42 protein-coding genes and 1 tRNA gene (2 of these 43 cut by a window edge) are annotated in these 57,671 nt (G+C 74.2%); 20 read left to right on the forward strand and 23 right to left on the reverse strand.

The window, feature by feature from the left end; all coding sequences use genetic code 11:
• The 5 genes from ACIQZO_RS25355 to ACIQZO_RS25375 form a co-directional block, all read right to left on the reverse strand.
• Nucleotides 1-137 carry the start of an SRPBCC family protein gene (locus ACIQZO_RS25355; RefSeq protein ID WP_403630041.1) on the reverse strand. The gene continues 316 nt to the left of window position 1, outside the view, so the window shows 137 of its 453 coding nt (coding positions 1-137); the start codon lies at nt 135-137; the stop codon falls past the left edge of the window.
• 18 nt (nt 138-155) lie between these two features.
• A complete protein-coding gene (locus ACIQZO_RS25360) occupies nt 156-1,466 on the reverse strand; it encodes an MFS transporter (RefSeq protein ID WP_403630163.1) in 1,311 nt (436 codons plus the stop codon).
• 316 nt (nt 1,467-1,782) lie between these two features.
• A complete protein-coding gene (locus tag ACIQZO_RS25365; RefSeq protein ID WP_403630043.1) occupies nt 1,783-2,196 on the reverse strand; it encodes a PaaI family thioesterase in 414 nt (137 codons plus the stop codon).
• Between the two features lie 46 nt (nt 2,197-2,242).
• The gene (locus ACIQZO_RS25370; protein ID WP_403630046.1) at nt 2,243-4,276 is read right to left on the reverse strand and encodes an FAD-dependent oxidoreductase; all 2,034 of its coding nucleotides are present in this window, start codon (nt 4,274-4,276) and stop codon (nt 2,243-2,245) included.
• Between the two features lie 233 nt (nt 4,277-4,509).
• Nucleotides 4,510-5,481 (reverse strand): helix-turn-helix transcriptional regulator, encoded by a 972-nt coding sequence (locus tag ACIQZO_RS25375; RefSeq protein WP_403630048.1) that lies wholly within the window; start codon nt 5,479-5,481, stop codon nt 4,510-4,512.
• 100 nt (nt 5,482-5,581) lie between these two features.
• Between ACIQZO_RS25375 and ACIQZO_RS25380 the strand changes: the two genes are divergently transcribed.
• The gene (locus tag ACIQZO_RS25380) at nt 5,582-5,977 is read left to right on the forward strand and encodes a RidA family protein (RefSeq protein ID WP_403630166.1); all 396 of its coding nucleotides are present in this window, start codon (nt 5,582-5,584) and stop codon (nt 5,975-5,977) included.
• Nucleotides 5,978-6,102: 125 nt separating this feature from the next.
• On the opposite strand, the gene ACIQZO_RS25385 is transcribed toward ACIQZO_RS25380, so the two are convergent.
• The 4 genes from ACIQZO_RS25385 to ACIQZO_RS25400 all read right to left on the reverse strand — a co-directional run bounded on the left by ACIQZO_RS25385 (nt 6,103) and on the right by ACIQZO_RS25400 (nt 12,488).
• Entirely contained in the window at nt 6,103-9,126 is a 3,024-nt protein-coding gene (locus ACIQZO_RS25385; RefSeq protein WP_403630051.1) for an alpha-mannosidase, read from the reverse strand.
• Between the two features lie 106 nt (nt 9,127-9,232).
• Nucleotides 9,233-10,171: a carbohydrate ABC transporter permease gene (locus ACIQZO_RS25390; protein ID WP_403630053.1), complete on the reverse strand. Its 939-nt coding sequence runs from the start codon at nt 10,169-10,171 to the stop codon at nt 9,233-9,235.
• Nucleotides 10,168-11,061 (reverse strand): carbohydrate ABC transporter permease, encoded by an 894-nt coding sequence (locus ACIQZO_RS25395; RefSeq protein ID WP_403630056.1) that lies wholly within the window; start codon nt 11,059-11,061, stop codon nt 10,168-10,170. The genes ACIQZO_RS25390 and ACIQZO_RS25395 overlap by 4 nt, the downstream gene beginning before the upstream one ends.
• An 89-nt stretch (nt 11,062-11,150) precedes the next feature.
• Complete coding sequence (locus ACIQZO_RS25400; protein ID WP_403630059.1) at nt 11,151-12,488, reverse strand: ABC transporter substrate-binding protein; 1,338 nt, start codon at nt 12,486-12,488, stop codon at nt 11,151-11,153.
• A 348-nt stretch (nt 12,489-12,836) separates the two neighbouring features.
• Here ACIQZO_RS25400 and ACIQZO_RS25405 point away from each other — a divergent pair.
• Together ACIQZO_RS25405 and ACIQZO_RS25410 are read left to right on the forward strand one after the other, a co-directional pair.
• Nucleotides 12,837-12,912, forward strand: a tRNA-Cys gene (locus ACIQZO_RS25405).
• Complete coding sequence (locus tag ACIQZO_RS25410; protein WP_403630062.1) at nt 12,912-14,711, forward strand: hypothetical protein; 1,800 nt, start codon at nt 12,912-12,914, stop codon at nt 14,709-14,711. Before ACIQZO_RS25405 ends, ACIQZO_RS25410 begins: the two co-directional genes overlap by 1 nt.
• Here ACIQZO_RS25410 and ACIQZO_RS25415 read toward each other — a convergent pair whose 3' ends face one another.
• The gene (locus tag ACIQZO_RS25415; RefSeq protein WP_403630065.1) at nt 14,712-15,458 is read right to left on the reverse strand and encodes a hypothetical protein; all 747 of its coding nucleotides are present in this window, start codon (nt 15,456-15,458) and stop codon (nt 14,712-14,714) included.
• 222 nt (nt 15,459-15,680) lie between these two features.
• Between ACIQZO_RS25415 and ACIQZO_RS25420 the strand changes: the two genes are divergently transcribed.
• Nucleotides 15,681-15,971, forward strand: a complete 291-nt coding sequence (locus ACIQZO_RS25420; protein ID WP_403630068.1) for a hypothetical protein — start codon at nt 15,681-15,683, stop codon at nt 15,969-15,971.
• Between the two features lie 198 nt (nt 15,972-16,169).
• Here ACIQZO_RS25420 and ACIQZO_RS25425 read toward each other — a convergent pair whose 3' ends face one another.
• Nucleotides 16,170-16,535: a hypothetical protein gene (locus ACIQZO_RS25425; RefSeq protein WP_403630071.1), complete on the reverse strand. Its 366-nt coding sequence runs from the start codon at nt 16,533-16,535 to the stop codon at nt 16,170-16,172.
• A gap of 189 nt (nt 16,536-16,724) precedes the next feature.
• Here ACIQZO_RS25425 and ACIQZO_RS25430 point away from each other — a divergent pair, with 189 nt between their 5' ends.
• Nucleotides 16,725-17,192 carry a universal stress protein gene (locus ACIQZO_RS25430; RefSeq protein ID WP_403630073.1) on the forward strand — a complete coding sequence of 156 codons (468 nt, stop codon included), beginning with the start codon at nt 16,725-16,727 and terminating at the stop codon, nt 17,190-17,192.
• Nucleotides 17,193-17,239: 47 nt separating this feature from the next.
• Here the strand turns inward: ACIQZO_RS25430 and ACIQZO_RS25435 are convergent, their stop codons facing one another.
• Together ACIQZO_RS25435 and ACIQZO_RS25440 are read right to left on the reverse strand one after the other, a co-directional pair.
• On the reverse strand, nt 17,240-18,187 hold the full coding sequence (locus ACIQZO_RS25435) for a serine/threonine dehydratase (RefSeq protein ID WP_403630076.1): 948 nt from the start codon (nt 18,185-18,187) through the stop codon (nt 17,240-17,242).
• A 14-nt stretch (nt 18,188-18,201) separates the two neighbouring features.
• Nucleotides 18,202-18,924 (reverse strand): TetR/AcrR family transcriptional regulator, encoded by a 723-nt coding sequence (locus ACIQZO_RS25440; protein ID WP_403630079.1) that lies wholly within the window; start codon nt 18,922-18,924, stop codon nt 18,202-18,204.
• 156 nt (nt 18,925-19,080) lie between these two features.
• Here ACIQZO_RS25440 and ACIQZO_RS25445 point away from each other — a divergent pair, with 156 nt between their 5' ends.
• Both ACIQZO_RS25445 and ACIQZO_RS25450 read left to right on the forward strand, forming a co-directional pair.
• Nucleotides 19,081-20,763, forward strand: coding sequence for a ricin-type beta-trefoil lectin domain protein (locus ACIQZO_RS25445; RefSeq protein ID WP_403630081.1), 1,683 nt, complete (start codon nt 19,081-19,083; stop codon nt 20,761-20,763).
• A 315-nt stretch (nt 20,764-21,078) separates the two neighbouring features.
• Nucleotides 21,079-23,112 carry an alpha-N-acetylglucosaminidase gene (locus tag ACIQZO_RS25450; protein ID WP_403630083.1) on the forward strand — a complete coding sequence of 678 codons (2,034 nt, stop codon included), beginning with the start codon at nt 21,079-21,081 and terminating at the stop codon, nt 23,110-23,112.
• Between the two features lie 47 nt (nt 23,113-23,159).
• Here the strand turns inward: ACIQZO_RS25450 and ACIQZO_RS25455 are convergent, their stop codons facing one another.
• A complete protein-coding gene (locus tag ACIQZO_RS25455) occupies nt 23,160-23,579 on the reverse strand; it encodes a hypothetical protein (RefSeq protein ID WP_403630086.1) in 420 nt (139 codons plus the stop codon).
• Between the two features lie 72 nt (nt 23,580-23,651).
• Between ACIQZO_RS25455 and ACIQZO_RS25460 the strand changes: the two genes are divergently transcribed.
• Complete coding sequence (locus ACIQZO_RS25460; protein ID WP_403630169.1) at nt 23,652-25,241, forward strand: molybdopterin-dependent oxidoreductase; 1,590 nt, start codon at nt 23,652-23,654, stop codon at nt 25,239-25,241.
• Here ACIQZO_RS25460 and ACIQZO_RS25465 read toward each other — a convergent pair.
• The 3 genes from ACIQZO_RS25465 to ACIQZO_RS25475 form a co-directional block, all read right to left on the reverse strand.
• Nucleotides 25,203-26,480 carry a cytochrome P450 gene (locus ACIQZO_RS25465; RefSeq protein ID WP_403630088.1) on the reverse strand — a complete coding sequence of 426 codons (1,278 nt, stop codon included), beginning with the start codon at nt 26,478-26,480 and terminating at the stop codon, nt 25,203-25,205. The genes ACIQZO_RS25460 and ACIQZO_RS25465 overlap by 39 nt on opposite strands.
• Nucleotides 26,481-26,565: 85 nt before the next feature.
• Entirely contained in the window at nt 26,566-27,858 is a 1,293-nt protein-coding gene (locus ACIQZO_RS25470) for a putative Ig domain-containing protein (protein ID WP_403630091.1), read from the reverse strand.
• 82 nt (nt 27,859-27,940) lie between these two features.
• Entirely contained in the window at nt 27,941-28,834 is an 894-nt protein-coding gene (locus ACIQZO_RS25475) for a LysR substrate-binding domain-containing protein (RefSeq protein WP_403630094.1), read from the reverse strand.
• A 578-nt stretch (nt 28,835-29,412) separates the two neighbouring features.
• Between ACIQZO_RS25475 and ACIQZO_RS25480 the strand changes: the two genes are divergently transcribed.
• Genes ACIQZO_RS25480 through ACIQZO_RS25525 form a run of 10 tightly spaced genes read left to right on the forward strand, consistent with a single transcriptional unit; the run spans nt 29,413 to nt 49,569 of the window.
• Nucleotides 29,413-36,261 (forward strand): SDR family NAD(P)-dependent oxidoreductase, encoded by a 6,849-nt coding sequence (locus ACIQZO_RS25480; protein ID WP_403630096.1) that lies wholly within the window; start codon nt 29,413-29,415, stop codon nt 36,259-36,261.
• Nucleotides 36,254-40,942, forward strand: coding sequence for a beta-ketoacyl synthase N-terminal-like domain-containing protein (locus ACIQZO_RS25485; protein ID WP_403630098.1), 4,689 nt, complete (start codon nt 36,254-36,256; stop codon nt 40,940-40,942). The genes ACIQZO_RS25480 and ACIQZO_RS25485 overlap by 8 nt, the downstream gene beginning before the upstream one ends.
• The gene (locus tag ACIQZO_RS25490; protein WP_403630101.1) at nt 40,932-41,252 is read left to right on the forward strand and encodes an acyl carrier protein; all 321 of its coding nucleotides are present in this window, start codon (nt 40,932-40,934) and stop codon (nt 41,250-41,252) included. Before ACIQZO_RS25485 ends, ACIQZO_RS25490 begins: the two co-directional genes overlap by 11 nt.
• 7 nt (nt 41,253-41,259) lie before the next feature.
• Nucleotides 41,260-42,081 carry an alpha/beta fold hydrolase gene (locus ACIQZO_RS25495; RefSeq protein ID WP_403630104.1) on the forward strand — a complete coding sequence of 274 codons (822 nt, stop codon included), beginning with the start codon at nt 41,260-41,262 and terminating at the stop codon, nt 42,079-42,081.
• Between the two features lie 2 nt (nt 42,082-42,083).
• Nucleotides 42,084-43,256 carry a glycosyltransferase gene (locus ACIQZO_RS25500; protein WP_403630172.1) on the forward strand — a complete coding sequence of 391 codons (1,173 nt, stop codon included), beginning with the start codon at nt 42,084-42,086 and terminating at the stop codon, nt 43,254-43,256.
• Nucleotides 43,253-45,118 (forward strand): methyltransferase domain-containing protein, encoded by a 1,866-nt coding sequence (locus tag ACIQZO_RS25505; protein ID WP_403630107.1) that lies wholly within the window; start codon nt 43,253-43,255, stop codon nt 45,116-45,118. The genes ACIQZO_RS25500 and ACIQZO_RS25505 overlap by 4 nt, the downstream gene beginning before the upstream one ends.
• Nucleotides 45,115-46,032 (forward strand): galactokinase, encoded by a 918-nt coding sequence (locus tag ACIQZO_RS25510; protein ID WP_403630109.1) that lies wholly within the window; start codon nt 45,115-45,117, stop codon nt 46,030-46,032. The genes ACIQZO_RS25505 and ACIQZO_RS25510 overlap by 4 nt, the downstream gene beginning before the upstream one ends.
• A 35-nt stretch (nt 46,033-46,067) precedes the next feature.
• Complete coding sequence (locus ACIQZO_RS25515) at nt 46,068-47,348, forward strand: alkaline phosphatase family protein (protein WP_403630112.1); 1,281 nt, start codon at nt 46,068-46,070, stop codon at nt 47,346-47,348.
• Between the two features lie 19 nt (nt 47,349-47,367).
• On the forward strand, nt 47,368-48,636 hold the full coding sequence (locus ACIQZO_RS25520; protein ID WP_403630114.1) for an MFS transporter: 1,269 nt from the start codon (nt 47,368-47,370) through the stop codon (nt 48,634-48,636).
• Between the two features lie 9 nt (nt 48,637-48,645).
• Nucleotides 48,646-49,569, forward strand: a complete 924-nt coding sequence (locus ACIQZO_RS25525; RefSeq protein ID WP_403630117.1) for an SDR family oxidoreductase — start codon at nt 48,646-48,648, stop codon at nt 49,567-49,569.
• Here ACIQZO_RS25525 and ACIQZO_RS25530 read toward each other — a convergent pair.
• The 3 genes from ACIQZO_RS25530 to ACIQZO_RS25540 form a co-directional block, all read right to left on the reverse strand.
• The gene (locus tag ACIQZO_RS25530; RefSeq protein ID WP_403630175.1) at nt 49,560-50,057 is read right to left on the reverse strand and encodes an ATP-grasp domain-containing protein; all 498 of its coding nucleotides are present in this window, start codon (nt 50,055-50,057) and stop codon (nt 49,560-49,562) included. The two genes, ACIQZO_RS25525 and ACIQZO_RS25530, sit on opposite strands and share 10 nt — an antisense overlap.
• On the reverse strand, nt 49,964-51,043 hold the full coding sequence (locus ACIQZO_RS25535) for an enoyl-CoA hydratase/isomerase family protein (RefSeq protein ID WP_403630120.1): 1,080 nt from the start codon (nt 51,041-51,043) through the stop codon (nt 49,964-49,966). The genes ACIQZO_RS25530 and ACIQZO_RS25535 overlap by 94 nt, the downstream gene beginning before the upstream one ends.
• A gap of 109 nt (nt 51,044-51,152) precedes the next feature.
• On the reverse strand, nt 51,153-51,722 hold the full coding sequence (locus ACIQZO_RS25540; protein WP_403630123.1) for a DUF6434 domain-containing protein: 570 nt from the start codon (nt 51,720-51,722) through the stop codon (nt 51,153-51,155).
• A gap of 51 nt (nt 51,723-51,773) precedes the next feature.
• On the opposite strand from ACIQZO_RS25540, the gene ACIQZO_RS25545 reads away from it, so the two are divergent.
• The gene (locus tag ACIQZO_RS25545; RefSeq protein WP_403630125.1) at nt 51,774-52,361 is read left to right on the forward strand and encodes a hydrolase; all 588 of its coding nucleotides are present in this window, start codon (nt 51,774-51,776) and stop codon (nt 52,359-52,361) included.
• 185 nt (nt 52,362-52,546) lie between these two features.
• A complete protein-coding gene (locus ACIQZO_RS25550) occupies nt 52,547-54,499 on the forward strand; it encodes an NAD-binding lipoprotein (RefSeq protein WP_403630128.1) in 1,953 nt (650 codons plus the stop codon).
• Nucleotides 54,500-54,541: 42 nt separating this feature from the next.
• On the opposite strand, the gene ACIQZO_RS25555 is transcribed toward ACIQZO_RS25550, so the two are convergent.
• The 3 genes from ACIQZO_RS25555 to ACIQZO_RS25565 all read right to left on the reverse strand — a co-directional run.
• Nucleotides 54,542-56,503 carry a flavin monoamine oxidase family protein gene (locus ACIQZO_RS25555; RefSeq protein ID WP_403630129.1) on the reverse strand — a complete coding sequence of 654 codons (1,962 nt, stop codon included), beginning with the start codon at nt 56,501-56,503 and terminating at the stop codon, nt 54,542-54,544.
• Nucleotides 56,504-56,687: 184 nt separating this feature from the next.
• The gene (locus ACIQZO_RS25560; protein ID WP_403630132.1) at nt 56,688-57,425 is read right to left on the reverse strand and encodes a carbonic anhydrase; all 738 of its coding nucleotides are present in this window, start codon (nt 57,423-57,425) and stop codon (nt 56,688-56,690) included.
• A 140-nt stretch (nt 57,426-57,565) separates the two neighbouring features.
• On the reverse strand, nt 57,566-57,671 hold the 3' portion of the coding sequence (locus ACIQZO_RS25565) for a hypothetical protein (protein ID WP_403630178.1). It continues 41 nt past the right edge of the window; only the last 106 of its 147 coding nucleotides appear in the window; its start codon lies off the right edge, out of view; its stop codon occupies nt 57,566-57,568.

Genomic DNA, 57,671 nt, shown 5'->3' on the forward strand with positions numbered 1-57,671 from the left:
GTGGGGCCGTCCGGGGTCTTGGTGATCTCCTGGACCCGGGGGCTGAACTCGGGGTCGTTCCGCCCGTCCGCCAGGTAGGCGAAGACAGCCTCCACCGGCCGGTCGATCTCGATACGCGCGTCGAACTGTCCGGACATCTCGGCTCCTCGGGGTGGCTACCTGTGATCCACGATCCCAGAAGGCGACTCCACGCGCGCGCCGACGGCCCCACGGCTGCCCCGCAGAGGTGTCAGGAGCCCGCCCGCGAGGACCAGGAGACACAGCGCGCCGCCGGCCAGGCTGACCGCAGGAACCCCGTGATGGGCGGCCAGCAGGGTGAGCACGGCCGCTCCCACCGGGCCGGAGGCGTTGTGCACCGTCCAGAAGGCGGAGGTGACCCGTCCGAGCAGGTGGTCCGGGGTCACCTCCTGACGCAGGGTCATGGTGCAGATGCCGCCCAGGGTGATCCCGAACATGAAGACGGCGGACAGGGCGGCGATCACGGGCACGCTGCGGCTGACGCCCGTCACGGTCACCCCGACTGCGATCATCGCGATCGAGGCGAGCCAGCACGTGCCGAAGCCGAGGATCCGGCGCAGCCGCCCCGCGCCGAGCGCCGCGGCGACGGAGCCTGCGCCGCCGACCGCGATCACGTAGCCGAGGGTGGCCGCGTCCCGACCGAGGTCGTGCTGGACACGGTAGATCAGCAGGTCGGTGGCCCCCATGGTGACGAAGGTCAGCAGGGTGAGCTGGACGGTCAGCGGGCGCAGCAGCGGATTGCTCCACAGGAAGCGGAAACCGACGGCGAACATCTCCCGGAGCACCCCGGGGCCACCGGTGTCCGCGCGGTCCCCGGCGGGCCGGGCGGCGAAACTCACCCACCGCAGGCTCGCGGCCGAGACCAGGAAGGTCGCCCCGTCCAGGGCCAGTGCCCAGTCCGCGCCGACCGCGGCCGTCAGGAAACCGGCGGCGACCGGCCCGAGCAGGCTCCCGAGGGCGAAGGTGCCCATCAGCCGTCCGTTGGCGGCCGTGAGGTCCCGCGTACGGACCAGGTTCGGGATGGCCGTCACGTACGAGACGTCGAACAGCGTCTTGAGCACGGCGACCAGCGCGGTCAGCACGTACAGCAGCCACACCTGCGGCCCGGCGGCCCACCAGGCGAGCGGGACCGCGCCGAGCAGCACGGCCCGCGCCAGATCGCAGACGATCATGAGTCGGCGGCGGTCCGTCCGGTCGACCACGTACCCGGCGAACACGCCTGTACCGATGGAGGTGGCCCCGGAGATCACCGTGACCAGGCCCATCTGCACGAGGGATCCGGTCGCGTCCAGGACGAGCAGGGGCAGCGCGAGCAGCGAGATCGACCCGCCGAGGACGGACAGCGCCTGGCCGAGCCAGAAGACGTTGAAGTCCTTGTTCCGCCGCAGCGGCGGCCTCGGTCCGTGGGTTCCGGACTCCCCCGGACCGTTCCCCGCGATGCCTGCGATGGTTGTGCTCCCCCGTGCCGCGCGACCGCCGCCGTGGTCGGTCGACGGGTGCGAGCGTAGGCGAGCCGCGCGGCCGCCCGCGAGCGCGTTTTTTCGACCTCCTGCCGCTCGGCTGCCGGGCTGCTCGGCTGTCGGCTTCGGCTACCGGGTCTCCGTCGAGACGGGCTTGAGGAAGAAGAGGCACGCGGTCGCGTTGGACTCGCCCACCTCTACGTGATCTCGTCGGCCATGCGCCGCCGCGCCCCCTTGGATGAACTGTTCACACCAACTGCCCCGCGAGCACAGGGGACTGCGCGGGAACGCAACCGCCCGGTCGTCAGCCGAGCAGGGCGTACACCGTGGAGGCGGTGGCCGCCGGGTCCTGGGAACCCTCGGGGGTCAAGGTGATGTCCGCGAAGGCCATCCGCTTGCCGAGCTTGGTCACCCGTACGCGGATCAGCACGTCGGCACCGACCACCGGCCGCTGGAAGCTGGTGGACTGCTGGACGGTGGTCATCGGCCCGTAGGCCCCGCGGGCGGCGGAGATCGCGATGACGGTGGCCGTGTCGGCGGCCGCCATCATGGCCTGGCCCGAGAGGCCGCCGCCGTCACGGGCCAGCTCCTCGGACCAGGGCAGCCGCAGTACGGCGTGCCGCTCCCCGGTCTCCTCGACGGTCAGTCCGAGGGCGAGCACCCAGGGGGCGAAGTTGTTGATAAGGATCTTGTCTGCGTCTGCGGGTGAGATCGTCACCGGGCGATTGTGGCGGTCCCGGCGGACCGCCACAATCCCCTTTCGGTCAGAGACCCGCGGCCAGTTCCGTGCCCTGCCGGATGGCCCGCTTGGCGTCGAGCTCGGCCGCCACGTCGGCGCCGCCGATCAGGTGGGCGTCGACGCCCGCCGCGCGCAGCGCCTCGTACAGGTCGCGGCGCGGCTCCTGGCCCGTGCACAGGACCACCGTGTCGGCGGGCACGAGGTGCTGTTCGCCGCCGACGGTGATGTGCAGGCCGCGGTCGTCGATGCAGTCGTACGTGGCCCCCGCGACGGAGACGACCCCGCGGTGCTTGAGCTCCGCGCGGTGGATCCAGCCGGTGGTGGTGCCGAGGCCCTTGCCGACCTTGGTGGCCTTGCGCTGGAGGAGGTGGACCTGGCGCGGCGGCGCGGGGCGCTCGGGGGCGGTGAGCCCGCCGGGGCCGGTGTACGCGGTGTCCACGCCCCAGTGCCGGAAGTAGACGTCGGGGTCCTGGGAGGCGCCCTCACCGCTGTCGGTGAGGAACTCGGCCACGTCGAAGCCGATGCCGCCCGCGCCGACGACGGCGACGCGCTCGCCGACGGGCGCTCCGTCACGGAGCACGTCGAGGTAGTTGACGACGTTGGCGCGGTCGACGCCCTCGATGTCGGGGGTGCGGGGCGTGACACCGGTGGCGATGACCACCTCGTCGAAGCCCTGGAGGGTCTCCACGTCGGCGCGGGTGTTCAGGCGCACCTCCACGCCGGACTCCACGAGCTGGGTGCCGAAGTAACGGATGGTCTCCTCGAACTCCTCCTTGCCGGGGATGCGGCGGGCTACGTCGAGCTGGCCGCCGATGTGGCCGGAGGCCTCGAAGAGGGTGACGGCGTGGCCACGGCCGGCGGCGGAGACGGAGCAGGCGAGGCCGGCCGGACCGGCGCCGACGACGGCGACGCGCTTCTTCGTGCGCGTCGGGGACAGGACGAGCTCGGTCTCGTGGCAGGCGCGCGGGTTGACCAGGCAGCTGGTGATCTTGCCGCTGAAGGTGTGGTCGAGGCAGGCCTGGTTGCAGCCGATGCAGGTGTTGATGGTCTCGGAGCGGCCGGCCGCGGCCTTGGCGACGAAGTCGGCGTCGGCCAGGAAGGGGCGGGCCAGGGAGATCAGGTCGGCGCGGCCGTCGGCGAGCAGCTCCTCGGCGATCTCCGGGGTGTTGATGCGGTTGCTGGTGACGAGGGGGACGCTCACCGCGCCCATCAGCCGCTTGGTGACCCAGGTGTACGCACCGCGCGGGACGGAGGTGGCGATGGTGGGGATGCGGGCCTCGTGCCAGCCGATGCCGGTGTTGATGATCGTGGCGCCGGACGCCTCGATCTCCTTGGCGAGGTGGACCACCTCGTCGAGGGTGGAGCCGCCGGGGATCAGGTCGAGCATGGAGAGGCGGTAGATCAGGATGAAGTCGTCGCCGACGGCCGCGCGGGTGCGCCGGACGATCTCCAGCGGGAAGCGGACGCGGTTCTCGTACGCGCCGCCCCAGCGGTCGGTGCGCTTGTTCGTCGCGGCGGCGATGAACTCGTTGATGAGGTAGCCCTCGGAGCCCATGATCTCGACGCCGTCGTAGCCCGCGAGCTTGGCGAGGCGGGCGGCGCGGACGAAGTCCTCGATGGTGCGCTCGACCTCGATGTCGGTGAGCTCGTTCGGGACGAAGGGGCTGATGGGGGCCTGGAGGGCGCTGGGGGCGACCAGGTCCTTGTGGTAGGCGTAGCGGCCGAAGTGGAGGATCTGCATCGCGATCTTCCCGCCCTCGGCGTGCACGGCCTCGGTGATCACCCGGTGCTCGGCGGCCTCGTCCTCGGTGGTGAGGCGGGAGCCTCCCTCGAAGGGGCGGCCGGCGTCGTTCGGGGAGATGCCGCCGGTGACGATCAGGCCGACGCCGCCGCGGGCGCGCTCGGCGTAGAAGGCGGCGAGTCGCTCGAAGCCGCCCTGGTGCTCTTCGAGGCCGGTGTGCATCGAGCCCATGATCACGCGGTTCGGCAGGGTGGTGAAGCCGAGGTCCAGGGGGCTCAGCAGGTGCGGGTACCGGCTCTGGGAACTCTGCGTGCTCATCGGGTGTGCCTCCTCGCGCGGGGGTGATGAACCTGTTCTAGCGAGCGCGGGGCGGTTTTGCAACTAAGTGCAAAACCAGGTGGGAGCCCGCCGCCCCGGGATTCCGCGGCTTCGGCGGCCCGGCCCGGCGAGGGCTGTGGCGGAGTTCACGCCGGCGCCCGCACCGCCGGGAGCCTGCCCGCGGAATGCGGCGCGTCCCGCTCAGGGCGGGTCCCCCTCAGGGCGCGTCCCGCTCAGGGAGGGTCTTCGTAACGGGCGGCAAGGGCTGCGGCGCGCTCCCGCAGCGCGGTGCGCAGCGACGGCGGGGCCAGGGCCTCCGCGTCCGCGCCGAGCTGCCACAGCGCCCATTCGGCGTGCCGTGCGTCCTGGTAGGTCAGCTCCAGCCGCAGCCGGCCGTCCGCGTCGGGTTCTTCGGCGCGGACGGCCACCGCCGTGTCCAGGAGGTCCTCCCGCCGCGCCGGGTTCACCCGTACCAGCACGGTGAGGTGGTCGCTGCCGAGGAACCGCGCGGAGCGTTCCCGCCAGATCCGGTCCAGGTCGACCCAATTCGGCCGCTGCGCCGCTTCGGGGAGTTCCTCGGCGGCCAGCACCCGCGACAGCCGGTAGGTGCGGTCCGCGCCGGATCGCGTGGCGAGCAGATAGCCCCGGTCGCGTACGGTCACCAGGCCGATCGGGTCCACCGTGCGCCACTCGGGCGCCCCGCCCGTGGCCTCGTAGTGGATGCGCAGCCTGTGTCCGGCCAGCACCGCGCGCCGCACCTCGACCATGACGGCCCCGGGCACCACGTCGACGACCGGCCGGCGTGAGAGCAGGTCGGTCTCGGGCTCGACGAGGAATCGCCGGGCCGCGTCGCTCGCCGTGGCCAGGTGGCCCTCGGGCAGAGCGTCGACCACCTTGCGCAGGGCCGAAGCGAGCGCCGGGCCGAGGCCGAACACCTGCTCGCCGCGCCTCGATCCGGCGGCCAGCACGGCGAGGGCCTCGTCGTGGTTCAGCCCGGTGAGCTCGGTCCGGAAGCCGGGCAGCAGGGCGAAACCGCCGTTCCGGCCGCGTTCGGCGTAGACCGGGACGCCGGCCACGGAAAGGGCCTCGATATCGCGCAGCACCGTGCGGGTGGAGACCCCCAGCTCGCGGGCCGGCGTGTCCGCGGTCAGCCGACCGCGTCGGCGCAGCAGGAGCACCAGTGAGACCAGCCGGTCGGCGCGCATACGGGAACGCTAGTGGAATACATGACGGAGGGTGTCGTGATTCGTTGCGAGGCTCGTGGGCGTACGTACTTCCCGCGCAACGAATGGAGCTGATGTGTCGATGGAGCGAACGGCGGTCAACCCGGTGACCTGGTCCGTCGAGATGGGGTTCAACCAGGGGGAGCTCGTCTCCGGACACACCCGGACCCTGTACGTATCGGGGCAGACCGCGATGAGCGGCGACGGCAAGCCCCTCCACGAGGGGGACATGGCGGCGCAGTTGGCGCTGAGCACCGACAACCTGGAGGCCGTGCTCGCCGAGGCCGGCATGACCCTCGCGAACCTCGTGCGGCTCAACGTCTACACGACCGATGCCGATCTGCTGTTCCCGCACTACGGCGGGCTGGCGGCGCGGTTGGGCGCCGCCGGGGTGGCGCCGACCACCACGATGCTCGGGGTGACGCGACTGGCGATCCCCGGACAGCTGGTCGAGCTCGAGGGCACCGCCGTCGCGTAATGCGACAGCGCCGGCCCTGCCTCCCCTGCCGTTCGTTCCGGTCGGACCGGCACGAACGGCGGCAGGGGAGGGCGGCAAACGGCAGGGCGGCGCACCGCGGGCCCGGGCCGCTCCCCCCAGCGCCCTCAGGCCCGGCGCAGGCGGACCGTGACGATCTGGAAGGGGCGCAGGGTGAGCGGTACGGCGCCCTCCGGGGTGGGGATCCCCACCGCCGTTCCCGTCAGGGGTCGTTCGAGGAGGTCGCTCTCCACCGCCGCCGCCAGGGGGAAGTCCGCGGTGAGGGTGGCGCGGGCGCGGCCGCCGCGGGACTCGTAGAGGCGGACGATCACGTCGCCGCCGGCGTCCTCGGCCAGTTTGACCGCCTCGACCACCACCGCGTCCTCGTCGACGGCCACCAGCGGGGCGACCGGGCCCGCGCCGGGGACCGCCCGCTCGGGCAGGTTCAGCGCGTGGCCCTCGCGCACCGCGTCGCCGATCGCGGCGCCCGGCGCGAGCGAGAACCGCAGGGTGTGCGAGCCCTGGTCGGTCTCCGGGTCGGGGTAGCGCGGGGCGCGCAGGAGGGACAGCCGGACCGTGGTGGTCTGGCCGCCGTCGGCCCGTACGTCACGGGTCACGTCGTGCCCGTACGTGGAGTCGTTGAGCAGCGCCACGCCCCAGCCGGGCTCCTCCGCGTGGATCCACCGGTGGGCGCAGATCTCGAACTTGGCCGCCTCCCACGAGGTGTTGGTGTGGGTGGCCCGGTGGACGTGCCCGAACTGGGTCTCGGACGCCGTCCGTTCGGCCTTCACGTCCAGCGGGAAGGCCGCCTTGAGAAACTTCTCCGTCTCGTGCCAGTCCACGTCCGTGACGATGTCGACCGTCTTGGCCCCGGCCCGCAGGGTGATCTGCTGGACCGCCTTGGACCGTCCGAAGGAGCGCGTCACGCGTACGGTCGCCTCCCGCGGGCCGCTCCCGGTGACCTCCAGCCGGTCCAGCTCCACGAGGTCGGTGACCCGGTGGCGGTAGAACTCGTCGATGTCCCAGGCGTCCCACATGTTCGGGAAGTCGGGATGGATCTGGAGCAGGTTGGCCGCGGCGCCGGGGGCGACCGACTCCCGCCGCGCCTCCAGGTCGTAGACCGAGACGATCAGACCGCGGGCGTCGATCTCCACCAGCAGCCGGCCGTTGGCCAGGATGTGCCCGCCGCCGTGCCGCTCCTCGACGGTGACCGGCTCCCGGGCCTCGACCGGGCGGCCCGCTCCGCCTGCCGGGATGCCTCGGCGCGTGTGCGGGGCGCAGTTGAAGACGAGTTCCTCGCCGCCCTCGCCCGCAAGCGCCTGCTGCGCGGCGAGGGTGATCGCCCGGAGCTCCTCGCGTACCGACGTGTACGTCCGGCGCGCCTCGCGGTGCACCCAGGCGATGGAGGAGCCCGGCAGGATGTCGTGGAACTGGTGGAGCAGCACCGTCTTCCAGATCCGCTCCAGGTCCTCGTACGGGTACGGGTACCCGGCGACCCGTACGGCGGCCGTCGCCGCCCACAGCTCGGCCTCGCGCAGCAGGGATTCGCTGCGCCGGTTGCCCTGCTTGGTCCTGGCCTGGGAGGTGTAGGTGCCGCGGTGCAGCTCCAGGTAGAGCTCACCGGCCCAGACGGGCGCGTCCTCGTACTCGGCTCGGGCCTTCTCGAAGAAGGCGTCCGGGCGCTCGATCCGGACCTTCGGGGAACCCTCGAGGTCCCGCTGGCGGCGGGCCCGGGCGAGGTGTTCGCGGGTGGGGCCGCCGCCGCCGTCGCCCCAGCCGAAGGGGACGAGCGAGCGCGATCCGTGGCCCTTCTCCCGGTAGTTGCGGGCGGCGTGGGCCAGTTGGGCGCCGCCGAGGTCGCTGTTGTACGTGTCGACGGGCGGGAAGTGGGTGAAGACGCGCGTGCCGTCGATGCCCTCCCACCAGAAGGTGTGGTGCGGGAACCTGTTGACCTGGGACCAGGAGATCTTCTGGGTCAGGAACCACTTGGAGCCGGAGAGCTTGACGATCTGCGGCATCGCGGCGGTGTAACCGAAGGAGTCGGGGAGCCAGACGTTGTGCGTCTCGATGCCGAACTCGTCGAGGAAGAACTTCTTGCCGTAGAGGAACTGGCGGGCCATGGCCTCGCCGCCGACCATGTTGGTGTCGGACTCCACCCACATGCCGCCGACCGGCACGAACTGCCCGTCCGCGATCTTCTTCTTGATCCGCTCGAAGAGCTCGGGCCGGTACGTCTTGATCCATTCGAGCTGCTGGGCCTGCGACATCGCGAAGACGAACTCGGGGTGCGCGTCCATCAGGTTGACCATGTTGGAGGCGGTGCGCGAGACCTTGCGCACCGTCTCGCGCAGCGGCCACAGCCATGCGGAGTCGATATGGGCGTGGCCGACCGCGCTGACGCGGTGCGCGGAGGCGTTGGCCGGGGCGGCGAGCACCCCGGCGAGGCAGGCGCGGGCGGCGGCCGCCGTGCCGGCCACGTCGTCGAGGTCGAGCCCGTCCAGGGCCGCGCCGATGGCCCGCAGGATCTCGTGCCGGCGGGCGTCCGCCGTGTCGAGCTGGATCATCAGGTCGTAGAGCACCTCCAGGTCCTGGACCAGTTCCCAGACCTCCGTCTCGAAGACGGTGAGTTCCATCCGGGCGAGCCGGTACAGGGGCTGGTCGCCGCTGGTCTGCAGGTCCCCCTCGTACGTGACCGCGTGGTCGACCAGGACCGGGTTGGAGGCGGCCTCGACGTACCACTCGACCTGCTCGCCGCCCTCGGCGCGGTCGGCCACGCGCACCCAGTCGTTGTACGGGTTGAGCGCCTTGATCTCACCGCCGTCGGCCCGGTGGACCAGGCCCTCGCACTGGAATCCGGGCATCATCCGGTCGAAGCCGAGGTCGAGGACGGCTTCCACGGTACGGCCGGCCCACTCCGCGGGGACCGTGCCGGTGACCCTGAACCAGGTGGTCCCCCAGGCCGGGCCCCACGGGTCGCCGACGGCGCAGGGCCCGTAGCGCGCGGCGAGGCCCTCGGCGACGGGGACGGGCTCGCCGGGGGCCTCCCAGCGCTCGACGGTCAGCGGGAGCGTGCGGGAGTGGACGGCGGGCTTGACGCGCTCCTTGAGGACCCGGCGGAGGCGGTGTTCGGTGATGCTGCGGTCGTCGTGCATGACGGCTGCTCCAGGGGAGGGTGGTCGGTTCGGACGGGCAGTGGACTCGGGTGGACCGGGTGGGAACGGCGTGGAACGGCGCGGACCCGGGCGGAACGGCGCGGACTCAGATCTTGACGGCTCCCTCGCCCACGCCCTTGAAGAAGAAACGCTGGAGGGCGAAGAAGAGCAGCATCATCGGGAGGAGCGCGGCCATCGCGCCCGCTGCGACGAGGCGCTGGTCGTTGACGGTGGTGGCGCCGGCCAGGGTCTTCAGGCCCAGCTGCAGGGTGTAGTGGTCGCTGTCGGTGAGGACCAGCAGGGGCCAGAGGAAGTCGTCCCACGCCCCCATGAAACTGGTGATGCAGACGACGGCGAGGGCGCCCTTCGCGGCGGGGAGGAAGACCCGGGTGAAGCGGGTCCATTCGCCGGCCCCGTCCAGGACCGCGGCCTCCTCGACCTCCCTGGGCACCGCGAGGAAGGCCGCCCGCATGACCATGATGTTGAGCACGGAGACCGCGCCGGGGAGCCAGACGCCGACGAGGGTGTCGACCAGGCCCATCTCGCGGACCGTGAGGAACATCGAGATCATCACGGACTCGAAGGGGAACATCAGCGTCGCCACGAGCACGGTGAAGACGACCTGGCGGCCCTTCCAGGCGGCCCGGGAGAGGGCGTAGCCCCCCATCGCCGCGAAGAGCATGTTCGAGGTGACGGCGAGGGCGGCGACGGTGAGGGTGTTGCCGACGTACTGCAGCAGCGGGAAGGACTCGGCGACCCGGACGTAGTTGTCGAGGGTGGGCCGCGAGGGCAGCACGCCGTCGTACACGTTCTCGGTGCGGCCGCGGATCGAGGTCAGGAACTGCCAGACGATCGGGCCGAGCATGACCACGAGCATCAGCACGAGCGTGGCGTACCGCCCGGCCAGGCCGATACGGCGGCGCCTGCGGTCGGCGGCGGGGCGGGGACGCCGGGCGGGGCGGCGGGGACGCCGGGCGGGGCGGCGGGGCGGCCGGGCCGGGCGGCGGGGCCGCTTCCCGTTCCCCGCTGCGGAGCGCGTGCTCACCTCTCGTCTCCCTTCGACAGACGGCGGCCCAGCAGGCTGAAGACCAGGGTCAGGAGGAACAGCAGGATGGAGACGGCGGAGGCGTAGCCGGTCTCGCCGGAGAAGCCGAGGCCGACCTGGCGGATCAGGAAGGGCAGGGTGCGGGCGCCGCCGCCGGGGCCGCCGCTCTCGCCGCCGAGGATGTAGATCTCGGTGAAGACGCGCAGCGCCGAGATGGCGGAGAGGGTGGCGACCAGCAGCATCATCGGCTTCACCTGGGGGACGGTGACGTGGAAGAAGCGGCGGACGGGGCCGGCCCCGTCGATGGCGGCCGCTTCGTAGAGGGCGGCGGGGACGTTCCCGAGGGCCGCCAGGTAGAAGACCATGTAGTAGCCGAGGCCCTTCCACACGGTCACGATCATCGCGGAGACCAGCAGCATCGCGGAGTCCGTGAGGAACGGGATCGGCTCGGAGACCAGGTGCAGCCGCTGGAAGACCGTATTGACCAGACCGTCGCTGCGCAGCACCCACTGCCAGATCAGCCCGACGACCACGGCGGAGGCGATCACCGGGGTGTAGAAGGCGGAGCGGAAGAAGCCGATGCCGGGGATCTTCGTCCGCACCAGGACCGCGAGGGCCAGCGGCAGGAGGACCAGGCAGGGGACGACGACCACGAGGTACAGCACGCTGTTGCCGGTCGCGACCCAGAAGTCGGGGTCGGCGAAGGCGCGCCGGTAGTTGTCGAGGCCCACGAAGCTGCCGCCGCGCAGGATCTGCGCGTCGGTGAAGGAGAGGACGACGGTGTTGACGAACGGCCAGAGGCTGAACAGCGCCACCATCGCGAGGCCCGGGGCGAGGAACAGGTAGGGGGTCCACCACGTGCGGTGGAGCAGCCCGGTCTCGGTCTCCATGGCCCGCAGGGCGCGTCTGCGGCGTGCTGCTCCGCGGCGTCGCTCGTGCGCGGTGGCGCCGTCCCGCGGCTCGCCTGCGGCGAGGCCGGTCACTTCGCGGCCGCGGCAGCCGCGAGGAGCTTGTTCGCCGCCTCCTGGGCCTTCCGCACGGCGGTCCGGGGGTCCTGCTCCCCGTTGATGGCCTTCTGCATCTCGCGCACGACGGCGTCGCCGACCTGGTTGGTCCACTGGACGGGGGTGTTGGCGTCGAGCGCCGCGGTCTTCAGCTGGTCTGCGCCGACCGCACGCGCGAGGGTCTCGGCGTCCTTGCCGTCCCCCTTGTCGGAGAAGAACGGGTCGGCGAGGCCCTGGGCGTTGGAGGGATAGATGGTGGCCTTCCTGGAGAATTCCACCTGGTTGGGGCCGTTGGTGACCCATTTTGCGAACTCGGCCGCCGCGTCGAGGTGTGCGGTGTCCTTCTTGATTCCCAGCGACTGGGCGTAGATGCCGATGTGGCCGAGCCTGCCGGTGACGGCTCCGGCGACCTGGGTCTTGGCGTAGATCTGCGGGGCGTTCTGCTTGATGTCCTTGACGAAGCCCGGAGAACCCGGACCGAATACGATCTTGCCGCTGCCGTAGAGCTGGTTGATGTCGTCCGACGTGAGGAGGGATTCCTTGGGCATGGCGCCCTTGGCGTACAGGTCCTTCATCCGCTCCACCCATTCCACGGCCTTGTCCGTGTCGAAGGTGAACCGGTCCCGCCTCTCGCTGAGGATCGGGATGCCCATCTTCTGCCAGTCCCCGGGCAGTCGGCCCTTGGGGTCGGCCATGAAGGCGGAGTACTGGCCGCCGGAGGTGGCGGCGATCCGCTCGGCGTAGTCGAAGAACTGCTCCACGCCGGTGGGCGGCCGGTCCGGATCCAGGCCGGCCCTCTCGAAGAGCTCTCTGTTGTACGTGAGGATCTCCGGGGTGACGTACCAGGGGTAGGCGTACACGCTGTCGCCCCGGCCGGGCAACTTGAACTGCTCCCAGGCGCCCGGTACATACTCCTTGGCCATCGGCCCGTCGAGGGCGGCCACGTCGGCGAGCATGCCCCGCTCGCCGAGGAGTTGGAAGGAGTCGGTGGAGAGGTTGACCACGTCGGGGAGGGCTCCGGCCTGGGCGTCCGCGACGAGTTTCTCGTTGTAGCCGTCGCCGGGGACGTCCTCCCAGGTGACCTTGGCCTCCGGGTACCGCTGCTCGAAGGCGTCGATGACCGCCTGTACGTAGGCGGTGAAGGTGGGCTTCAACTGGAGGGTCCGGAAGGTGATCTCACCGGCGACCCTGCCCGTCCGCTCGGCCTGCTTCGCGTCACCGGCGCCGCCGCTCAGGCCGCACGCGGCGGTGGACAGGAGCGCGCCCGCCGCCAGCAGGGCCACCGCCATACGGGTCGGGTTCGAACGGGTCATCGTCGCCGCCTTCGCAGAAGTCCGGCCTCATTGCCGGAGGCGGTGCCCACGGTCGTCCGAAAGCAACACCTCGTCAATGAGGCGGGTGGAGGGCTGGCCGGTGGCGCGTCGGTGCCGAATGGCACAACCAGGCCGGACCCGCCATCGAGGCCTTGATCAATTCCGCGTCGACCTGGACTAATGCGCTTTAGTTCAAAGGCAGTACGAGAGGGTATCGATTCGATAACGCAGCGACTGGGCTGCCGAACTTTGACTTCTTATCGACGGTTCATGCGAGTTTTCACTAATGCGCTTTAGTCGGAACCGGGTTGTGCGGCCGAGGTGCACACGTCTAGATTTCTCCTCGAACGGCGTGCAGCTCAGCAGCCAGAGCACCGACCTGCACAGTCGGAGGGCGCAGGGGCAGGACCTGCCACGCCGGCCATGGACAGGAACGCCGGACAGCAGCAGCCGCCCACGACCGCGGAGCTCTTCGACCACTGCCTCACCGACGAGGGCCTCGCCCGGCTGTGGTCACTGCTCGACAGCGGGTGCTACGAGCTGCGCGCGCCGGAGGAGGCGGCGCTGCTCTGCGTCGCGTGGCTGGTGCGCGCCGGGAAGAGCCGGGCCGCGGCCGAACTCGTCGCGGAGCTCAGGCCCTTGGCGGCGGAAGGCGTGCGGTTCGCGCCGTATTCCACGGACCGGCCCGTTCCCGACGCTGACGCCGTGCACGTACGTACCGTCGGTGAGGTCTCCCAGGCGCTCGCGCGCCGCGCGCCGCGCCCCCGCGTCGAGACCCAGCACGAGGCACTCACCGTATGGCGGCCGTTCGAGGACGAGTTACTCGACCACTGGCTGCGCGCCGGGGCGGACCCCGGCTCCGCCGACCCCGCGCGGGGCGCCGCCCTGCTCGCGCGCTACCGTCACCTCGCGGCCACGCACACCCGCTGCACCGGGCACCTCGACCCCAAGTCCAACCCGGCCGTCCTGCTCCGCGCCCTGACGGAGACGGTCGCCGGCGGCGGATCCTCGCCCCGCCTCGCCGGGCAACTGCGCCACGCCGTCACCTCGATGGTCGCCGGACCCGGCCGGCCCGGCTCCGCCGAACACACCCGGCTGCTCCGGTACCTGGCCCGGCAGGCAGACCGGCCCGCGCACCATGACCTGGCCGACCTGGTACGGCTCCGGCTGGCTCCGTACGACGTGAGCCGCGGGCTGACCGACGTCGAAGCGCTGCTCGTCCCGGTGACCGACGAGGAGGCCGCGGAGTCCGGACTGCCCGCCGGGACCGCCGTACCGGCCTCGGTCCGGGCAGCGGTCACCGAGGCGCGCAGCGCGCCCCTGGCCACGCTGCTGGAGCAGGGGGCGATCCCCTCCGCGGAGGTACTGGGCGAGGTGGCGGCCCGACTCGTCGACACACATGCCGCCCGGGGGCACACGGACGAGGCGCTGCGCAGGCTGATCGCGGCGACCTGCCGGACCCGGCGGCACCACCGGCGGGAGGTCGCCGAGCTGCCCTGGGTGCGCGCGCTCGCCCCCTGGGCCTCTGATCCGGCGGAGGAGGTACGGTCCACCCTGCGGATGCTCGGCGAGGCCTGTGTCCGTACCTTCCCGGGCACCGGGCTGCCCAACCGGCTCGCACTGGAGATGTCCTGGCTCGCCCGGTCGGCCGGGTCGGCCGTGCGGTTCGCCCTTGAGCCGTCCGCCGACACCTACAGCGGCATGGTCTTCCCGGAGGTCCTCGTGGCCGCGCGGAGCGCCGCCGAACTGCTCCGCGGCACCGTGTACGAGCACTACTACGGCATCGACTTCGCGGCGGTACGGGACCTGGCGGACGCCGGCAACCGGTACGGCTTCGCGCGGCTGTGCGCCGAGCGTGCCGGGCGCCCCGGCGCTTCCCCGGCCACCGATCCTTCGGTCATCGAACAGGTCCGGACCCTCACCACGTCCAACCTCGCCACCCTGGTCACACAGGTGGGCGTCGACCCGCAGGGCGGCTGGGGCGGCCCGGCCCGGGGCGCGTTCGCCGCGGCGACCGGCCGGGGGGCCACCCCGAGGACCACCGCGGGGGCCTGGCGTCAGCTGCTGTTCCACCTCGCGCTGTGCGACGCCGACGAGCAGGGCTCGGTACTCGCCTGGATCGACGCACGGGCCGCGCGGCTCCCGGTGCGCACCGCCGCGCGGATCGCCCTGCTGCTCGCCGATCTCCGCCTGGCGGCTGCGGCCGTGCCTGCGGCCTCGTAGCTACTTGGGCTTGTTCCGGTAGATGCGGCGGCCGGCCAGGTGCGCGGTGACGGTGTCGCCCCGCCACAGTTTCCGGTCGCCGTCCCTCTCGTCGGGGGCCGGCCACCGGCCGCGGCTGATGTCGGACCGGATGCTGTCGGGCTGGAGTCCGGACGCCTCGGCGATCTCCACGACGGTGTAGCGGCGGGACGGGTCGAGCGGGGTGGCCTCGCGGGTGTGGTGCTCGCCGAAGAAGCGGGCGATGGCCTGCGCGTCGAACTCCATGGTCCTGCCGCGCTTGCCGATGGGCGGCGGCCACCCGGGGTGCCGGCCCCACCGGGGGTTCTCCGACAGGTAGCGGGCGCTCATGCCGTAGTGCTCGGCTATCTCGGTGTACGTGACGCCCGTGCGGCCCTCGGGTGGTACGGGGCCCCGGGCAGCGGGGGCGGCCGACGGGGTCCGGCCCGAGGGGGTGTCCGCGACGGTGAGGACGACGGTGCGGCCGTCGGGGTCGGTCAGCGTGTGCCGGCCCGACGGCAGGAACCCCGCGCCGTTCGGCCGGGCCGTGAGGCCGAGGCGCAGGTACCCGGTCTCCGGGCGGCCCGCGGCCGGGCAGAGCTCCAGGACGCCACCGTCGTCGAGCGTCGCCGCGTAGTGCTCCGGGCTGTTGCCGTGCCGCTCGGTGACGAGGTCGAGGCCGATGCCGCGGTAGAAGTCGCGGCAGGCGTCGAGCCGGGTCGTGTAGATCACGGCGAGTTCGAGGATCATGCGGGAGCTCCCGGTGTGTGCCGGCTGCGGCCGGACGGCCGGTGGCCGACCCGCCCTACGTACAACGACGTCACGGATGACTGGACTTGGACCACGACACACTGCACTGGACACCGAACTCCGCGTTGTGGAAGCCCACTTCACCCTCCTCCCCCATGGCGTGACACGCATTGACAGGAAAGGTCATCTTAAATTCCTACCACGACTGCGTACGCTGACCCCATGACCGACACCAGCCCTCGCGAACCCCAGGCACCCGATGACCTGCGCACCTTGACCGCCGCGTACATGAGCGCCGTGCGTGCGCGCCTCGCCGACGTCGAGGACGCGGTCGCCCGGGAACGGGCCGCGCGGCTGTTCACCGACCAGCTGCTGCCCGAGGTGGCCAAGGCGGTCAAGGACGTACGGACAGCCGCGGTGGGCGAGTTGCGGCAGGGCCGCACCCTCAAGGAGGTGTCGGGCCTGATCGGCCTGTCCGTCCCCCGCGTCGACCAACTCCTCAAGGGAAAGTAGGAGTTACCGGACCCGGCCGCCGAACAGCCGCCGGGGACGACGTGGTGGTGGGAGCAGTTGATCCTGGCGGGGCCGGGGACGGCCATCGGTGCACTTCTTCGCGCGCGGCCTGTTCCTGAACCGGGCCCGGGCCGCCTGCTGGTGCGGCACGCGGAGCTGCTGCCCGCCTCCGCCGGGCCGGCGCCGACGAACACCCCATTACTTCATGGGGTACTGGACCTTCTCCGCGAGCCTGCCGTCCTTGAAGCAGAAGCGGAGCACGGTCTCGTCGCCGTTCTTCGTCGCGCCGCTGGACAGGTACCAGGCGCAGGTGCTGCCCTCGGGCTCGGCCGGCCCGCCGTCCTTGAGGGCGCTCTTGACGAAGCTCTCCCCCGAGGGGAGTCTGCCGCGGACCTCGCTCTCGGCGTCACCGGTCTTCACGGCCTCGTAGACCGCGGGATCGACCAGGGTGTTGTCGGCCATGTCGAGGAACTTGCCCACGCCGAAGACCAAGGCCACGAGGAGGCCCACGCCCAGCACCAGCGCCACCCCGCACCCGATCAGACAACCCTTGCGCTGAGCCACACCCGTTCCTCCAAGTCGTTCGCGTCCGGCGTCGGTCGCCCGGACACTCACACCCTGGCAAGGGACGGGGGCCGCGGGCTGTCCTCGAAAGTCGTCGGCCGTCGCAACGATCGTCGTTCGAGGTCGGACCCCCTGCCCCGTGTATACAAGGAGGAGATCGACTATTGGGGCGAAGCGAGAGGAAGCATCGTGAGTGAGCGCACCATCGAGCCGCTGATCGTCGTCGGCGTGGACGGGTCCAACCATTCCAAGGAGGCTCTGCGCTGGGCGGTCGCGCAGGCCGCGCTGACGGGCGGCCGGGTGCACGCCGTCATGGCCTGGGAGTGGAACCGCAATCCGTTCGCGATCGGCCCGACGGCCGCCGAGACCTCCGACGCCGAGGCGGTGACGGCCGAGGAGGCCGCCCGGCGGAAGCTCGCGGACACGGTCGCCGCGGCCGTCGGCACCTCGCCGGGCGTGCCGGTGTTCCGGCGCGTCGAACAGGGGTCCCCCGCGCAGGTCCTGGTCGACGCCTCCAAGGAGGCGGACCTGACGGTGGTCGGCACCCGTGGCTACGGGGGTTTCAAGGGCGCGCTGCTGGGCTCGGTGAGCCAGCAGGTGGTGCAGTACTCCGCCGGCACGGTCGTCGTCGTCCGCGAGGGCCAGGACGACGACTGACGGTCGGACAGCAGGACAGGCAGCGGGGACGGACGGGACGGGCGGGTTCAGGACCCGGGGGCCACCAGGTCCCGGGGGTCCGTGTTGGCCCCGCAGAGGATGACGGCGACCCGGCCGCCCAACGGCTCCGGCGCACCGCGCAGCGCCGCCAGGGCGGTGGCCGCGCCCGCCTCGACCACGATCCGGTGGTCCTCCCAGAGCGCGTGCCGTGCGGCCGTGATCTCCGCGTCGGACACGAGGACCGAGGTCACGTTCTTCTCCTGCGCGGCGGCCAGGGCGTCCACCGAGACCCGGGTGGCCCCGAGGGAGTCGGCGGCGACCGAGTCCACCGGTACGTCCACCACCCGGCCGGCCGTCAGAGCCGCGTTCAGGGCCCGGCTGTTCTCTGGCTCGACCGCGACCACCCGTACGCCGTGCTCGCGCGCCGCGGTGGCGACCCCGGCGAACAGTCCGCCGCCGCCGACCGCGACGATGACCGTGTCCAGTCCCGGCAGGGCGGCCCGGATCTCGTCGAGCAGGGTCCCGGCCCCCGCCGCGATGAGCGGGTGGTCGTAGGCATGGCTGCTCAGGGCCCCGCTGCCGGCGGCGAACTCCTCGCAGGCGGCGAGCGCCTCGGCGTACCGGTCGCCGACGAGCCGCACCTCGGCCCCGTACCCGCGCAGCCGCTCCACCTTCACGCGCGGGGCGTTGGCGGGTACGAAGACGGTCGCGGGGACCGACAGCGCGCGGGCTGCCCAGGCGCAGGCCAGCCCGGCGTTGCCGCCGGAGGCGATGGTGACACCGGCGGCCGGGAGCGCGCCGGCCTCGTGGTGGGCGGCGAGGAAGTTGCGGGCGCCGCGCGCCTTGAAGGTGCCGGTGTACTGGAGGTGTTCCAGCGCGTACCAGACGCCTTCGGCCGCGGGCGCCACCGTGACGGGCCGCACCCCGCCCGCGATCCGGGCGGCCGCGGCGCGGACGGCGGCGTAGTCGAGCTGCTGGGCCGGTGCTGCGTGCATGGGCTGTCTCCCCATCAGGTGGTGGGCCGGGCGGGCGGGTCGGTACGCACGGGGTGTTCGGGCCGGTCGGGCCGGTCGGGCCGGTCGGGCCGTTCGCGCAGGTCGGACAGCGCGGCCTCGATCAGCTGGCGCAGGGCGCCGTAGTACACCTCGCGGTCGGTCAGGGCGGGCAGCACGTCGGGCAGGCCGCCGGAGAGTACGGGGAACTCCTCGGGATCCAGCGCGGCCAGGGCCGCCCGCGAGGCGGCGGTGGCCCCGGCCGGATCCCGGTGGTCCACGAAGGCCGCGCTGCCCAGGGTGAGCAGGTACATCCGGCGGTAGACGGTCATCGCCTCGCCGGCGGTCATCCCCGCGGCCACGCTGTCGGCGAGGGCGGGCTCGACGAGCCGGGCGAGCAACTGCCGTCCGAGCCAGGGCCGGCCGCCGCGCAGCACCAGCAGTCCGGGGTGGGCGGTGAGCAGCTGGTACAGGGCGCGGAACCGCTCTTCGGTGGCCCGCGCCCAGTCGGTACCGGCGGGGATCTCGGGAAGCTGCGCGGCGAGGTGCTCGGTGCACAGGTCGAGCAGCCCCGCGAGGTCGGTGCAGCGGCGCTGGACGGTCGCGTGCGAGACGTCGAGCCGCTCGGCGAGGCTGCGGAAGCTCAGCTGTCCGGGACCCTGTTCGTCGAGGATGCGCAGGGCGGCGACGGCGATGGCCTCGGGGGTCGCACGGTCCAGGGCAGCTGATCTTCGCGGCATGAGATACACCGTAACATACGCTGTATCTACACTTTCGTGTGACATCGATTGCAGCCATATTGCTGGTCATCAGCCGATAACCAGCGACTTGTGTTGACACTCGGTAATCACATCGCTGCACTTGGCGCACGACTGCCCCCACGTCAAGGAGACTCCGTGCCGCCTCGCCTGCGTGCGACGCTCCCCTGCCTGACCGCGGCCGCCCTGTTCGCCCTCGCGCTCTCCCCCGCCCCGGTGGCGGCCGAGCCCCGGGCGACCTCGGACACCCCGCTCGCGCTCACCCCTCCCATGGGCTGGAACAACTGGGCGCACTACATGTGCGACATCGACGAGGCCAAGGTGGTCGCCAACGCCGACGCGCTCGTGTCCACCGGGCTCGCCTCCAAGGGCTACGACACGGTGACCGTCGACGACTGCTGGATGACCAAGAACCGCGACGCGCAGGGCGCTCTGGTCGTCGACGCGGAGAAGTTCCCGCACGGCATGGCCTGGCTCGGCGAGTATCTGCACGCCAAGGGGCTGAAGTTCGGCATCTACCAGGACGCGGGCTACCTCACCTGCGAGAAGTACCCGGGAAGCGGCGCCCCCCAGGGCGGCGGCGAGGACCACTACGCCCAGGACGCACGGCAGTTCGCCTCCTGGAAGGTGGACTACGTCAAGATGGACGGCTGCAATCTGTGGGTCCCGCAGGGTGCGACGAAGGAGCAGGCCTACCGCGACGCCTACAACGGCGTCGCGAAGGCCCTGCGGGAGAGCGGCCGGGACATGGTCCTGTCGGCCTCCGCGCCCGCCTACTTCCAGCAGGGTGAGTGGGGCGGCTCCGACTGGCACAAGGTCCTCGGCTGGGTCGGCGAGACCGGCCAACTGTGGCGCGAGGGCAAGGACATCAAGGTCTACAACCCGGCCGCACCCGCCACCTCGCGGTGGAGCGCGGTCATGGGCAACTACGGCTACAACCGCTGGCTCGGCCGCTACGCGGGCCCCGGCAACTGGAACGACCCCGACTTCCTGATCGCGGGCGCCCCCGGGCTCACCGCCGCCGAGAGCCGCAGCCAGGTCGCCCTGTGGGCGATGATGGCCTCCCCGTTCATCCTGTCCTCCGACGTGTCGAAGCTGACCCCCGCGGGCCTCTCCGCGCTCGGCAACACCCGGATGATCCAGCTGGACCAGGACCCGATGGGCCGTCAGGGCGCCGTGGTCTCCTCCAACGCCACCTTCGAGATCCTGGTGCGGCCGCTCGCGAACGGCGACCGCGCGGTGGCCGTACTCAACCGCTCCGCCGCCACCCGGGACATCAATGTGCCGCTCGACGAGATCGGCCTGACCGACTGCACCGTCGGCGCCGACGCTCGGGACCTGTGGAGCGGAAACCGCCGCGAAATCTCCGGAACGCTGACCGGGAAGGTGGCCGGGCACGACACCGGCGTCTGGCGGCTCACCCCGCGCGGCTGCGCCGAGGCCACGGCGACCGGGCAGATCGTCGGTGAGGGCGCCCGCTGCGCCGACGGCGCCAGCACCACCGGCGTCGGCGCCGTGGTGATGGCCGCCTGCACCGGAGCCCCTGACCAGCGCTGGACCGTGGGCAAGGACGCGCGGCTGCGGCTGGCCGGCGAGTGCCTGTCGGTCGGCGAGGACCGCGTCGTGGAGCTGGCCGACTGCGCGATGCGCCCGGAGGACCAGCCCGGCCAGAGCTGGTCGCACCGCCGTGACGGGGCCCTCGTGGAGGAGGTCGGTGGAATGTGCCTGACAGCCCCCGCGGCCGGCGCCCCGGCCGAGCGGCTGCGCCTGACCGACTGCGGCGACCACCGGGTCGACCAGGCCTGGGCCCTGCCGGTCTGACGCCCGGGCCGACGCATGAGGAACCCGATGCCACGCGGCGGGCGCAGGCCGATCACGCCGCGCCCGCTCGCCCTCGCCGCCCTTCCCGCGGCGCTGCTGGCGCTGATCTGCGCGGGGCCCGCGCCCGGGGCCACTGCCCCGGGCCCGGGGTCGCCCGCACGTGCCGACGTAACTACGGACGCGCGCCCCGCCGTACGGGCCCTCGCGCCCGCCGGTGCGCCCCGGGGCCCGAGCCGGGCGCGCACCTTCGACCCCGCGCCCGCGCGCGCGGCCCTGGAGCGCCTCCTCCCTCACCACTGGGGGCAGTTCACCCTGGTGCCCGATACCACCGCCGCCGCCGACACCTTCACGGTCTCCGGGACCGCCGGCGCGATCACGGTGCGCGGCAGCACCGGAGCCACCCTGCTCACCGGGGCCGGCTGGTACCTCCAGCACGTCGCCGGGGTCGACATCGGCTGGCCCGGTGAGAGCCTCGGCATGCTGCCCGCCCGGCTGCCGGCGGTCCCCGCCCCGGTCACACGCGGCGCGCAGGTGCCGCACCGGTACGCGCTGAACGACACCGACGACGGTTACTCCGGCCCGTACCGCTCCTTCGAGGAGCACCGGCGGCAGATCGACCTGATGGCCCTGCACGGCATCAACGAGGTGTTCGTGCAGGTGGGCGCCGAGTACCCGTACTACCGCGCGCTCCAGGGGTTCGGCTACTCCGCCGAGGAGATGCGGCAGTGGATCCCCGGCCCCGGCCACCAGAGCTGGTGGCTGCTGCAGAACCTCAGCGGTTTCGGCGGCCCGGTGTCCGAACGGCTGATGCGCGAGCGCGCCGAGCTGGGCGGGCGGATCGCCGAGCAGCTGCGCGGGCTCGGGATGACCCCGGTGCTGCCCGGCTACTTCGGCACGGTGCCGCCCGGGTTCGCCGCGCGCAACCCCGGGGCGGCCACGGTGGCGCAGGGCGACTGGGCGGGCTTCGACCGCCCGGACTGGCTCGACCCCACCTCGCCCGTGTTCGGGAAGCTGGCCGCCGCCTACTACGCCGAGCAGCGCGAGGTGTTCGGGGACAGCACGATGTACCGGATGAGCCCGCTGCACGAGGGCGGACAGACCGGCTCCGTCGATGTCGGCGCCGCAGCGGGCGCCATCCAGGGCGCGCTGCACGCGGCGCACCCCGGAGCGCTGTGGGCGGTGCTCGGCTGGCAGGACGACCCGACCGCCGAGCTGCTGGCCGGGGTGGACACCTCGAAGCTGCTGATCCTGGACGGGCTCTCCGACCGGTACAACCGGCTTGATCGCGAGGCCCGCTGGGGCGGGGCCCCGTATGCGATGGGCACCATCTACAACTTCGGCGGGCACACCACGGTCGGCGCGAACAGCTCCGTGTGGATCGAGCGCTTCGGCCCCTGGCGGGACAAGGCGAACAGCGCGCTCGCCGGGATCGCCTACCTGCCGGAGGCCACCGGGACCAACCCGGCCGCCTTCGACCTCTTCACCGATCTGGCCTGGGAGCCCGGTCCGATCGACCAGCGCGCGTGGTTCGCCGACTTCGCGGCCCGCCGCTACGGCCGGCCCGACGCCGAAGCGGCCGCGGCCTGGGAGGAGCTCCGCAAGGGGCCGTACAGCACCTCCTCGGGCCTGTGGTCGGAGTCGCAGGACAGCCTGTTCACCGCCCGGCCGAGCCTGACCGCGGCCGGGGCGGCGTACTGGAGCCCCAAGTCCATGCGCTACCCGTCCGGTTCGGTGCGCAGGGCCCTGGACCACCTGCTGAAGGTGGATCCGGCGCTGCGCGGCTCCAGTGCCTACCGCTTCGACCTGGTGGACACCGCCCGGCAGGCCCTCGCCAACCACTCGCGGGTGCTGCTGCCGAAGATCAAGGCGGCCTACGAGGCCAAGGACCTGACCCGCTTCCGCGCCCTGGCGGCCGAATGGCAGGACGGCGAGAAGAAGTTGGACGCGGTGACCGGTTCCGACCCGGCCTTCCTCCTCGGCGGCTGGCTCTCCGGGGCCCGCTCCTGGGGCGCCGACCGGGCCGAGCAGGACCGGTACGAGTACGACGCCCGCTCGCTCCTGAGCGTGTGGGGCCGCCGCAGCACCAGTGAGGGCGGTTTCCTGCACGACTACGCGAATCGCGAATGGAGCGGCCTGATCTCGGAGTTGTACGCCCCGCGGTGGAAGCGCTACTTCGCTTCGCTGGACGAGGCGCTGGTCCGCGGGACGGCGCCGCGGGAGATCGACTGGCACGCCTTCGAGGCGGAGTGGGCGGGGCGCACCACCCGGCATCCGAACCGGCCGAGCGGTGACCCGTACCGGCTGGCCGCCGCGATCGCGGCGGCTCTGCCTGCGGCCGCCGCCCGCTGACGCGCACCACGGGCCGGCCCGACCTCAGGGCCGGCCCGTGGGACGGGTCATCGCCTTCGCTTGCGCCCCGCCCGTGCGACCCCGGCGGCCGCCGGACCGAGGACGGCAACCCCGGCGGCCGAGACCAGCAGGGGCTCCCGAGCTCCGAGCCCGGCCACCAGCGGCCCGCCCAGCGCGGTACCGAGCGGTACCGCGAGCACACGGACCGCGGAGCTCGCGGCCAGCGTTCCGGTCAGCAGGGAGTGGACGCCGGTCCGGCCCCAGGCGTGGAGGACCGACGACACGGCGAGCAGGGCGACGTACAGCTCGATGCTCAGCGTGCCGGGCAGGTGACACCCGGGGATCGCGCCCAGCGCGGTGGCAGGCAGCAGTGCGTCGGCGGCGACCGGTCGGGCCGGGGCGCGGGACCGCAGGAACCGTCCGAGGAGGAGGGCCCCCGCGGCAACACGGCGGCACGGCGGCGACACGGACCCGCCCGAGCGCGGCACACTGGCCGTGTGGAGGCAGACCCCAGCCGTTCCGTGCGGCCGCGGCGCACGATGGGCGCCGTCAGCGGGATCGTCGCGGCCGTGGCCGGTCTGGCGACCGCGCAGCTCGCCGCGGCGGCCGACCGGCCCGAGGCCGCACCGGTCACGGCCGTCGGCGGGGCCGTCGTCGACCTGACGCCGGTCGCCGTCCGGGAATGGGCCATCCGGCTGTTCGGCACCTCCGACAAGCTGGTGCTGGGCCTCGGCATCCTCGTCGTCCTGGCCGTGGTGGCCGTCGGCACCGGGCTGCTCGCCGTACGCCACCTCTCCGCCGCCATCGCCGTCACGGGCGCTTTCGGGCTGGTGGGGGCACTGGCCGCGCTCAGCCGGCCGGAGGCTTCCTGGCGGGATGCGCTGCCCTCGCTGGTGGGCGCGCTGGTCTCGGCCGGGGTCCTGTACCTGCTGGTCACGGCCGGGAAGCGGACCCGTCCGGCCGGCGGCGCATCGGGCGGGGCGCCGAGCGGGTCCGGTTCGATGGACCGGCGCGGTTTCGGCCGGCTGGTGGTCGCCGTCCTGGCGGCGTCGGCCGGGGTCGGGCTCGGGGCGCGGCGCCTGGGCGCGCACGGTTCGGCCGATGCCACCGCCTCCCGCGCCCGCTTCCTCCTCCCCCGGCCCACGGTGCCCGCGCCGCCGGAGCCCGCCGGGGCGGACCTGCGGGTACCCGGACTCGGCCCCTTCCTCACCCCGAACCAGGACTTCTACCGGGTGGACACCGCGCTGGTCGTCCCGCGCGTGGACGCGGACACCTGGCAGCTGCGCATCCACGGGGAGGGAGTGGCCCGGCCCCTGACCCTCGACCTGCGGGAGCTCCTCGCCCGCCCGGTGGTCGAGCACGACATCACCCTCACCTGCGTGTCCAACGAGGTCGGCGGCCCGTACGCGGGCAATGCCCGCTGGCTCGGCGTGCGCCTCGGGGACCTGCTCCGCGAGGCCGGGGTGCGGCCGCCCTCCCAGGGCGGTCCGGCCGACCAGCTGGTGGCGCGTTCGGTCGACGGCATGACCATCGGGACACCGGTGGAGGCCGTCATGGACGGCCGGGCGGCGCTGCTGGCCGTCGGCATGAACGGCCGGCCGCTGCCGTTCGCCCACGGCTTCCCCGTACGGATGGTCGTTCCCGGCCTCTACGGGTACGTCTCCGCCTGCAAGTGGCTCACCGAGCTGCGGCTGACCACCTTCGCCGCCTACGACGCCTACTGGGTGCGCCGGTCCTGGGCCCAGCAGGCGCAGATCAAGACGCAGGCGCGCATCGACACCCCGCGCCCGTACGCCGACCTGTCACCCGGCCCGGTGGCGGTCGCCGGGGTGGCGTGGGCCCAGCACCGCGGGATCGAGCGGGTCGAGGTACGGGTGGACGGCGCCGCCTGGCAGGAGGCCCGGCTCGGGGCCTCCGACGGCGTCGACACCTGGCGCCAGTGGGTGTGGCCGTGGGAGGCCACTGCCGGGCCGCACACCCTGGAGGTCCGCGCGACGGACGGCACGGGCGCCGTGCAGACGGGTGCCCGCACCGGGACCGTGCCGGACGGGGCGACGGGCTGGCACGCGGTGGACGTGCGCGTCCGGGCGCTAGGCGGTGGCCTGCCGGCCGGGGCGGACCGGCAGTGACCGGACGTTGTTGCTGAGGAAGCTGCGCTGGTGGGCGAGTTCGGCCTCCGGGACCGCGAGGTCGAGGTCGGGGAAGCGGGCGAAGAGCCGCTCCAGGGCGATCGTGGCCTCCAGTCGGGCGAGCGGGGCCCCGGTGCAGTAGTGGGCGCCGTGGCCGAAGGCCAGGCTGCGGGCGGCGGTGGCCCGCGTGATGTCGAAGCGGTCGGCGTCCGGGCCGTGGAAGGCCTCGTCGCGGCCCGCCGCGCTGTAGCCGGCGAGCACCGGGGTGCCCTGCCGGATCACGGTGCCGCCGACGGTCAGGTCGCGGGTGGGATAGCGGAAGGGGAACCAGCTGACCGGGGTGTCCCAGCGCAGCGTCTCGTCCACCACGTCCGACCAGGTGGCCTTGGCGTCCAGGACCAGGGCGAGCTGGTCGCGGTGGGCGCACAGGGCGCGGACGGCGTTGACGACGAGGTTCAGGGTCGTCTCGTGGCCCGCGACGAGCATCAACCGCATGGTGCCGATGAGTTCGGCCTGGGTGAGCCGGTCCCCGTCGTCCTGGCGGGCCGCGATCAGGGCGCTGGTGAGGTCCTCGCCGGGGTTCTCGGCGCGGGCGGCCGCGATGGTGGCGGTCAGGGCCATGAGCTCCTGGAGCGCGGCCGTCTTCTCGGCCGGGGTGATGTCGGTGGCGACGACCACCGTATTGGTCAGGTGGTGCAGCCGCCCCCGGTACTCGGGGTCCACGCCGAGCAGCTCGCAGATGACGTTCATCGGGAGCGGGAGGGCGACGTGCGTGTAGAGGTCGGCGATCCCGTCGGGGGATCCGGCCGCGGCCCGCCCGAGGTCGTCGAGGAGTTCGGCGGTGAGCCGCTCGATGCGCGGGCGCAGCCGCTCCACCTGGCGGACCGTGAAGGCCTTGCCGACCAGCGCGCGCAGCCGGCGGTGGTCGGCGCCGTCCGCGGTGTGCATGCCCAGGGCGTTGGCGAAGACGCGCAGCGGCCAGTCGGCCGGGATGGTCCCGTCGTGCAGGGCCGGGAAGTGCCGCGCACCCTTGGCCACGTCGGGGTGGGCGAGGAACTCCCGCAGCGCGTCGTGCCCCAGGACGACCGCGCCGGGCACCCCGCCGGGGAGCACGACCTCCGCCACCGCGCCCTGCTCGGCGCGCAGCCTCGCGTTGAGGGCGTGCGGGCAGCCACCTGCGGGGTCGATCACGTACGGGGTGCCCGAGCCCTGCGGGACGGGTGAGGTGGGGGACGACAAGCCGGCTCTCCTGACCTGATGGTGACGCATCTCGGTCAACAGTGCGGCCTCGGGGACTGGTTGGACAAGCCCCTCCCGGACCGTCTCAGAACCAGGTGAGGGTGAGGGGGAAGGTGGTGCCCGCAGTGGCTCCCGTGGCATCGATCGCGGTGGCGGTCACCTGGAACGCGCCGCTGCCCCAGGGCTTCCCCGTGATCCGTCCGGAGGAGCTGTCGAGGGTCAGGCCCCAGGGCAGGCCGGTGACGGCGTACCGGACGGGGGGCTTGGCGCCGGTGGTGGTCAGCTGGATGGTGCAGGACTGGTTGAACCTGCACGCCTGCGGACCGGGGTCGGTGAACTTCAGGCCGCCGGGGGTGGGGGTCGGCGTCGGGGTGGGTGTGGGTGTCGGGGTGGTGTCGCAGCCCGGGGTGGCCCCCGGCGGCAGCGGAACCCGCCAGATCTGCGGGTCGTTCTCCGATCCGACGAGCAGGTTCGCGCAGTCGGCGTACGTCACCGTCTCCCCCTGCGACTGGGCCGGGAGGGCCACGTCCGCGAGCTTGACCCCGGAAGTGCCGTAGACGGAAGCGGTGTTGGCGCCCAGCGGGCCGCCGCTGCGCAGCGCGTACGAGGCACCCGACGGCGAGAACGCCCCGTCGGTGGCGAACACCGGGCCGGGCCGGACCGCGGTGAGGGTGTTGACCTGCCCGGTCACCGGCGGCAAGGGGGCCTGGTAGAGCTGACCGGCCGCTCCGACGAGCTTGCTGGCGACGAAGAGCCGGCCCGTCACGGGGTCGGCGAGCAGGGACTCGGCGTCGTGCCTGCCGTCGGCGTAGGAGAAGCGGTAGGTCACGGGTGTGACGGTGGCGTCGGCGAGCCGGTCGGGCTCGGCGAACCGGTGCACGGTGATCTCCGCCCGCCCGCTGAAGTTGTCGCCGATGTCGCCGACGAGGATCGCCGGGCCGCCGGCCGCGTCCTTGCCGAGCGCCAGGCCCTCCCAGTCGGTGTTGCCTGCGCCCGAGACGGTGAGGGTGGCCAGGAGCCGCCCGGTGGCGCTGTTGCAGTCGACGGCGAAGACCTGGTTGGTGTTGCCGCTGTCATTGACGGCGTAGAAGACACCAGGGTGTTTGCGGCTCATGGCGAGGCCGCTGAACTCGGCGAGGCCGCCGGGGAGGGTGCACTTCTTCTCCGGGCCCGGGGCTGCGGCCGCGGCGGCAGCCGACGGAGCGGCGGCAGTGGTCGAGGCGCCGGGCACGGCGGAGGCGGTGGGCACGGCGGAGGCGGTGGCGCCGGCGGTCCAGGCGAGTGCGGACAGGATCGTCGCGAGGGTCGCGGTCGCGAGGGCGGCCGCCCGTGGCGATGTCAGGCTGGTCAGGGGTGTCAGGAGTCGGGACCTGCCCACAATGTGAGGGGACATCAGTCGGTGTGCCAGTCCAGGTCACCACCCGTTCGAGCATCGTTCAATGCCGTACGGGCATGTCCGGTCAGCGCACCGGCTCCCGGACCGGCGCCTTGTGCCCGGCCTGCGCGATGAACGCGCGGCCCGCCCGGCTGAGCGGCCGCCGGGCATGGGCGATGCCCACCGGGCGCAGCAGCGGAGGTGTGAAGGAGCGGATCTCGGCCCGGGGCCCGAAGGCCCTCAACACCACGTCCCGGTACCAGATCAGGGAGCCGCGGCCGTCCGTCACGCCCGTCACCCAGGCGAGGCGTTCGTCGACCTCCAGGGTGGGGACCGGCCGCACCCCGAGGCAGCTGAACATGGCCTCCATCTCGGTACGCCGCCCGGTCCCCGGGGTGGGCAGCACCATCGGCAGCCCGTCGAGCATGCGCAGGGGCATCGGGTGGGGCAGCCGGGACCCGAGGGGCGAGATCAGCACCACCTCGCGCTCCTGGATGAAGTGGGTGGAGAGCTCCTTGTCCACGGGCAGGTCCACCAGGGCCAGCTCCGAGCGCCCCTTGTTCACCTCCTCCACGAGCGCCTCCCTGCTGCCGTGCTGCTGGAGCCGGACGTCGACCGTCGGGTGCCGTCCGGTGAAGGCCGCGATCAGGTCGGTGGCCAGGTCCAGGGCCAGGGTGGGCGTGGTGGCGAGGGTCAGGACGGCCCGGGTGTCCCCGCCGTGCGGGGTCCCGATGTCGTCGATGGCCTCCACCGCGTTGAGCACGGTACGGGCCAGCCGGACGACCCGGGCCCCCTCCGGCGTGAGGTCCACCCCCCTTCCCCGGCGGGCCAGGAGTTCGACGCCGAGGTCTCGTTCCATGGCCTGAACCGCCCTGGACAGCGCGGACTGGGCGACGAAGACCGAGGCCGCGGCTCCTGTGATGGACCGGCAGTCGGCGACGGCGACGAGATAGCGGAGCTGCGCGAGGGTGGGGGTCATGACCGGACGGTAACCGCGTGAGGCTGCACCTGTAAGGGCTCGTCGGATGAACAACTGACCGAGTCCCGGGTGACGGGCATGCCCGGTCGGCCAGCGGGCATGCCGGTGCGGCATGCCCGCGGGGGAGCGCCGCCGGGGGCGGCCGCCGCGGGGTCGGCCCGGCCCGGTGGAGAACACCGCAGGCCACCGGCTCGGACGGGGGGATTCGCGGGTCCGCCCGGGCGGGATCTGGGGTGGCACGTGTACGTCGCGGGTGCGAAGCATCGTATTCCGCATGGCTGTTGACAGTGCAGGACGGCCACCGCACGATGCAACGCGGCATTGCGGGTGTTTGACCACGGTTCAAGCCCGTCGTACCCGCGGCGGGCCGCTCGGCCGGTGCGCACGACCGCCGCACTCCCCCGTCTTCCGCCCTGCCCCGCACTGCCGTTGCACGGCTCGTCGGCTCGTCGGTTCGCCCGCTCGCCCGTCCGCCCGTCCGCCCCGTTCGGCTGCTCGCCCGCTCACCTGCTCACCTGCTCGTCCGTGCTTCCGCCCTGCACTCCGCCATGTCACACAGCATTGGAAGAGGAGCGCCCGTGACCCCCCACCCCCAGCCCGCCGTCACCCGTGACCTGGTCGTCGCGGTCAGCCCCTTCGAGGAGCCCCACCCGGCCGTCGTGACCGCCGCCGAGCGCGCCGGGGCCCTCGGACTGCTCGACCTCGGCCGGGACCCCGGCGCCGCCCGGCGTGCCTTCGCGGAGCTGGGCCGAAGGCTCGGCGACCGTGCCCGGTACGGGGCGCGGGTGCCCGCCGACTGCCCGCTCGGGCCCGCGGACATCCCCGCCGCGGTGGACACCGTGCTGCTCGCCGACCCCGACACGCACACCCCCGAGGGAGTGGCCGCATGGGCCGCGGCGGCCGGGCGCCCCCGGGTGTGGGCCGAGGTCACCAGCGCGGCCGAGGCCGCGACCGCCGTGGCCGCCGGGGCCGAAGCGCTCGTCGCGAAGGGCCACGAGGCGGGCGGCCGGGTGGGCTCGGCCACCACCTTCATCCTGCTCCAGCAGCTCCTCGGCGACCCCGGGATCCGCGTACCCGTACGCGCCTGCGGCGGGATCGGGCCGCACACGGCGGCGGCGGCCGTCGCGGGCGGCGCCGCCGGGGTGCTGCTCGACGTCCAACTGGCCCTGACCACCGAGGGCGAGAGCGGCCTGCCGGAGGAGGTCGCCGCGGCACTGCGGGCGATGGACGGCTCCGAGACCCGGCTGGTCGACGGGCACCGGGTGTTCGCCCGGCCCGACCTGACCCCGCCCGCAGGCCCCGCGCGCACCCTCCTCGGCGCCCGGGACCTGCGGACGCGGCTGCTGCCCGTCGGGCAGGACGGGGCCTCGGCCGCCCGGCTGGCCGCGCGCCACCGGACCACTGCCGGCGTCCTGCAGGCCGTACGGGCGGCCGTCGCCGGCCACCTGGAGGCCGTCGTACGGGCCCGGCCCCTCGGGCAGCCGCTCCCCGTCGCGCAGGGCCCGATGACGCGGGTGAGCGATCAGGCGGCCTTCGCCGCGGCGGTGGCCGCCGCGGGCGGGGTGCCGTACCTCGCGCTCGCCGTGATGGAGGGCCCGGACGTACGACGGCTGCTGGCGGAGACGGCCGAACGGCTCGGGGACCTCCCCTGGGGCGTGGGCCTGCTCGGCTTCGCCCCGCCCGAGCTGCGCCAGGAGCAGCTGGCGGCCGTGACCGGGGCCCGGCCGCCCTACGCGATCATCGCCGGCGGCACCCCGGCGCAGGCGGCCCCGCTGGAGGCCGCCGGGATCCGGACTCACCTGCACGTGCCCTCCCCCGGCCTGCTGGAGCGCTACCTCGCCGAGGGGGCCCGGCGGTTCGTCTTCGAGGGGCTGGAGTGCGGCGGGCACGTCGGGCCCCGCGCGTCCTTCCCCCTGTGGGAGGAGCAGATCGAGCGGCTGCTCGCCTGCCCCGAACCGGAGGCCCTGGACCTGCTGTTCGCGGGCGGGATCCACGACGAGCGGTCCGCCGCGATGGCGGTGGCCGCCGCGGCCCCGCTGGCCGCCCGGGGCGCACGGGTCGGCGTACTGATGGGCACCGCCTACCTGTTCGCCGAGGAGGCCGTGGCGGCCGGCGCCATCCGGCCGGGCTTCCAGCGGGCGGCGGTGGAGTGCGCGGACACCGTCCTGCTGCGCACCGCGCCGGGACACGCCACCCGGTGCGCGGCCACCCCGTACGCCGGGACCTTCGAGGCGACCCGGCGGCGGCTCGAGGGGAGCGGGATCGAGCCGCGCACGATGTGGGAGGAGCTGGAGCGGCTGAATCTGGGACGGCTGCGGATCGCCAGCAAGGGCCTGCGCCGAAGCCCCGGCGGAGGTGCCCTGGAGCCCGTCCCCGAGGAACAGCAGGACACCGACGGGCTGTTCATGCTGGGGCAGGCCGCCACCCTGCGCACGGGGACCACCACGGTCGCGGCGCTGCACGCGCAGGTCACCGAGGGGGCCACCGCACTGCTGGAGCGGCGCGCCCGCGAACTCGCCGGCGCCGGGACGTCGGCGCAGCGTGCGCCGCGGGCGGCCGACCCGCTCGACATCGCGATCGTCGGAATGGCCTGCGCCTACCCGGGCGCCCCGGACCTCGCCGCCTACTGGGCCATGGTCCTCGCCGGGACGGACGCCGTCACCGAAGTGCCGGCCGAGCGCTGGGACCCGGCGCTCTACTACGACGCGGACCCGGCCCGGGCCGGTGAGCGCACCCCGTCCCGCTGGGGCGGCTTCCTCGACCCGGTGCCGTTCGACGCCCTCGCGTACGGCATTGCGCCCGCCTCCCTCGCCGGGATCGAGCCGGTGCAGCTGCTCGCCCTGGAGATCTCGGCGCGCGCCCTCGGGGACGCGGGCTACGGCAAGGACCGAGCCTTCGACCGCTCCCGGACCTCGGTGGTCTTCGGCGCGGAGGCCGGTACGGAACTCGCGGGCGCGTACGGGCTGCGCGCCCTGCACCCCGCCTACCTGGGCGCCCTCCCGGCCGAGTTGGACGAGCAGCTGCCCCGGCTCACCGAGGACTCCTTCCCCGGGATCCTCGCGAACGTCATCGCCGGGCGGGTCGCCAACCGCCTCGACCTCGGGGGCGCGAACTGCACGGTCGACGCCGCCTGCGCCTCCTCGCTCGCCGCGCTGGACCTCGCCTGCCGCCAACTGCGCGACCACGACAGCGACATGGTGCTGTGCGGCGGCGCCGATGTGCACAACGGCATCAACGACTACCTGATGTTCGCCTCGGTCCGCGCCCTGTCGCCGGGCGGCCGCTGCCGGCCCTTCGACTCCGCCGCCGACGGGATCGCGCTCGGCGAGGGCGTGGGCGCGCTCGTCCTGAAGCGGCTCGCGGACGCGGAACGCGACGGCGACCGGGTGTACGCGGTGATCAAGGCGGTGGGCGCCGCCAGCGACGGCCGGTCCCTCGGCCTGACCGCGCCCCGGCCCGAAGGCCAGCGCCGGGCCCTGGAACGGGCCTACGCGCGGGCCGGCATCACGCCCGGCGAGGTGGGCCTGATCGAGGCGCACGGCACCGGCACGGTCGTCGGGGACAGCACCGAACTGGCCGTACTGAGCGCGCTGTTCACCGCGTCCGGGGCCGAGCCGGGAGCCTGCGCGCTGGGCTCCGTGAAATCGCAGCTCGGGCACACCAAGTGCGCGGCCGGACTGGCCGGGCTGATCAAGGCCGCCCGGGCGGTCCACACGGGGGTGCGGCCGCCGACCCTGCACATCGACGCGCCCAACCCGGCCTGGCAGGCACAGAGCAGCCCGTTCGCCTTCGACCGCGAGGCCCGGCCCTGGGCGGTGCCCGCGGAGCAGCGGATCGCCGGGGTGAGCGCTTTCGGCTTCGGTGGCACCAACTACCACGCGGTGCTGGCGGGTTACGGGGGTTCGGCGGAGCCCCGGCACGGGCTGGAGGAATGGCCGGCGGAGCTGTTCTGCTTCCGCGGCGAGGACCGGCGGGCGGTGGGCCGGGCGATGGCCCGCCTCGCGGCGCGCCTGGAGGAGAACGACGCGGCCGGCCGGCCCTGGGCCCTGCGGGACCTCGCGGCGGAGACCGCCGCCACCGGGACCGGCGCGGTGACGGTGGCGGTGGTGGCCGCGGATCACGACGAACTGGCGGCCCGGCTGGAGCGGGCCCGCACCTTCACCCCGGGCGCGGGGGTCCACGTACGGGAGGAGACGGCCGGGCCGGGCAAGGTGGCGTTCCTCTTCCCGGGGCAGGGCAGCCAGCGCCCGCGCATGCTCGTCGACCTCTTCACGGCGTTCCCCGCCCTGCGCACCCTGCTGGACGCGGCTCCGCCCCCGGTGGTGTCGGCGATGTTCCCGCCGGCGGCGTTCACCGGCGAGGGACGGGCGGCGCAGCGGGCCGCGGTCACCGACACCCGCGTGGCGCAGCCGGCCCTCGGCCTCGCCGGGGCGGCCGCGCATCTGCTGCTCGCCGAACTCGGCGTACGGCCGGACTGCGTGGCCGGCCACTCGTACGGGGAGCTCACCGCGCTGTGGGCGGCGGGGGCCTACGACACGCAGAGCCTGCTGCGGCTGAGCGTCCGCCGGGCCGAGGCGATCGTGGCGGCCGCCGGAGCGGATCCGGGGTCGATGGCCGCGGTGTCGGCAGCGCCGGAGGAGGTACGGGAGATCGCGGCCCGCGCCGGGTGCGTGGTGGCGAACCACAACGCACCCCGCCAGTGCGTGATCTCGGGCCCCACGGCGGCCGTTTCCGAGGCGGTGACGGCCCTGCGCGAGGCCGGCCTCACGGCCGAACCCCTCCCCGTGGCCTGCGCCTTCCACAGCGAGGTGGTGGCGGAGGCGGCCAAAACCCTGGCGGCGGAGCTGGCGGCGACACCGGTCACGGCTGCGCGCATCCCCGTCTGGTCGAACACGACGGCCGACCGGTATCCGGCGACGGCCGAAGGGGTACGAGGCCTTGCCGCGCGCCAGGTCGCGGAGCCGGTGCGGTTCGTCGAGCAGGTGGAGGCCATGTACGCGGCCGGTGTCCGGACGTTCGTGGAGGCGGGCCCCGGCCGGGTCCTGTCCGGCCTGCTCGGCCGGATCCTGCACGACCGGCCGCACACCGTGGTCCCGCTGGACGTGCCGGGCGAGCACGGCCTGCTCCGGCTGGTCACGGCGGTGGCCGAACTGATGGCGGCGGGCGTCGCGGTGGCCCCGCAGGCTTTGTTCCGCGGCCGGACCTCCCGCCTCCCCGACCGCGCCCCGCGACGCCCGGGATGGCTGGTGGACGGCCACCTCGTCCGCACCGCGGCCGGCGAACCGGTCCCGGGCGGCCTGCGCCCCGCCCACCGGATCACGGCGGCGGGCGTTGCCGCGCCGGCGGGCACGGGACCGGGCGCCGGATCCGGTTCGGCGGCCGGGGCGCCCCCCGCCGCCGACCGGCGGGAGGAGGCGGTGCTGGAGTACCTCCGCGGCACCCGCGAACTGGTGGAGGCCCAGCGGGACGTTCTGCTCGGCTACCTGGGCGCCGTGCCCGCGGAGCCGCCGGGCCGGGCAGCCGGGGCACGCCGGGCCTTTGAACCGTCGGTACACGAGGCGGCGCCCGAGGAGACGCGCGCGCAGACGCCCCGGCACGCGCCCGGCGCCGGCGGAGCCGCCCCTGCCGGGCCCGCCCCCGCACCGCAAGGCCCCCGCACCGCCGAAGAGGTCATGGACCTCGTTCTGGAGATCGTCCACACCCGCACCGGATACCCCCGGGACATGCTCGACCCCGGGCTGGACCTGGAGGCGGACCTCTCCATCGACTCCATCAAGCGGGTGGAGATCATCGGGGCCCTCGCCGACCGGATCGGGCTCCCCCAGGATCCGGGCGGTTCCACCGAGTCCGCCGTCGAGGAGCTGTCCCGGATCAAGACCCTGCGCGGGATCGTCGACTGGGTCACCTCCCGCGCACCCGCCTCACCCGCCTCACCCGCCTCACCCGGCCACGTACCCGCCCCCGCGCCCGATCTGCGACCCGTGGCGCCCCCGGTGAGCCGGCTCCGGGTGGACCTGCTGCCCGTACCCGCGGCCGACGGGTCCCTCGAGACCCTGCGCGGGCTGCGCATCGGCGTCGTGGAGGACGGCCAGGGCATCGCCCCCGCCGTCGCGGCGGCCCTGGAGGTCCTCGGCGCCGAGCCGACGCCCCTGCCCGCGGCCGAGCCCGGCTTCGACGGGCTCGTCGACCTGTCCGCGCTGCGTCCCACCGCCGGCCCCGTACTGCCCGATGCCTTCCCCGGGCTGCGGCGGGCCCTGACGGGCGGAACCCCGCGGCTGCTCCTCGTCACCGCGGCCGGCGCCGCCGGCACCTCGGGCGCCGGTCTGCACGGTTTCGCCCGCAGCGCGGCGCTCGAATTCCCCGGCGTGCTGGTCAGGGCCGTGGCCATCCACCCCAAGGAGGACCCGGAACGCATCGCGGCGCAGCTCGTCGCCGAACTGAGCAGCGGCGCCGACGGCGGAACCGGTGCCGGCTCACCGGCCTCGGTCGGCTACTCCGCCGAGGGAACCCGCGTCGCGCGCCTCCCCGTACCCGCCCCCCTGCCGGTCGCCCCCGCCCCGGACGGCCCCCCGCTCCTGGACCGGAACGCGGTGGTCCTGCTCACCGGCGGAGCCCGCGGAATCACCGCCCGCACCGCACTCGCCCTGGCCCGCGCCACCGGATGCCACGTCGAACTGGTCGGCCGCACACCGCAACCCACCGCCGACGCCGACGGGTTCGGCCAGGCCCAGGACCGGGTCGCGCTGCGCGCGGCGCTGATCGCCGGCGGGCTGCGTACGCCGGCGGAGATCGAGGCCGCGGCCTCGCGGATCCTGGCCGAGCGCGAGGTACGGGACACGCTCGCCGCCCTCGCCGCCGCGGCGGCCTCCGTGCGCTACCACTGCGCGGACGTCACCGACGAGCGGGCCGTACGGGCCGTCGTGGCCGACGTACGGGAGCGCCACGGCCGCCTCGACGGCATCGTGCACGGCGCCGGGGTGCTGCGGGACGGGCTGCTGCGCGACAAGCGACCGGCGGACTTCTCGGCGGTGTTCACCACCAAGGTCGCCGGGGCCCGGCACCTGGCCGCCGCGGCGGCCGAGCACGGCTCCTGGCCCGCGCCCCGGTTCCTGGCCCTGTTCGGCAGCGTCGCCGGGGTGTACGGCAACCGCGGTCAGTGCGACTACGCCGCGGCCAACGACGCCCTCGACGGCCTGGCGCACGCCTGGGCGGAGTCCTTCCCCGGCCGGGTGCTGTCCGTCGATTGGGGCCCCTGGGCGGCGGAGGCGGGCGGGATGGTCACGCCCGAACTGGAGCGTGCGTACGCCCGGCGGGGGATCCCGCTCATCGCGCCGGACGCGGGGACCGCCGCGTTCCTCGACGAACTGGCGCACGGGAACGACGTACAGGTGGTCCTGATGGCGGAGGGGGGCCGGGGAGATGCGTGACGCGCAGCGCAGCGGCCCCCGCCCGACCGATGCCGCGATCGTCGGGATGGGCGCGGTGTTCCCCGGGGCGGCCGATCTGGCCGCGTACCGGCGCAATCTCCTGGCCGGTACGGACTCCATCGGCGAGGTTCCGCCGGGGCGTTGGGATCCGGAGGTGTACTACGACCCCACGGGCGCGAGCGGACCGGTGGCGGGCGACCGGTTCTACTGCCGGCGCGGCGGCTTCGTCGACGGGCTCGCCGCCTTCGACCCGACCCGGTTCGGGATCATGCCGGCCGCCGTGGAGGGGGCCGAACCGGATCAGATGCTGGCCCTGCACGCGACGGCCGAGGCGATCGCCGACGCGGGCGGCGAAACCCGGCTGCCGGCCGACCGGTCGCGGATCGGGGTGGTGCTGGGACGCGGCGGGTTCATGGGAGTGGCGACCGCGCGGCTCGACCAGCGGGTGCGTACCGCGCACCAGTTGGCGCAGACGCTGCGGGAGCTGGCGCCGGAGCTCGGCGAGCGGCGGATCGCGGAGGTGCGCTCCGCGTTCCAGGACGCGCTGGGTCCGGAGCGGCCGGAGGCCTCGATCGGGCTCGTGCCCAGCTTCACCGCGGCGCGGACCGCGAACCGGCTGGACTTCCGCGGTCCGGCCTACACCCTGGACGCGGCCTGCGCCTCCTCCCTGCTGGCGGTGGACCAGGCGGTGGGGCTGCTGGCCGCCGGGCGCTGCGACGCGGTCGTCGCGGGGGCGGTCCACCACTGCCACATCGCGACGCTGTGGAGCGTGTTCACGCAGCTGCGGGCGCTCAGCCCGACCGAGCGGATCCGGCCCTTCGACCGCAGGGCCGACGGGACCCTGCTGTCCGAGGGCACCGGGGTGGTGCTGCTGAAGCGGCTGGCGGACGCGCAGCGCGACGGGGACCGCGTGTACGCGGTGATCCGCGGCACGGGCGTGGCCGGGGACGGCCGCGCGGCGAGCCTGATGAGCCCCTTGGTGGCGGGCCAGGTGCAGGCCCTGGAGCGGGCCTGGCACGAGGCCGGACTGGACCCGCGGGCGCCGGGGGCGCTGGGCCTGCTGGAGGCGCACGGTACGGGCACCCCGGTGGGGGACGCGGCCGAACTGGACACCCTGGCCCAGGTGTTCGGCCCACCCGAGTCGGGGGACGGGCACGGGATCGGCTTCGGCTCGGTGAAGTCGATGCTCGGGCACACCATGCAGGCCTCGGGGATGGCCGGGCTGATCAAGGCCGCGCTCGCGGTGTACGAGGGGGTGCTGCCGCCGACGCTGCACCTCGAGGAACCGCACCCTGACCTGGCCCGGACCCGGATGCGGCCGGTGGGCGCGGCGGAGCCGTGGGAGCGCGGGCCGCAGCCGCGCCGGGCCGGGGTGAACGCCTTCGGCTTCGGCGGGATCAACGCGCACGTGGTGCTGGAGGAGGCCCCGACGGCCTCCCGCCCGGCCTCCCGCCCGGCCGCCACTGCCGCCCCCGGCCCCGCCCCGGTCTCCGGCTCCGGCCGGGTGGTTCCCGTGCGTCGATTCCTGCCGCTGGGAGGGCCGGCCGCGCCGGTGGGTCCGGCCGCGGGGGGCGACGTACTCCTGATCGGTGCGGACACTCCGGCGCAGCTCGCCACCCGACTGGCGGCGGCCGCTGCGGTGTCCGGGGGCCAGGGGCCCTGCCGGCTCGCGGTGGTCGGGCCCACGCCCCAGCGGCTCGCGCTGGCCGCCAAGGTGGTGGCGCGGGGCCGGCCGTGGCGGGGGCGCGGGGACGTGTGGTTCACCCCGGAACCGCTGGGCGGCCGGGTGGCGTTCCTGTTCCCGGGCCTGGAGCCGGAGTTCGCGCCCGTGGTGGACGACGTGGCCGACCGGCTCGCACTGGCCGCACCCCGGCTGACCCGCGGCGCATCGCTCGTGGAACGGGCCCTCGACGCGATCGCGACGGGCCGCTTCTTCGCCCGCGTGCTGCCCGCACTGGGCATCGAGGCCGATGTGCTGGCGGGCCACAGCCTGGGCGAATGGGCGGCGATGGTGGCCGCCGGAATGTACCCGCCGGAGGCTGCCGACACCTTCCTCGGCTCGCTGCGACCGGGCGATCTGCGGGTCCCGGACCTCGTGTACGCGGCGCTGGGCTGTGGCGCGCCGCGGGCGCGGGCCGCGCTGCACGGCCTGGAGCGGGTGGTGGTCAGCCACGACAACTGCCCGCACCAGTCGGTGATCTGCGGCGATCCGGAGCAGGTGGCCGCCGTCGTGGCACGGTTGCGCGGTGACGGGGTGCTCGGTCAGGAACTGCCGTTCCGCTCCGGCTTCCACACCCCGATGTGGGAGCCGTACCTCGGGCAGGTCCGCGCCGCCTTCGACCGGCTGCCGCTGCGGCCCGGCTCCCTCCCGGTGTGGTCGGCCACGACGTGCGCGGCCTTCCCGTCCGCGCCCCGGGACGTACGGGACCTGGTCGTCCGGCATCTGCTGGAACCGGTCCGCTTCCGTGAGCTGACCCTGCGGCTCTACGAGGACGAGGGCGTGCGGACGTTCATCACGCTGGGGCCGGGCGGTCTGCCGGGCTTCGTCGAGGACACCCTGCGCGAGCATCCGCACCTCTCGGTGTCGGTGGCCTCCCCGCGCCTGCCGGGCCTGGCGGCGCTCGGCCGCACCTGCGCCGCGCTCTGGGCCGAGGGGTACGCGCCGCGCTGGGACCGGCTGGCGGAGGCAGGCACCGTGGCGGCCGACACCGACGCCGAGCCCGCGCCCGCGCCCGCTCCGCGCCCGGTGCGCGCCCCCGGGCGCGGCATGCCGCTGGACCTCGGGTCCCCGCTGGTCCGGCTCGGCGAGCCGGCCCGGGCCGCGCTCGTCGGCCTGCTGGCCCCTGCGCCCGCCCCGGTGCCGACGGCACCCGGCGGCTCCCGGCCGGTGCTGCTGTCCGCCCTGGACGCGGTGCTGGCCGACACCGGCTCGGCCGCCCGGGCCGTCACCGAGGCCTGGTCGACGGGGACGGCGCGAACCGGGAAGGCACTCGACACACCAGAAGCACCCGTGGCACCAGAAGCACCCGTGACACCCGTGGCACCCGTGGCACCCGTGGCACCCGTGGCACCCGTGACACCGGCGAGCCACACCCTGCGGCTGTCCCTCGCCTCGCTCCCCTACGTACGGGACCACTGCGTGTACCTCCAGCCCGACGGCTGGCCGGAGGACTCCGACCGGTTCCCCGTCGTGCCCATGACCACCATGCTGGAGCTGGCCGCCGATGCCGCCCGGCGGCACGCACCGCCCGGCCTCGCCGTCGTCGGCTACGAGGACGTACGGGCCCTGCGATGGCTCGCGGTCGAACCGGCCGTCGACGTCGAGGTCACCGTCCGCGCCGACGGGCCCGGCCGGATGCGGGTCGGACTCGGCGAGTACGCCTCGGTGGTCGTGCTGCTCGGCGAGCGCTACGGGGCGCCGCCCGCGCCCGACGGCACACCCCTGCGCGAGCCCGGTCCCGCCCCGGTCGGCGCGGCGGCCCTCTACCGGGACCGCTGGATGTTCCACGGCCCGCGCTTCGCCGGGGTGCACGAGGTGCGCTCGGTCGGCGCGGACGGCATCCACGGGGTGCTGCGCGCGCTGCCCGACCCGGGCGCGCTGCTCGACGCCGCCGGGCAGTTGTTCGGGCACTGGATGCAGCTGCGCCTCCCGGTCGACCGGCTGGTGTTCCCCGCCACCGTGGACCGCATCCGCTTCTACGGGCCCCCGCCCGCGCCGCGGGAGCTGGTGACCGCGACGGCCCGGATCCGCGCCGTGCAGGACATCACCGTGCGCGGCGACATCGAGCTGCGGGGGCCGGACGGCGGGGTGTGGGCCCGCATCGAGGGGTGGACGTACCGCCGGTTCGGCGCCGACGAGCGGGTCTGGCCGATGAAGTTCACCCCGGAGGTGTGCGGCATCGGGGAGCCCCGGCCCGAGGGCTGGTGCCTGGCCCGGCGCCGCTGGAACGATCCCGCCTCGCAGGAACTGGTGATGCGCCGCTACCTCGGCGCCGCCGAACGGGCGGCCTACGAGCGGCTGTCGCCGCGCGCCCGGGCGCCCTGGCTGCTGGGCCGGATCGCCGCCAAGGACACGCTGCGGCAACTGCTGTGGGACGGCGGGGCGGGTCCGGTGTTCCCCGTGGAGGTGCCGATCGGCAACGACCCGGCCGGGCGACCGCTGGCCGAGTCCCCCGCCACCCGCGGGTTCCGGCTGTCGATCGCGCACAAGGACCGGATCGCGGTCGCCCTCGCCCACCCGACCCGGCCGGTCGGGATCGACGTGGAGCAGGTGGCCGCCGACCCGGACGCGCTGATCCGGATCGCCCTCGGGCCGGCCGAACTGCGCCTCGCCGAACGGCTGGCCGCCGAAGCGGGCACCGGTCTGCCCGCCGCGCTCACCGCCCTGTGGTGCGCCAAGGAGGCCGCGGCCAAGGCGGCCGGGAACGGGCTGGGCGGGCGGCCGCGGGACTGGCGGGTGGCCGGTGACCCGGATTCCGGCGCCCTGCTCGTGACCTCCCCCGAGGGGGACCCGTACGTGGTGCGCACCGCGACGCTCGACGGCGGCCACCCGAGCGAGAGCACGTCCGCCGCCGGGGCGGCGCCCGACCATGTCGTCGCCTGGACCGCTCACCTCGCGGCGACCTCCCCCGACTCCTCCCCCGTCCCCTTCCCCCTCACGGAGGCCCGTCATGGCTACTGACATCCTCGCCGAGATCACCGGCATGCTCGTGGAGATCGTCGGCGACGAATACCTGCTCGCGGAGGAGGTCACGATGAAGACGACGTTCAACGAGGATCTCGCCCTGGAGAGCATCGAGTTCGTCGCCCTCGCCGAACTGCTCCACCACCGCTACGGGGCGCAGGTGGACCTGATGGGCTTCCTGGCCGAGAAGGACATGGACGCCATCCTGGCCATGTCCGTCGGCGAACTCGTCACCCACATCGGCCGGATCACGCACACCTCCCTGGCCCGGGCGGCGGCGGGCGGCTCGCCCGCCTCGGCCGGCTGAGCCCGCCGTGGCCTTCGTCCGCGCGGGCTCCCTGCGCTTCCACGTCCAGCGGCTCCCGGCCACCGCCGGGGCCGACTCCCCGGGCCGGCCCGTCGTGGTGTTCCTGCACGGGCTCGTCGTCGACAATCTCTCCTCCTTCTACTGCCCGCTGGCCGTACCGGTTGCGCGGTCCGGCCACGAGGCGGTCCTGTACGACCTGCGCGGCCACGGCCGTACCGAGCGCCCGGGGTCCGGCTACGACAGCCCCACCGCCGTACGGGACCTGTTCGCCCTGCTCGGCGCGCTGGGCCTCGGGCAGCGCCCGGTCCACCTGGTCGGCAACAGCTACGGCGCGACCCTCGCCCTGCACGCGGCGCTGGCCCGGCCCGATCTCGTCACCGGGCTCACGCTCCTGGAACCGCCGCTCAGCGGCGCCTGGGTGGAGAACATGGTGGACACCCTGTCGGCCGCCGCGCTCAGCCTGGAGGACAGCACGGTCCCCACCGAGCTGCTCACCCTGCGGCTGCGCAAGGCCGCCAACCTCACGGCCATCGCCGATTCCCTCCTCAACCGCACCACGCTCATCGACGACATCGCCGCGAGCCGCACCTTCACCGCGGCGGACTACGCCCGGCTGCACTGCCCGGTCCTGATCATCTGCGGGGAGCATTCCGAACTGCTTGCGGGGGGCCAGAAGTTGGCGCGGCACGCCCCGCACTGCACGCTGCGGGTCCTGCCGGGCCTGGGGCACGACGTCCTGAAGGAGAGCAGCGGGGTCCTGCGCGAGGCCGTCCTCGCCCACCTCGAGGCGACGGCGGCGCGGGCGCGGGCGGGAGCTCTGGTCCGGTGAAGGTGCTGTTCACCGTGCCGCCGCTGGCGGGGCATGTCAATCCGACCGTGGCCGTCGGCGCCGAACTGGCCGCCCGGGGGCACGAGATCGCCTGGACCGGACCTGCCTCGGCGCTGGCCCGGCTGCTGCCGCCGCAGGCCCGGATCCTGCCCGCCGGGGAGGATCTCGGCGGCGGGTACGCGGAGCTGCACGAGCGCTGGCGCGATCTGCGCGGCGTCGGTGCGCTGCGGTTCCTGTGGGAGGAGGCCCTGGTGCCGCTGGCCCGGGCGATGGTTCCGGGGGTGACCCGGGCGGTGCGCGCCTTCGGACCCGACGTGCTGGTCGCCGACCAGCAGGCGCTGGCCGGGCCCCTGGTCGCCCGGCGGCTCGGCGTGCCGTGGGCGACGTCCGCCAGTACCTCGGCCGAGCTGACCCGGCCCTTCGCGGACTTCCCGAAGGTCGGCGAGTGGGTGGCCGGGCAGATCTCGGGCCTGCTCGTGGAGTTCGGCGCGGCGCCGGCTCCGGGGGGCGGGGCGGGCTGGGACCCGCGGTTCTCGGAGCGTCTGGTGCTGGTCTTCTCCACTCCCGAACTCGTCGGATCGGGGGCCGACTTCCCGCCGCACCACGCCTTCGTGGGTCCGGCCTTCGGCGCGCGTCCGGCGACGCCCGGCTTCCCGTGGCAGCGGCTGGATCCGGCGCGGCGGCGGGTGCTGGTGTCCCTGGGCACCCTCAACCAGGCGGCCGGGGCCCGCTTCTACGGCTCCGTGCTGGGGGCCGCCGAACGGCTCGCCGAGGAGGTCCAGTTCGTCCTCGCGGCGCCCCCCGCCCTGATCGGGGCCGTGCCGGACCACGTCCTGCTCCAGGAGAGCGTCCCCCAGCTGGAGCTGCTGCCGCACCTGGACGCGGTGGTCTGCCACGCGGGCCACAACACCGTCTGCGAGGCCCTCGCGCACGGGCTGCCGCTGGTCGTCGCCCCGATCCGGGACGACCAGCCGATCGTGGCCCGGCAGGTCGTCGAGGCCGGGGCGGGCGTCCGGGTGCGGTTCGGCAGGACCCGCGCCGAGGAACTGCGCGACGCGCTCACGGCCGTGCTGGACGACCCCGGCCCCCGCCGGGCCGCCCGGCGGATACAGGCCTCATTCGCCGCGGCGGGCGGGGCTGCCACCGCGGCCGACCGGTTGGAGAAACTGCTATGACGCCTCCCCCGCTCCCGCGGGTCCCCTGGACCTCCGTCCTGTTACTGGTCGCCCTCGGCGCGGGCACCGTGCGCGCCAGGCGCCGACTGCGCGCGATCCCGGTGCTGCCGGTGACCCCGCCGGCGGCGGCCGGGGTGCCGCGCGCCGCCGGGTGGCGGCTGCTCACCGCCCGGGGGGTCGAGCCGGATGCGGCCACCTTCCTCGCCGCCTGCGCGTACGCCGAGGCGGAGGGGCTGCGGGTGCTGGACCTGCTGCCCGCGGACCTGCCCGCCGAGCGGGCTCTCGGGCTGCTGCGCCTGGTCGACCCGGCCCGGTACCGGCAGGACCGGCTCGGCGCCGGGCGCGGGGCCGGGTTCGCCGTGCTCGTCACCGAGGAGGTGCTGGCCCGCGCCGGGGTGGAACCGGGGGATCCGCGCCCGGAGCCGGCGGAGCTTCTGGCGCTGACCCGCCGGTTGAAGGAGTACGCCGCCGACGCCACGGGCCTGGCCGTCGCCCCCGGTCTGAGCTGCGGCGGGGCCGGGGATCCCGGAGGGCCGGCGCGGGCCGCCGAGTTGCGGGCCCAGGGGCTGCCGCCGGCGGCGCTGGCATCGGCGCAGCTCGGCGGGCTGGCGCTGCTCGCGGGGGTCGCCGTACGCCAGGGCCGGTGGGGCGCCGCCGCGGCGGGTCTGTACTGGCTCCAGCCGTACCTGGTCCTCGGCGGGCCGGGCTCCCCGCTGCGGCCGGCCGGTCTGGGCCGGGCCACGGCGGCCCGGCCGCTGCGCTCCCTCGGCTCGGGCCTGCGTACGGCCGCGGCGGCCCGCCGGGACGCGGCGCCGGACGGCGCCTCCGAGGCCGCGCGGGCGGCCGCCTACCGGGCGGACCTGGCGGAGGGGGCCGGGCGCTTCCTCGAACCGCGCCGCACGGACTGCCCGTGGTGCGGCGGCGACCGGCTCACCGTCCGGGTCCGGATGCCCGACCTGCTCCAGGCCAAGCCGGGCCGCTTCACGCTGGAGCGGTGCGAGGACTGCGGGCACGTCTTCCAGAACCCCCGGCTGACCCCGGAGGGGCTGGAGTTCTACTACCGCGACTTCTACGACGGGCGCGGCGGCGAGGGCACGGGCACCGTCTTCGGCACTCAGGGCGCCGCTTACCGGGGGCGCGCCGAGATGCTCCTCCCCCACGCCGACCCGGCGACCTGGCTCGATGTCGGCACCGGGCACGGCCACTTCTGCAACGCGGCGCGGGACGTCTGGCCGCAGACCCGGTTCGACGGGCTCGACATGGGCGAGGGGGTGCGCGAGGCCGAGCGCCGCGGCTGGGTGGAGAGCGGATACCTGGGCCAGTTCCCGGAGTTCGCCCCGAAACTGGCGGGCCAGTACGAGGTGGTCAGCATGTACCACTACCTGGAGCACACCCGGGAGCCGCTCGCCGAACTGGACGCGGCGGCCGCGGTGCTCGCCCCCGGCGGGCTCCTGGCCATCGAACTGCCCGATCCGCAATCGCGCATGGCCCGGCTCCTGGGTCCGCTCTGGCTGCCCTGGTTCCAGCCGCAGCACCAGCACCTGATGCCCGCCGCCAATCTGCGCGAGGCTCTGGCCGACCGGGGGTTCACGGTCATCGCGGAGGAGCACGGACCGGCCCACCAGGGCAATGACTTCTTCGGCGCGGTGGCCTTCGCGGCGACGCGGGTGTCCCCGGACCCGGACCGGCCGTGGGGCCCGGGCCCCACGCCGCGCGCCCGGCTCCTGGCCCACGCCGTACGGGTGGCCGCGCTGCCGTGCTTCGCCGCCGCGGTGGCGCTCGACACGCTGCGCTCGGCGGTGGCCCGGCGCACGGACGGCGGCAACGCCTACCGGATGCTGGCCCGCAAGGACGTCCCGTGACGGGCGCGGAGCCCTCCGGCGGCGGGCTGGACCTGGCCCGGCGGGCGACGGCCGATCCGCTGTACCGGCTCGTCGCCTACGCGCTGGAGGCGGCGCACGGGCGACCCCCGGCCGCCGTGTGGAGCGCCCCGTACGCCTTCCACCTGAACTCCCCCGGGCTGGTTGCGGCGGCCGGCTGGCCCACGGCCGCGGCGGCCGCCCCGCGGACCGACGGCCTGGTGCGGCTCAGCTCCCTCGGCCATCCCGCGGACAGCTGCGATCTGCCGCTGACCCTGTCCGGTCCGCCGCCGGCCGCTCCCGCCTGGGCCGTCCGGCCGTACGCCGTGCTGCGGGCGCTGGCCCGGGACGGGTACGGCGCCGACGGCACGGACCTGCACGTCCAGGGCTCGCTCACGGGGGCCGCCGGGCTGGCGACGGCGGAGCCCGCCGAGTGCGCGGTGGCGCTGGCGGTGGCCGACGTGCACAGCGCGGCGGGTGAGCAGCCGGACCGCGAGCGGCTGGCCCGGCTGCTGGCCGGGGCGCTGCCGGACGGGGACGACGGGCTGCGGCGGGCGGTGCTCTTCGCCCGGTCGGGCCGGGCGCTGCTGCTGGGGGACGAGCCCCGCAGGCGCCAGCGCTACGTCGCCTTCGACCCGCCGGCCTCGGGAGCGCGGCTGGTGCTGGTCGCCGTCCGCGGCGAGGCCGCGGACCGGCCCCGGGAGCTGGCGCGGGCCGTGGCCTGCGCCCGCCGGGCGGGGGCGCTCAGCGCCTGGCCGCCCGGGCGGCGGCCGGGGCGGAGCGTACTGGTGCTGCTGCCCGAGGGGCAGCCGGCGGCCGTGCGAGCGGCGGTGGCGGCGGACTTCCGCGACCGGGGGCGGCCCGTACCGCGGTTCCTGAACATCGCCGTGGCCGGCGCGGCGCGGCGCGAGGAATGACCCCTGACGGAACACATCGAGGAGGAGAACGACCCATGCCCACCCCACAACCCTCACCGACGGCGCACACGAGACGCGGGTCCCTGTGGTCCGCGCTCGCGGCCGCGCTCGGCGCGCTCGGCCTGCTGGGCGCCTTCACCGTGGCCAACTCCCAGGCGGCGGAGCCCGGCTCCCCGGCCGCGGCGGCCGCGGCCGCCGCGCTGCCGGCGTACGACCACGTGGTGGTCGTGGTGTACGAGAACAAGCAGTACGGGGAGATCATCGGCAGCGCGAACGCCCCGTACATCAACCAGCTGGCGAACGGCGGCGCGAGCCTGACCGGCATGAAGGCGCTGACCCACCCCAGCCAGCCGAACTACTTCAATCTCTTCTCCGGTGCCACCCAGGGCATCACCGGCGACGGCTGCTACACCCCGCAGTCGATGACGGCGCCCAACCTCGGCCAGGAGCTGATCGCGGCCGGCAAGAGCTTCGCGACGTACAACGAGGACCTGCCGAACGAGGGGTCCACGGCGTGTACGAACGGCCAGTACGCGCAGAAGCACAACCCGTGGTTCGCGTTCAGGAACGTGCCGCTGAACACCGGTAGGACCTGGACGCAGTTCCCGCAGAACAACTTCGCGGCGCTGCCGGACCTCTCCTTCGTGGTCCCCAACCAGTGCAACGACATGCACTCGTGCTCCGTCGGCACGGGCGACACCTGGACGCGCAACAACATCGACGCCTACGCACAGTGGGCGAAGGCCAACAACAGTCTGCTGGTGCTGACCTGGGACGAGGACAACTACCTGGGCTCGAACCAGATCGCCACCGTCTTCTACGGGGCGAAGGTCAAGACGGGCAGGTACGCCACGGCCTTCAACCACCACCATCTGCTGCGGACCTTCGAGGACCTCTTCGGTACGGCGACGCACGCGGGCAACGCGGCCAACGTCCAGCCGATCACCGACGTCTTCGACACCTCGTCGAACCCGACACCCACCCCGACCCCGACCCCCACACCCACACCCACGCCGACCCCGACTCCCACACCTACCCCCACCCCGACGGCGGGCGGTCTGCAACTGGCCGACCCCGGCGCGCAGACCTGCACATTCAACCGGTCCTGCACCATCCAGCTCCGCGCCACCGGCGGCAGACCGCCGGTCCGGTACGCGGCCACCGGCCTGCCCTGGGGCCTGAGCGTGGATGCCGGTTCCGGGCGCATCAGCGGCAAGCCGTGGGGCAGCGGAACCGTCCAGGTCACCGCGACCGCCACGGACTCCGCGGGCACCACCGTCACCGCCGGCTTCCCGCTCACCGTCAACTGGTTCTAGACCCGGCCCGGAGGCATGCGTGTACCTGTCGACCACCCGGGCCTCGGACCTCGCCGGGGACACCCCTGCCCCGAAGGGCCCCTTGCGGGCCGTCCCCGGCACGGTGTTCGCGCTCGGGCTGGTCAGCCTGGTCACGGACGTCTCCGCGGAGATGGTCACCGCCGTCCTGCCGCTGTACCTGATGGCCGGACTCGGCATGTCCCCGCTCGCGTTCGGCGCCCTGGACGGTCTGCACCAGGGCGCCACCGCGGTGCTCCGCCTCGCGGGCGGGCGGATCGCCGACCGCACCCGGCGCCGCAAACTCGTCGCCGGCGCCGGCTACGCCCTGTCGGCCGTGTGCAAGGCGGCCCTGCTCGCCGCCACCACCCCCTGGACGGTGGCGGCGGTGCTCGCCGTCGACCGGACGGGCAAGGGGCTGCGGACCGCCCCGCGCGACGCGCTCATCTCCCTGTCCGTACCGCCCGGGGAGCAGGGCCGCGCCTTCGGCGTGCACCGGGCCCTGGACACGGCGGGCGCCCTGCTGGGGCCGCTGGCCGCCTTCGGGATCCTGTGGGTGGCGGTCGACGGGTACGAGGCCGTGTTCACCGTGAGTTGCTGCGTCGCCGTTCTCGGGGTGGTGCTGCTCGCGCTCTTCGTCCGGGAGGCCCCGGGGTCCCCGCCCTTCGCGGCGCCCGTCACCGACCGCGCCCGTCCGCCGCTGCCGCCCGTACGCACCCTGCTGCGCCTGCCCGGCCTGCGGCGGCTCGCGCTGACCGCCGCCGTGCTCGGCCTGTTCACCGTCGGCGACGCCTTCCTGTACCTGCTGCTCCAGCGCCGGCTCGACCTGTCGGCCGCGTACTTCCCGCTGCTGCCCGTCGCCACGGCGGCCGTGTTCCTGCTGGCCGCACTGCCCGTGGGACGGCTCGCCGACCGACTGGGCCGGCGCCGGATCTTCCTCGGCGGGCACGTCCTGCTGCTCGGGGCCTGTCTGCTGCTCCTGGCTCCGGTTCCGGCCGGGCCGCTGCTGGTGGCCGGCGTGCTCGCGCCGCTCGGCCTGTTCTACGCCGCCACCGACGGGGTGCTGATGGCGGCCGCCGGGCCGCTGCTGCCCGCCGAGCTTCGCGCGACCGGGCTGGCGGTGCTCCAGAGCGCGCAAGCCCTGGCCCGGTTCGCGGGCTCCCTGCTGTTCGGGGCGGCCTGGACGCTGTGGGGGCCGGGCCCGGCGCTGGGCCTGGCGGCGGCCGGGCTGCTGCTGTCCCTGACGGCGGTCTCCGTGTTCGGCGGGATCCGGGCGGACCCGGCGTCGTAGGGTCGGGGCATGCCGGAAACACAACGAACTCTCGAAGGCAGGGTGGCCCTCGTGGCCGGGGCGACGCGCGGCGCGGGCCGGGGCATCGCGGTCCAGTTGGGCGCGCAGGGCGCGACCGTGTACGTGTCCGGGCGCAGCACCCGGGGTCGGCGCTCGGAGTACGACCGGCCCGAGACGATCGAGGAGACCGCCGAGCTGGTCGCGGCGGCGGGCGGCCGGGGCATCCCGGTGGTCGCCGACCACCTGGTGCCGGCGGAGGTCGAGGCGCTCGTCGGGCGGATCGACAGCGAGCAGGGCCGCCTCGATGTCCTGGTCAACGACATCTGGGGCGGGGAGCGGCTCTTCGAGTGGAACAGCACGGTCGCGGAGCACGATTTGGACAAGGGGCTGCGGCTGATGCGGCTGGCGGTGGAGACCCACGCCATCACCAGCCACTTCGCCGTGCCGTTGCTGCTGCGCGAGCCGGGCGGGCTGGTGGTGGAGATGACGGACGGCACGGCCGAGTACAACGCGGCCAACTACCGCGTGTCCTTCTTCTACGACATCGCCAAGTCCTCGGTGCTGCGCATGGCGTTCGCGCTGGCGCATGAGCTGGGGCCCCGCGGGGCGACGGCGGTGGCGCTGACCCCGGGCTGGCTGCGCTCGGAGATGATGCTGGACAACTTCGGTGTGACGGAGGAGAACTGGCGGGAGGCGCTGAAAGAAGTCCCGCACTTCGCCATCTCCGAGACCCCGTCGTACGTGGGCCGGGCGGTCGCGGCGCTCGCGGCGGACCCGGAGGTGGCCCGCTGGAACGGCGCGTCCCTCTCCAGCGGGCAGCTCGCCCAGGTCTACGGCTTCACGGACCTGGACGACAGCCGGCCGGACTGCTGGCGCTACATGGTCGAGGTCCAGGACCCGGACCGCCCCGCGGACACCACCGGCTACCGCTGAGCGGTCCGGGCGAGCGGCAGATCCGCCGGAGCGCTCTCGTTCCTGGGCCCGGCGGCCCGGAGCACGACGTCCAGGACCCGATCCGGATCGCAGGCGTACCCTCCACTGGCCCAGGCCGGGTTGGCCTCGATCGCCGCCCAGCCACCCTCCTCCAGGAGGCCCACGTCGACCACCGCCGCGGAGGGCAGTGAGCCGTCGGCCGCCGCCAGCAGTTCGGCGGCGAAGGCCCGGACGTCCGCCGCGTACGGGTCCAGGTCGAGGGGGGCAGGGTCGAGCCGGGGCCCCACCGCGTAGCGGCTGCCGTCGTGCACGGCTCCGTCCAGGACGAACAGCCGGTATTCGCGGGCGAAGCAGACGATGTCGCTGACCAGGTCGGGGCGTAGCGCGGGACCCCTCAGGGCAGGCGCAGCTCGCGGCCCTCGCCGAGCGGGGCGAAGAAGCGCTCCACGTCCGCCCCGCTCACCCCGGCCAGGGTCGCCGGGGACCAGCGCGGATCGCGGTCCTTGTCGATGACCTGCGCCCGGATGCCCTCCACGAGGTCGGGCGAGGTCAGCGCGTTGCAGGAGATGCGGAACTCCTGGGCGAGCACCGGCTCCAGCGCGGCGAGGGCCGATGCCCGGCGCAGGGCGGCGAGAGTGACCTTGAGCGCGGTCGGGGACTTGGCCAGGATCACCTCGGCGGCCTCCTTGGCGGCGGGCTCCCCCCTGCCGAGCAGCCGCTCCACGATCTCCTCGACGGTGTCGGCCGCGTAGCAGTGGTCGATCCAGCCGCGCCGGTCGGCGAGCTCGCCGGGCCCGGGGGTGGCGGCGTAGCGCGGCAGCACCTCGTGGGCGGGTGCCCCGGCGAGTGCGGCCGTCAGCTCCGGGAGCCGGGCGGCCGGTACGAAGTGGTCGGCGAGCCCGCACAGCAGCGTGTCGGCGGCGCCCACGGCGGCCCCGGTGAGGGCGAGATGGGTGCCCAGTTCGCCGGGCGCGCGGCCGAGCAGGTGGGTGCCGCCGACGTCGGGAACGAAGCCGATGCCGGTCTCGGGCATGGCGACGCGGGAGCGTTCGGTGACGATCCGGACCGAGCCGTGGGCGGAGACGCCGACGCCGCCGCCCATGGTGATGCCGTCCATGAGGGCCACGTACGGCTTGGGGTAGCGGGCGATGCGGGCGTTGAGCCGGTACTCGTCGCGCCAGAAGTCCGCCGAGGCCGTCCTTCCGGCCTTGGCGTCGTCGTGGATGGCCCGGATGTCCCCGCCCGCGCACAGGCCGCGCTGACCGGCGCCGCGGATCAGGACCTGGTGCACGGCCGGATCGGCCGCCCATGCGGCGAGTGCCTCGTCGATGCGGAGCACCATGGGGTGGGTGAGGGCGTTGAGGGCCCTGGGGCGGTTGAGGGTGACCACCCCGGTCCGGCCGTCGGTGTGGAACAGCACGGTGCTCGCGTCTTCGGCCTGCGCGTCGTCGGCCTGCGCGTCGTCGGTCTTCACACGGCCAGTATCTCCACGCCCCGCGCCGCTCCCCCGCCGGGTGCTCCCGGGGCGCACCGTCGGGTGCCGTGCGAAGGATCGTGCTGATGGCGGGCGGCGGGCCGCGGCGTCAGGCGCCGGGCCCGGGGCGGGGGGCCGCCCGGTGGGCCTGCCAGGCAGCCAGGGCCTCGGGGCGCCGGCCGTCCGGGTGTTGTGCGTGCCAGGCGCGCAGGAAGCGGTTGAACTCGAACTGCGGTCCCACCTCCTGGTGCTCGGCCGCCCGCACCCGGGTGGCGTGCCAGTGGGCGACGGCCTCGGCGAGGGTGTGTCCCGCGTGCTGGGCGACGTAGTCACGCATGAAGGCGTCGAAGTGGAAGCCGGGGCCGATCTCCCGTACGAAGTACGCGCGCAGCACCTGGCTGCACCGCTGGCCGGGCGGGATCACGCTCGCGCCGGTGACGGGGGCGGCGAGCTGCCGTCCGGTACGGCGGCGTACCGGGGCCGCAGCGGCGGGTGCGGGGAGCCCGTCGAGCGCGGCGGCGAGGCGCGCGGTGACAGCGGCCTTCCCACCTCCGGCCGGGAGCCCCATCTCCCGCGCGAGCGCACTCAGTTCGGCAAGCGTCCAGTACCAGCGCAGCAGCTCGGCCCCGGTCAGTGCGGGCGTCGGGGCGGGCCGGGACTCCACCACATTCGCACTCATGTTCCTATTCTAGGTGGAGCGCGAAGGCGGCGGGCCCCGTATCGTCGGACCATGCACGCCGCAGCCGAACCGGACCGCCTCGCCCTCGGCGAGGACACCGCCCTCGTGCTCATCGACCTCCAGAGGGGCATCCTCGGTCTGCCCACCACGAGGCCCTCCGCCCAGATCCTGGAGCACGGGATCGCGCTCGCCGAGGCGTTCCGCGCCCGCCGGCTGCCCGTGGTCCTGGTCAAGGTGGCATGGTCCCCGGACGGCGGCGACCTGCCCACCGCCAATGTGGACCGCCCGGGCCCGGCCGCCGCGCCGCCCGCCGCCTTCTCCGAGATCCCCGCCGAGCTCGCCGCCCTCGGGGACGTGGTCGTCACCAAGCGCCACTGGGGCGCCTTCACCGGCACCGAACTCGACCTCCAGCTGCGCCGCCGCGGCATCCACCGCATCGTGCTGGGCGGGATCTCCACCAGCGTCGGCGTCGAGTCCACGGCCCGTACGGCGTGGGAGCTCAGCTACGACCTGGTCTTCGCGGAGGACGCCACCGCCGACACCGACGCCGACTCCCACGCCCACACCTTCGGCAAGATCTTCCCGCGCATCGGCAAGGTCAGCACCACGGACGAGGTCATCGCGGCCCTGGGCCCTTGACCGGCCCCGCGGGCCCGGCGTGCCGGGTCCGGTCCGCGGTCGGCGTCGATGCCGCGCCGATGCCCGCACCCACGCGCACCCCCACGCCCACGCCGATGCCGATGCCGAGCACCGACGCCGAGGGCGGTTCACCCGTAACCGAGCGGGCGCCCGCGGGTTAGCAGCGGGAGGGTGGAGGAGTTCTCATGGCGCAGCGGCACACCACGTCCCTACGGCTGCGCCTCCAATACCGGTTCGACCATCTGGTGGCGGGCGGAACCCCCGCGCTCATCGGCTGGTTCGCGCTCGCCTGCCTCGCCGTCGTGGTGCCGGCGAGCACGGTGCTCGTCTGGGCCGACCGGTCCGCCCCGGCGACCCTGTCCGGGCGGCTCACGGCCGTGTGGGTCAGTGTCGGGCAGACGCTCAAGATCGGTGGCGCGGTCGGGTCGCCCCTCTACGTCCTGGCTTCCGTGACCCTCGCGCTGGTCGCCCTGCTGTTCGTGTCCACGCTGGTCAGTCTGATCACGACCGGCATCAACCAGCGCATCATGCTGCTCCGCCGCGGCCACTCCACCGTCCTGGAGTCCGGGCACACCGTCGTGCTGGGCTGGTCCGACCAGATCTTCCCGGTGATCGGCGAGCTGGTGTCCGCGAACGCCAACCAGCGCCGGTCGGCTGTCGCCGTCCTCGCCCAGAAGGACAAGGTGGAGATGGAGGAGGAGATCGCCGCCTCCGTCCCCGACACCGGCGCGACGAGGATCATCTGCCGCAACGGCCGCACCACCGACCCCCTGGAGCTCGCCCGTGTCAGTCCGCGGACCGCGAAGGCCGTACTCGTACTGCCCCCGGAGGGGGACACCGGCGACGCCCACGTGGTGAAAACCCTGCTCGCCCTCGACGCGGCGGTCCCCGAGCCCGGTGGGGCCGTGGTGGTCGCCGCCGTCCGCGACACCCGCCACCACGTCACCGCCCGGCTGGCCGCCGGGCCCGGCGGGCACGTCCTGTGCGTCGACGACATCATCGCGAGGCTCCTCGTCCAGACCGCCCGCGAGCCCGGACTGTCCCTCGTCTACCAGGACCTGCTCGACTTCGCGGGCGACGAGTTCTACACCATCCCGTCCCAGGGCCTTGCCGGACGCACCTTCGGCGAGGCCCTGTTGGCGTTCACCACGTCCTCGGTCGTGGGCCTGCTGCATCCCGACGGCGCCGTCGCGCTCAATCCGGCTCCCGGTACGGCGATCGGCGCGGACGACCGGATCATCCTCATCTCCCGGGACGACGACACGGCCGTACCGGCGGACGCGTCCTCGTGCGTGGAGGAGGACGCGATCGTCATGGCCCGACCCGGGGAGCCCGTGGCAGAACGTCTGCTCCTCCTCGGCTGGAACCGCCGCGCTCCGCTCATCGTGGAGCAGCTCGACCAGTTCGTGAGCCCCGGGACCACGCTCGACGTGGTCTCGCTCGGCGACGAGACGACGATGCGCTGCACGGCCGGCATCTCGGGGGTGCGCAACCGGCTCGAAGTGGACTTCCGCAGCGGGGACATCACCGATCCCGAGCTGCTGGCCAAGCTGGACGTGCCCTCGTACGACAGTGTGATCGTCATCGGTGAGACGGACCACGAGGTCGTCTCACCGGGCCCCCGAATGCCGGACCGCGCCATCGACCTCGCCCTCGCTCCGGAGACCGGGACGCAGACGGACGACCGGACGCTGGTCACCCTGCTGCACCTGCGGGCGATCGGGGAGGCCGCGGGGCGTCAGCTGTCGCTCACCACGGAGATGTCCGACGACGGCAACCGGCTGCTCGCGCCGGCCCGCGAGGGCGCCGACTTCATCGTCAGCGGTCGGCTGATCAGCCTGCTCATGACCCAGATCTCGGAGAGCCGCTATCTTGCGGACGTCTTCGCGGAGTTGTTCCGGGCCGAGGGCAACGAGCTGCACCTCAAGCCGGTCGCGGACTATGTGCGGACCGACCGCGAGGTGGCCTTCGCCACCCTGGTCGAGTCGGCGCGCCGCCGCGGCGAGTGCGCGGTCGGCTACCGGCTGCGCGCCGAGACCGCCACGGGTCCCGCGTACGGTGTGCGGCTCAATCCGGACAAGCGGCAGCGGGTCCGCTTCGGCGAGCACGACTGGCTGATCGTGCTCGCCGAGAGCTGAGGTGCACCCGCCGGTCGCCGTCTCCGTCTCCGCCTGTGTCGTTCAGAGCGTCGAGTGGACCTCCAGGGCGGTCCGGACAGCGGATTCCAGGGCTCCCTCGATCCACGCCGGCTTGATGGAGGTGTGGCACCCGGCGAAGTGCAGGTTCCCCTCCGCCTTGCGGACGTGGGGGAAGAGCTCGGTGTGCTGGCCCGGCAGCAGCACGGAGGCCTCGCCGTAGGCGTACGGGTCGCGCATCCAGGACTGGGTGCGCCCCACGCCGGTGTAGAACACCTCGATCCGCTGCCCGAACACCTCCTGCACCCCGGCGAGGGCGCGGGGGTAGCGCTCCTCGTCGTCCAGGGAGTCCCACTTCAGGGCGTCGTCCGACCAGCTGTAGGAGGCGAGCACGACCCCGCCCGCGCTGCCCTCGACAGGGTAGGAGGGCTGGAACATGAAGCGGTTGGGATTGTCGGTGGCCGAGCCGCCGCCGATCACGTGGGCCGCCTCGGGCTGGTCGCGGGTGATCCCGCGGCAGGCCGCGTAGTGCTCCCGCTGCGCGGTGGAGATGCCGCGGTCGGACACGGAGGAGTGGGCGCCCAGCAGCGCGCCGTCCGCCGGGGTCTGCCCGAGCTGGTACTTGCGGTACAGGCCGGGCCGCACCGCCTCCAGCTCGCGCTTCCAGTCGGCCTCGTCGAACTCCCACCAGCGGCGGCTGAATTCCAGCAGCACCTTGGTCGCCGCGTCGTAGTGCAGCTCGGTGATCGCACGCCGCTTGCCGTACGAGAGCGCGGGCGCGACGGGGATGTGGCGCAGCCCGGAGAAGGGCACGGTGATGATCGCGGTGTCGCCGGTGAAGGTCTCGCGCCGCACGGGGCTGCCGCCGCGGCCCTCGGAGACGGTCTCGACGCTGACCTCGCCCTCCCCGTGGGTGATCCGGGTGGCCCGCCGGTCGAGCCGCACGAGGTCCTCGACGCGGGCGTACAGGGCGTCGGCCAGGGTGGCCGTACCGCCGGGCAGTTCGAAGAAGGCGGTGTCCGGGCTGATCAGCGAGGCCCCGATGAAGCTGTGCACGAAGGCGAGGTGCAGGCGCGAGGTGAGGTTCTCGACGGTTCCGATCAGGTCGATCGTCCGCTCGTCGAGCTTGGCCTCCTCGGTCAGGTAGCGGTACATGGACATGTGGCCGTAGCGCTGGATGACGCGGGCCCACCCCTCGACGAGCTGCTTGTCCTTCTTGCCCTCGATCTCCTTGCGTACGGGGGCGAAGGCGTTGCGGACGATCTGCGCGGCGGGCACCCCCTCGTAGACCGCCGGGACCCCGAAGGACTTGTTGAGGGCCTGCGGGCCGCGCGCGTAGTCGGCGCGGCGGACGCGGATGCCGTTGACGAAGATCCACGTGCGGTAGGCGGGGCGGCCGGACCCGTCGACGTCGACCAGGTGGAAGCGCCTGCGCTTCAGGCCCAGGTTGTCGATCAGCCCGGTGACCAGGGGGTGGCTGTCGGGAATGCGCATCGCGCCGGCCTCGGCGTACTGCTTGGGGTCGGCGAAGGGGGCCGCGGACTTCTCGTGGCCGCCGGCACGGAAGGTCTTGATCCGGCCGCCCACCCGGTTGCCGTTGGCCTCGATGACGGTGACCTGGTGTCCGGCCTCGCGCAGCAGGTGGGCGGCCGTGAGTCCGGCCGGGCCCGCGCCGACGATCAGGACCTTCTTGCGGGTACGGGAGCGGGGCAGGCCGTGCTTCAGGAGGATGTCGGAGTAACGGGGCACCAGGGGCTCGTCGTCCTCGTCCCGTACGAGGACGGCCCGGGCGATGGTGAGGCAGGTCTCCCAGTCGGGACGCGCCGAACTCGACGGCCCCTGCGGGGTACCGGCGGACGCGGCGGCGACCGACAGGGCACCGGCTCCCGCCACGGCTGCCGCGCCGGCGATGACGGTACGGCGGGAGGGGCGGCGCGCGGGCGCCGGGGCCGGCTCGTCCGAGGTGCCGGGCGTGGGGTCGGGTACGGAGGCGGGCTCAATGATCATGTATCAACTGTCCCGGCCCCCACGTACCTTGAACGCCCAAAGGCACCCGGGTGGGGAACAATCACCCGGACGTGCGGCGGGTGTCGCACGACACTGACGAACGGGCATGCGAACCCGCCGGACGAGGGTGGGCGCGAGGCCGAGCACGAGCCCGAGCACGAGGACGGTTGCGGGAGCCTGCGGTTCAGTGGATCCGGCGCACCCGCTGACTGGTGAGCTCGTACCGGGCCCCGACGACGGCCAGCTCCCCGGCCGCGACCTTGGCCGCCAGCTCCGGCTCCGCGGCCAGCCGCGCCCGCACCAGCCGTACGTTCGCGGTGATGGCCGCGTCGATCCGCGCGGCCCCGCGCAGGGTGCGGTCGATCGCCGGGTGGATCTGGTCGACCAGGTACTGCATGTGGCCCGGCAGCGGGTCCCCTCCCCCGGCGGCCCGGACGGCGGCGGCGACCGCCCCGCAGGACTGGTGGCCGAGGACGACGACCAGCGGGATGCCCAGTTCGAGGACCCCGTACGTGATGCTCCCGAGCACCGCCTCGTCCAGCACCTCGCCGGCCGACCGCACGGTCAGCAGGTCGCCGAGGCCCTGGTCGAAGACCAGCTCCGGGGGAACCCGCGAGTCTACGCAGCCGAGGACGACGGCGAAGGGGTGCTGGCCGCCGACGAGCGTCTGCCGCACGATCCGCGTCTCGTCGGGGTGCCGCTCGTGCAGGGTCCGCCAGCGCGCGTTCCCCGCCTCCAGCTCCCCGAGGGCCGTCCGGGGCGTGGCGGGCCGGACCCTTCCGGGGCCCCCGGCGACGGGGGCGTCCGGGGCGCGCGGGGTACCGGCCACCAGGCCGGCCCCCAGGGCCACCGTGCCGGTCAGTACCACCCGGAGCAGCCGGCGCCGCCCCGGGCCGCCACGATATTCAGCATGGATGCTCATATCAGAACAAACTATGCATATCAGCCCCTGAAGGGTGGGCGCCGCTCTCGGGCGAGAACCCGTGGCGGACCGGCAGCGCCGACGCCGCGCCCTGGCCCCGTAAGGCGGGACAACGGCTGCCGGGCCCGCCCGTCCCGCGGTCAGCCGGCGTCGGAACGGGCTGCGGCGCCGTCGAGGAAGCCTCCCGACCAGTGCTGCCACAGCTTCGCGTAGGCCCCCTCCGAGGCGAGCAACTCCTGGTGCGTG

The organism is Streptomyces sp. NPDC097617, assembly GCF_044761485.1.
Classification (GTDB): domain Bacteria; phylum Actinomycetota; class Actinomycetes; order Streptomycetales; family Streptomycetaceae; genus Streptomyces.

Excerpts from the sequence above, each read along its gene's own strand:
- ACIQZO_RS25370 (WP_403630046.1), bottom strand. The coding sequence starts at position 4,276 with ATGAGCACGCAGAGTTCCCAGAGCCGGTACCCGCACCTGCTGAGCCCC.
- ACIQZO_RS25375 (WP_403630048.1), bottom strand. The coding sequence starts at position 5,481 with ATGCGCGCCGACCGGCTGGTCTCACTGGTGCTCCTGCTGCGCCGACGC.
- ACIQZO_RS25380 (WP_403630166.1), top strand. The coding sequence starts at position 5,582 with ATGGAGCGAACGGCGGTCAACCCGGTGACCTGGTCCGTCGAGATGGGG.
- ACIQZO_RS25385 (WP_403630051.1), bottom strand. The coding sequence starts at position 9,126 with ATGCACGACGACCGCAGCATCACCGAACACCGCCTCCGCCGGGTCCTC.
- ACIQZO_RS25395 (WP_403630056.1), bottom strand. The coding sequence starts at position 11,061 with ATGGAGACCGAGACCGGGCTGCTCCACCGCACGTGGTGGACCCCCTAC.
- ACIQZO_RS25400 (WP_403630059.1), bottom strand. The coding sequence starts at position 12,488 with ATGACCCGTTCGAACCCGACCCGTATGGCGGTGGCCCTGCTGGCGGCG.
- ACIQZO_RS25410 (WP_403630062.1), top strand. The coding sequence starts at position 12,912 with ATGGACAGGAACGCCGGACAGCAGCAGCCGCCCACGACCGCGGAGCTC.
- ACIQZO_RS25415 (WP_403630065.1), bottom strand. The coding sequence starts at position 15,458 with ATGATCCTCGAACTCGCCGTGATCTACACGACCCGGCTCGACGCCTGC.
- ACIQZO_RS25420 (WP_403630068.1), top strand. The coding sequence starts at position 15,681 with ATGACCGACACCAGCCCTCGCGAACCCCAGGCACCCGATGACCTGCGC.
- ACIQZO_RS25435 (WP_403630076.1), bottom strand. The coding sequence starts at position 18,187 with ATGCACGCAGCACCGGCCCAGCAGCTCGACTACGCCGCCGTCCGCGCC.
- ACIQZO_RS25440 (WP_403630079.1), bottom strand. The coding sequence starts at position 18,924 with ATGCCGCGAAGATCAGCTGCCCTGGACCGTGCGACCCCCGAGGCCATC.
- ACIQZO_RS25460 (WP_403630169.1), top strand. The coding sequence starts at position 23,652 with ATGGGCGCCGTCAGCGGGATCGTCGCGGCCGTGGCCGGTCTGGCGACC.
- ACIQZO_RS25475 (WP_403630094.1), bottom strand. The coding sequence starts at position 28,834 with ATGACCCCCACCCTCGCGCAGCTCCGCTATCTCGTCGCCGTCGCCGAC.
- ACIQZO_RS25485 (WP_403630098.1), top strand. The coding sequence starts at position 36,254 with ATGCGTGACGCGCAGCGCAGCGGCCCCCGCCCGACCGATGCCGCGATC.
- ACIQZO_RS25490 (WP_403630101.1), top strand. The coding sequence starts at position 40,932 with ATGGCTACTGACATCCTCGCCGAGATCACCGGCATGCTCGTGGAGATC.
- ACIQZO_RS25505 (WP_403630107.1), top strand. The coding sequence starts at position 43,253 with ATGACGCCTCCCCCGCTCCCGCGGGTCCCCTGGACCTCCGTCCTGTTA.
- ACIQZO_RS25515 (WP_403630112.1), top strand. The coding sequence starts at position 46,068 with ATGCCCACCCCACAACCCTCACCGACGGCGCACACGAGACGCGGGTCC.
- ACIQZO_RS25525 (WP_403630117.1), top strand. The coding sequence starts at position 48,646 with ATGCCGGAAACACAACGAACTCTCGAAGGCAGGGTGGCCCTCGTGGCC.
- ACIQZO_RS25540 (WP_403630123.1), bottom strand. The coding sequence starts at position 51,722 with ATGAGTGCGAATGTGGTGGAGTCCCGGCCCGCCCCGACGCCCGCACTG.
- ACIQZO_RS25545 (WP_403630125.1), top strand. The coding sequence starts at position 51,774 with ATGCACGCCGCAGCCGAACCGGACCGCCTCGCCCTCGGCGAGGACACC.
- ACIQZO_RS25550 (WP_403630128.1), top strand. The coding sequence starts at position 52,547 with ATGGCGCAGCGGCACACCACGTCCCTACGGCTGCGCCTCCAATACCGG.
- ACIQZO_RS25555 (WP_403630129.1), bottom strand. The coding sequence starts at position 56,503 with ATGATCATTGAGCCCGCCTCCGTACCCGACCCCACGCCCGGCACCTCG.
- ACIQZO_RS25560 (WP_403630132.1), bottom strand. The coding sequence starts at position 57,425 with ATGAGCATCCATGCTGAATATCGTGGCGGCCCGGGGCGGCGCCGGCTG.